The organism is Actinoplanes sp. NPDC049681 (assembly GCF_044465265.1).
Taxonomy (GTDB): domain Bacteria; phylum Actinomycetota; class Actinomycetes; order Mycobacteriales; family Micromonosporaceae; genus Actinoplanes.
This window is the reverse complement of sequence record NZ_JBITLP010000001.1, coordinates 377834-434378: the sequence shown is the minus strand read 5'-3', so window position 1 is coordinate 434378 and position 56545 is coordinate 377834. Positions and strand designations below refer to the sequence as shown.

General features: G+C 70.3%; 56 protein-coding genes (2 of these 56 cut by a window edge). 32 read left to right on the top strand and 24 right to left on the bottom strand.

Annotation, left to right across the window (positions count from 1 at the left end):
* A protein-coding gene (locus ACIBO8_RS02040; RefSeq protein WP_396113224.1) for a hypothetical protein crosses the window boundary here: on the bottom strand, nucleotides 1-114 show its 5' end (the start). It extends 462 nt beyond the left edge of the window; the window shows 114 of its 576 coding nt (coding positions 1-114); the start codon lies at nucleotides 112-114; its stop codon lies off the left edge, out of view.
* 136 nt (nucleotides 115-250) lie between these two features.
* Entirely contained in the window at nucleotides 251-502 is a 252-nt protein-coding gene (locus tag ACIBO8_RS02035; RefSeq protein ID WP_396113223.1) for a hypothetical protein, read from the bottom strand.
* A 324-nt stretch (nucleotides 503-826) separates the two neighbouring features.
* Between ACIBO8_RS02035 and ACIBO8_RS02030 the strand changes: the two genes are divergently transcribed.
* From ACIBO8_RS02030 to ACIBO8_RS02010, 5 genes are all read left to right on the top strand, one after another.
* A complete protein-coding gene (locus ACIBO8_RS02030; protein WP_396113222.1) occupies nucleotides 827-2179 on the top strand; it encodes a glycosyltransferase in 1353 nt (450 codons plus the stop codon).
* Nucleotides 2180-2211: 32 nt separating this feature from the next.
* Nucleotides 2212-3405, top strand: a complete 1194-nt coding sequence (gene wecB, locus ACIBO8_RS02025; protein WP_396113221.1) for a non-hydrolyzing UDP-N-acetylglucosamine 2-epimerase — start codon at nucleotides 2212-2214, stop codon at nucleotides 3403-3405.
* Complete coding sequence (locus ACIBO8_RS02020; protein WP_396113220.1) at nucleotides 3405-5048, top strand: DUF2334 domain-containing protein; 1644 nt, start codon at nucleotides 3405-3407, stop codon at nucleotides 5046-5048. The genes wecB and ACIBO8_RS02020 overlap by 1 nt, the downstream gene beginning before the upstream one ends.
* A 65-nt stretch (nucleotides 5049-5113) precedes the next feature.
* Complete coding sequence (locus ACIBO8_RS02015) at nucleotides 5114-5473, top strand: nuclear transport factor 2 family protein (RefSeq protein ID WP_396113219.1); 360 nt, start codon at nucleotides 5114-5116, stop codon at nucleotides 5471-5473.
* Nucleotides 5474-5508: 35 nt separating this feature from the next.
* Entirely contained in the window at nucleotides 5509-5946 is a 438-nt protein-coding gene (locus ACIBO8_RS02010; RefSeq protein ID WP_396113218.1) for a VOC family protein, read from the top strand.
* Here ACIBO8_RS02010 and ACIBO8_RS02005 read toward each other — a convergent pair.
* Entirely contained in the window at nucleotides 5939-6697 is a 759-nt protein-coding gene (locus ACIBO8_RS02005) for a dienelactone hydrolase family protein (protein WP_396113217.1), read from the bottom strand. The two genes, ACIBO8_RS02010 and ACIBO8_RS02005, sit on opposite strands and share 8 nt — an antisense overlap.
* 145 nt (nucleotides 6698-6842) lie before the next feature.
* On the opposite strand from ACIBO8_RS02005, the gene ACIBO8_RS02000 reads away from it, so the two are divergent.
* Nucleotides 6843-8291, top strand: a complete 1449-nt coding sequence (locus ACIBO8_RS02000) for a cellulose binding domain-containing protein (protein WP_396113216.1) — start codon at nucleotides 6843-6845, stop codon at nucleotides 8289-8291.
* A gap of 228 nt (nucleotides 8292-8519) precedes the next feature.
* The gene (locus ACIBO8_RS01995; RefSeq protein WP_396113215.1) at nucleotides 8520-9074 is read left to right on the top strand and encodes a class I SAM-dependent methyltransferase family protein; all 555 of its coding nucleotides are present in this window, start codon (nucleotides 8520-8522) and stop codon (nucleotides 9072-9074) included.
* A 33-nt stretch (nucleotides 9075-9107) separates the two neighbouring features.
* Here ACIBO8_RS01995 and ACIBO8_RS01990 read toward each other — a convergent pair whose 3' ends face one another.
* A complete protein-coding gene (locus ACIBO8_RS01990; protein WP_396113214.1) occupies nucleotides 9108-9719 on the bottom strand; it encodes a TetR/AcrR family transcriptional regulator in 612 nt (203 codons plus the stop codon).
* Nucleotides 9720-9826: 107 nt separating this feature from the next.
* Between ACIBO8_RS01990 and ACIBO8_RS01985 the strand changes: the two genes are divergently transcribed.
* Together ACIBO8_RS01985 and ACIBO8_RS01980 are read left to right on the top strand one after the other, a co-directional pair.
* Nucleotides 9827-10315, top strand: a complete 489-nt coding sequence (locus ACIBO8_RS01985) for a MarR family winged helix-turn-helix transcriptional regulator (protein WP_396113213.1) — start codon at nucleotides 9827-9829, stop codon at nucleotides 10313-10315.
* On the top strand, nucleotides 10312-11901 hold the full coding sequence (locus tag ACIBO8_RS01980; RefSeq protein WP_396113212.1) for an MDR family MFS transporter: 1590 nt from the start codon (nucleotides 10312-10314) through the stop codon (nucleotides 11899-11901). Before ACIBO8_RS01985 ends, ACIBO8_RS01980 begins: the two co-directional genes overlap by 4 nt.
* Nucleotides 11902-11953: 52 nt before the next feature.
* Here the strand turns inward: ACIBO8_RS01980 and ACIBO8_RS01975 are convergent, their stop codons facing one another.
* Both ACIBO8_RS01975 and ACIBO8_RS01970 read right to left on the bottom strand, forming a co-directional pair.
* Nucleotides 11954-13381 carry an MFS transporter gene (locus ACIBO8_RS01975; protein WP_396113211.1) on the bottom strand — a complete coding sequence of 476 codons (1428 nt, stop codon included), beginning with the start codon at nucleotides 13379-13381 and terminating at the stop codon, nucleotides 11954-11956.
* Nucleotides 13382-13473: 92 nt separating this feature from the next.
* Nucleotides 13474-14133 carry a TetR/AcrR family transcriptional regulator gene (locus tag ACIBO8_RS01970; RefSeq protein ID WP_396113210.1) on the bottom strand — a complete coding sequence of 220 codons (660 nt, stop codon included), beginning with the start codon at nucleotides 14131-14133 and terminating at the stop codon, nucleotides 13474-13476.
* Between the two features lie 177 nt (nucleotides 14134-14310).
* Here ACIBO8_RS01970 and ACIBO8_RS01965 point away from each other — a divergent pair, with 177 nt between their 5' ends.
* The gene (locus tag ACIBO8_RS01965) at nucleotides 14311-15915 is read left to right on the top strand and encodes a diguanylate cyclase (protein ID WP_396113209.1); all 1605 of its coding nucleotides are present in this window, start codon (nucleotides 14311-14313) and stop codon (nucleotides 15913-15915) included.
* A 168-nt stretch (nucleotides 15916-16083) separates the two neighbouring features.
* Nucleotides 16084-16911: an SAM-dependent methyltransferase gene (locus ACIBO8_RS01960; RefSeq protein ID WP_396113208.1), complete on the top strand. Its 828-nt coding sequence runs from the start codon at nucleotides 16084-16086 to the stop codon at nucleotides 16909-16911.
* Nucleotides 16912-17078: 167 nt separating this feature from the next.
* Here ACIBO8_RS01960 and ACIBO8_RS01955 read toward each other — a convergent pair whose 3' ends face one another.
* Nucleotides 17079-17453: a hypothetical protein gene (locus tag ACIBO8_RS01955; RefSeq protein WP_396113207.1), complete on the bottom strand. Its 375-nt coding sequence runs from the start codon at nucleotides 17451-17453 to the stop codon at nucleotides 17079-17081.
* Nucleotides 17454-17935: 482 nt separating this feature from the next.
* Here ACIBO8_RS01955 and ACIBO8_RS01950 point away from each other — a divergent pair, with 482 nt between their 5' ends.
* The gene (locus ACIBO8_RS01950) at nucleotides 17936-18172 is read left to right on the top strand and encodes a DUF397 domain-containing protein (protein WP_396113206.1); all 237 of its coding nucleotides are present in this window, start codon (nucleotides 17936-17938) and stop codon (nucleotides 18170-18172) included.
* A gap of 68 nt (nucleotides 18173-18240) precedes the next feature.
* Here ACIBO8_RS01950 and ACIBO8_RS01945 read toward each other — a convergent pair whose 3' ends face one another.
* Entirely contained in the window at nucleotides 18241-19131 is an 891-nt protein-coding gene (locus ACIBO8_RS01945) for a helix-turn-helix domain-containing protein (RefSeq protein ID WP_396113205.1), read from the bottom strand.
* A 285-nt stretch (nucleotides 19132-19416) separates the two neighbouring features.
* Here ACIBO8_RS01945 and ACIBO8_RS01940 point away from each other — a divergent pair, with 285 nt between their 5' ends.
* From ACIBO8_RS01940 to ACIBO8_RS01920, 5 genes are all read left to right on the top strand, one after another.
* Complete coding sequence (locus ACIBO8_RS01940; protein WP_396113204.1) at nucleotides 19417-19743, top strand: hypothetical protein; 327 nt, start codon at nucleotides 19417-19419, stop codon at nucleotides 19741-19743.
* Nucleotides 19740-19934, top strand: coding sequence for a hypothetical protein (locus tag ACIBO8_RS01935; protein WP_396113203.1), 195 nt, complete (start codon nucleotides 19740-19742; stop codon nucleotides 19932-19934). The genes ACIBO8_RS01940 and ACIBO8_RS01935 overlap by 4 nt, the downstream gene beginning before the upstream one ends.
* A gap of 15 nt (nucleotides 19935-19949) precedes the next feature.
* Entirely contained in the window at nucleotides 19950-20402 is a 453-nt protein-coding gene (locus ACIBO8_RS01930) for a hypothetical protein (RefSeq protein WP_396113202.1), read from the top strand.
* Between the two features lie 17 nt (nucleotides 20403-20419).
* A complete protein-coding gene (locus ACIBO8_RS01925; protein WP_396113201.1) occupies nucleotides 20420-21010 on the top strand; it encodes a DUF6518 family protein in 591 nt (196 codons plus the stop codon).
* An 88-nt stretch (nucleotides 21011-21098) separates the two neighbouring features.
* Entirely contained in the window at nucleotides 21099-21509 is a 411-nt protein-coding gene (locus ACIBO8_RS01920; protein ID WP_396113200.1) for a DUF3040 domain-containing protein, read from the top strand.
* Between the two features lie 3 nt (nucleotides 21510-21512).
* Here ACIBO8_RS01920 and ACIBO8_RS01915 read toward each other — a convergent pair whose 3' ends face one another.
* Nucleotides 21513-22346 carry a phosphoribosylaminoimidazolesuccinocarboxamide synthase gene (locus ACIBO8_RS01915; protein WP_396113199.1) on the bottom strand — a complete coding sequence of 278 codons (834 nt, stop codon included), beginning with the start codon at nucleotides 22344-22346 and terminating at the stop codon, nucleotides 21513-21515.
* Between the two features lie 227 nt (nucleotides 22347-22573).
* Here ACIBO8_RS01915 and ACIBO8_RS01910 point away from each other — a divergent pair, with 227 nt between their 5' ends.
* From ACIBO8_RS01910 to ACIBO8_RS01885, 6 genes are all read left to right on the top strand, one after another.
* The gene (locus tag ACIBO8_RS01910) at nucleotides 22574-25165 is read left to right on the top strand and encodes a Z1 domain-containing protein (RefSeq protein ID WP_396113198.1); all 2592 of its coding nucleotides are present in this window, start codon (nucleotides 22574-22576) and stop codon (nucleotides 25163-25165) included.
* The gene (locus ACIBO8_RS01905; protein ID WP_396113197.1) at nucleotides 25162-26151 is read left to right on the top strand and encodes a PD-(D/E)XK motif protein; all 990 of its coding nucleotides are present in this window, start codon (nucleotides 25162-25164) and stop codon (nucleotides 26149-26151) included. Before ACIBO8_RS01910 ends, ACIBO8_RS01905 begins: the two co-directional genes overlap by 4 nt.
* On the top strand, nucleotides 26148-28067 hold the full coding sequence (locus tag ACIBO8_RS01900; RefSeq protein ID WP_396113196.1) for a hypothetical protein: 1920 nt from the start codon (nucleotides 26148-26150) through the stop codon (nucleotides 28065-28067). Before ACIBO8_RS01905 ends, ACIBO8_RS01900 begins: the two co-directional genes overlap by 4 nt.
* 61 nt (nucleotides 28068-28128) lie before the next feature.
* The gene (locus ACIBO8_RS01895; protein WP_396113195.1) at nucleotides 28129-28983 is read left to right on the top strand and encodes a hypothetical protein; all 855 of its coding nucleotides are present in this window, start codon (nucleotides 28129-28131) and stop codon (nucleotides 28981-28983) included.
* Nucleotides 28980-29738 carry a DUF6339 family protein gene (locus ACIBO8_RS01890; protein WP_396113194.1) on the top strand — a complete coding sequence of 253 codons (759 nt, stop codon included), beginning with the start codon at nucleotides 28980-28982 and terminating at the stop codon, nucleotides 29736-29738. Before ACIBO8_RS01895 ends, ACIBO8_RS01890 begins: the two co-directional genes overlap by 4 nt.
* Nucleotides 29739-29762: 24 nt before the next feature.
* Nucleotides 29763-30200, top strand: coding sequence for a very short patch repair endonuclease (locus tag ACIBO8_RS01885; protein WP_396113193.1), 438 nt, complete (start codon nucleotides 29763-29765; stop codon nucleotides 30198-30200).
* Nucleotide 30201: 1 nt separating this feature from the next.
* Here ACIBO8_RS01885 and ACIBO8_RS01880 read toward each other — a convergent pair whose 3' ends face one another.
* The 7 genes from ACIBO8_RS01880 to ACIBO8_RS01850 form a co-directional block, all read right to left on the bottom strand.
* Nucleotides 30202-31281: a DNA cytosine methyltransferase gene (locus ACIBO8_RS01880; protein WP_396113192.1), complete on the bottom strand. Its 1080-nt coding sequence runs from the start codon at nucleotides 31279-31281 to the stop codon at nucleotides 30202-30204.
* A gap of 75 nt (nucleotides 31282-31356) precedes the next feature.
* Nucleotides 31357-32604, bottom strand: coding sequence for an MFS transporter (locus ACIBO8_RS01875; protein ID WP_396113191.1), 1248 nt, complete (start codon nucleotides 32602-32604; stop codon nucleotides 31357-31359).
* 196 nt (nucleotides 32605-32800) lie between these two features.
* Entirely contained in the window at nucleotides 32801-33796 is a 996-nt protein-coding gene (locus ACIBO8_RS01870; RefSeq protein WP_396113190.1) for a methyl-accepting chemotaxis protein, read from the bottom strand.
* Nucleotides 33797-34002: 206 nt separating this feature from the next.
* Entirely contained in the window at nucleotides 34003-34545 is a 543-nt protein-coding gene (locus ACIBO8_RS01865; protein WP_396113862.1) for a DUF305 domain-containing protein, read from the bottom strand.
* A 35-nt stretch (nucleotides 34546-34580) separates the two neighbouring features.
* On the bottom strand, nucleotides 34581-35387 hold the full coding sequence (locus tag ACIBO8_RS01860; protein WP_396113189.1) for a lytic polysaccharide monooxygenase: 807 nt from the start codon (nucleotides 35385-35387) through the stop codon (nucleotides 34581-34583).
* Nucleotides 35388-35472: 85 nt separating this feature from the next.
* Nucleotides 35473-36780 carry a HAMP domain-containing protein gene (locus ACIBO8_RS01855; protein WP_396113187.1) on the bottom strand — a complete coding sequence of 436 codons (1308 nt, stop codon included), beginning with the start codon at nucleotides 36778-36780 and terminating at the stop codon, nucleotides 35473-35475.
* Nucleotides 36777-37463 (bottom strand): response regulator transcription factor, encoded by a 687-nt coding sequence (locus tag ACIBO8_RS01850; RefSeq protein ID WP_396113186.1) that lies wholly within the window; start codon nucleotides 37461-37463, stop codon nucleotides 36777-36779. The genes ACIBO8_RS01855 and ACIBO8_RS01850 overlap by 4 nt, the downstream gene beginning before the upstream one ends.
* Before the next feature lie 36 nt (nucleotides 37464-37499).
* Here ACIBO8_RS01850 and ACIBO8_RS01845 point away from each other — a divergent pair, with 36 nt between their 5' ends.
* Together ACIBO8_RS01845 and ACIBO8_RS01840 are read left to right on the top strand one after the other, a co-directional pair.
* A complete protein-coding gene (locus ACIBO8_RS01845) occupies nucleotides 37500-38117 on the top strand; it encodes a DNA mismatch repair protein MutL (protein WP_396113185.1) in 618 nt (205 codons plus the stop codon).
* 2 nt (nucleotides 38118-38119) lie between these two features.
* A complete protein-coding gene (locus tag ACIBO8_RS01840) occupies nucleotides 38120-38893 on the top strand; it encodes a CPBP family intramembrane glutamic endopeptidase (RefSeq protein WP_396113861.1) in 774 nt (257 codons plus the stop codon).
* On the opposite strand, the gene ACIBO8_RS01835 is transcribed toward ACIBO8_RS01840, so the two are convergent.
* From ACIBO8_RS01835 to ACIBO8_RS01815, 5 genes are all read right to left on the bottom strand, one after another.
* Entirely contained in the window at nucleotides 38890-39465 is a 576-nt protein-coding gene (locus tag ACIBO8_RS01835; protein ID WP_396113184.1) for a suppressor of fused domain protein, read from the bottom strand. The two genes, ACIBO8_RS01840 and ACIBO8_RS01835, sit on opposite strands and share 4 nt — an antisense overlap.
* A 75-nt stretch (nucleotides 39466-39540) precedes the next feature.
* Nucleotides 39541-39891 (bottom strand): VOC family protein, encoded by a 351-nt coding sequence (locus ACIBO8_RS01830; protein ID WP_396113183.1) that lies wholly within the window; start codon nucleotides 39889-39891, stop codon nucleotides 39541-39543.
* The gene (locus ACIBO8_RS01825) at nucleotides 39888-40919 is read right to left on the bottom strand and encodes an alpha/beta hydrolase (protein WP_396113182.1); all 1032 of its coding nucleotides are present in this window, start codon (nucleotides 40917-40919) and stop codon (nucleotides 39888-39890) included. The genes ACIBO8_RS01830 and ACIBO8_RS01825 overlap by 4 nt, the downstream gene beginning before the upstream one ends.
* Nucleotides 40916-41575, bottom strand: a complete 660-nt coding sequence (locus ACIBO8_RS01820; protein ID WP_396113181.1) for a hypothetical protein — start codon at nucleotides 41573-41575, stop codon at nucleotides 40916-40918. Before ACIBO8_RS01820 ends, ACIBO8_RS01825 begins: the two co-directional genes overlap by 4 nt.
* Entirely contained in the window at nucleotides 41572-43320 is a 1749-nt protein-coding gene (locus ACIBO8_RS01815; RefSeq protein ID WP_396113180.1) for a phosphatidylglycerol lysyltransferase domain-containing protein, read from the bottom strand. The genes ACIBO8_RS01820 and ACIBO8_RS01815 overlap by 4 nt, the downstream gene beginning before the upstream one ends.
* Before the next feature lie 314 nt (nucleotides 43321-43634).
* Between ACIBO8_RS01815 and ACIBO8_RS01810 the strand changes: the two genes are divergently transcribed.
* Entirely contained in the window at nucleotides 43635-45884 is a 2250-nt protein-coding gene (locus tag ACIBO8_RS01810; RefSeq protein WP_396113179.1) for an MMPL family transporter, read from the top strand.
* A 29-nt stretch (nucleotides 45885-45913) separates the two neighbouring features.
* Here the strand turns inward: ACIBO8_RS01810 and ACIBO8_RS01805 are convergent, their stop codons facing one another.
* On the bottom strand, nucleotides 45914-46636 hold the full coding sequence (locus ACIBO8_RS01805) for a spermidine synthase (RefSeq protein WP_396113178.1): 723 nt from the start codon (nucleotides 46634-46636) through the stop codon (nucleotides 45914-45916).
* Between the two features lie 264 nt (nucleotides 46637-46900).
* On the opposite strand from ACIBO8_RS01805, the gene ACIBO8_RS01800 reads away from it, so the two are divergent.
* Genes ACIBO8_RS01800 through ACIBO8_RS01775 form a run of 6 tightly spaced genes read left to right on the top strand, consistent with a single transcriptional unit; the run spans nucleotide 46901 to nucleotide 54062 of the window.
* The gene (locus ACIBO8_RS01800) at nucleotides 46901-47503 is read left to right on the top strand and encodes a TIR domain-containing protein (RefSeq protein ID WP_396113177.1); all 603 of its coding nucleotides are present in this window, start codon (nucleotides 46901-46903) and stop codon (nucleotides 47501-47503) included.
* Nucleotides 47500-49659, top strand: coding sequence for a hypothetical protein (locus tag ACIBO8_RS01795; RefSeq protein WP_396113176.1), 2160 nt, complete (start codon nucleotides 47500-47502; stop codon nucleotides 49657-49659). Before ACIBO8_RS01800 ends, ACIBO8_RS01795 begins: the two co-directional genes overlap by 4 nt.
* A 16-nt stretch (nucleotides 49660-49675) precedes the next feature.
* A complete protein-coding gene (locus ACIBO8_RS01790; RefSeq protein WP_396113175.1) occupies nucleotides 49676-50863 on the top strand; it encodes a hypothetical protein in 1188 nt (395 codons plus the stop codon).
* A gap of 1 nt (nucleotide 50864) precedes the next feature.
* Nucleotides 50865-52142: a protein phosphatase 2C domain-containing protein gene (locus ACIBO8_RS01785; RefSeq protein WP_396113174.1), complete on the top strand. Its 1278-nt coding sequence runs from the start codon at nucleotides 50865-50867 to the stop codon at nucleotides 52140-52142.
* Nucleotides 52139-53374 carry a hypothetical protein gene (locus ACIBO8_RS01780; protein ID WP_396113173.1) on the top strand — a complete coding sequence of 412 codons (1236 nt, stop codon included), beginning with the start codon at nucleotides 52139-52141 and terminating at the stop codon, nucleotides 53372-53374. Before ACIBO8_RS01785 ends, ACIBO8_RS01780 begins: the two co-directional genes overlap by 4 nt.
* A 22-nt stretch (nucleotides 53375-53396) precedes the next feature.
* Nucleotides 53397-54062: a VWA domain-containing protein gene (locus ACIBO8_RS01775; RefSeq protein ID WP_396113172.1), complete on the top strand. Its 666-nt coding sequence runs from the start codon at nucleotides 53397-53399 to the stop codon at nucleotides 54060-54062.
* Nucleotides 54063-54066: 4 nt separating this feature from the next.
* Here ACIBO8_RS01775 and ACIBO8_RS01770 read toward each other — a convergent pair whose 3' ends face one another.
* The gene (locus ACIBO8_RS01770; RefSeq protein ID WP_396113171.1) at nucleotides 54067-55449 is read right to left on the bottom strand and encodes a YdiU family protein; all 1383 of its coding nucleotides are present in this window, start codon (nucleotides 55447-55449) and stop codon (nucleotides 54067-54069) included.
* A 21-nt stretch (nucleotides 55450-55470) separates the two neighbouring features.
* On the bottom strand, nucleotides 55471-56545 hold the 3' end of the coding sequence (locus ACIBO8_RS01765; protein WP_396113860.1) for an IPT/TIG domain-containing protein. The gene runs 1280 nt beyond the window's last position; the window shows 1075 of its 2355 coding nt (coding positions 1281-2355); its start codon lies beyond the right edge, outside the window; the stop codon is at nucleotides 55471-55473.

Sequence of the window (56545 nt, the reverse complement as noted above, 5' to 3'; positions counted from 1 at the left end):
CTCGGGATCGGCCCCGCCCACGACGACGACCAGCCAGTAGCCGATGACGACGATCAGCAACGGGGTGAGTACGACGGTGGGGAAGCTGAGCACAGCCTCGAAGAACCCACCCATGGATCAGCCCCGCCCCCGTTGACGCGCCCGCAGGCGTCCTCCGCCCCCTGTGGCGGATCGATCCCTGCGGTGACGTCGATGATGGCAGGCCCGATCAACCGCGGCACTCGGCCGTCAGGACAGGATGTGGATCACCTCAGTCATCGGTGAGCGCGAGGGTGTCCGGCAGGTCGAGCAGGACGTCGCGGCGGTCCGGGTCGCGCGTCTTCTCCGCCAGATCCTCGATGTAGTCGACGATCTCGTCGCGCTCGGCGTCCGAGAGGTCGTCGAGGTTGGCAGCCAGGTCGTCGAGGAGGGTCGTCGCCGTACGGGGATCGATCTCGTCGTCGCTCGACAGCTCGATCGACACCGCCAGGTCGACGAGCGCTCGCACCAGGATCCGGTTCACGCAGGCAGCATAGACCTCACGCAGAGTCACGTGGAGTTACGGCCGTGCCACGATCTGCACCAGCCGACGACTATCACCCACTGTAGTGGCGCCCTTGCGAGCCGGAACGACATCACTGGCGCCGGACCCCTCCGCTCTCGTTGTTATATCGCCCGTTTTGCGCTGCCTGAGATGTCTGACATGGGCCGATCGGGCACACCGGCCCGCCGCTCTGGCGATCGCCCTTGTTTCACGCTGCGTAGCGCCCTAATGTCCTAATACGTCCAGGGACGCGGCAAGCGTTACCCGGTCGACATGACAGACAGCGACGAAGGGAGCGCAGCCGTGACGGCATCCGACAGCTGGATCCTCGTGGTCGTCGGCTACGCGATCCTGCTCGCCTGGCCGGTCTCCACGCTGGGCCTGGTCAGCTTCGCCGTCCGGTACATGGCGTCCCACCGCCAGGCCGTCGTCACCCGGTCGCTGGAGCGCGGCGACGGCACCCCCGAGCACTTCTGGATCATCGTCCCGGCCCTCAACGAGGAGGTCGTGGTCGCCAACACCGTCAACGCCGCCCTCTCCCTCGGCGGCCACGGCGGCACGCTCGCCCGGGTCCTCGTCGTGGACGACGGATCCGACGACCGCACCCCCGAGGTGCTCGCCGCGATCGACCACCCGCGGCTCACCGTCATGCGGCGCGAGCTGCCGGAGGCGCGCAAGGGCAAGGGCGAGGCGCTCAACGCCGCGTACCGCTACATCGCGCAGCGCACCGCGGAGGACGGCGTCAACCCGGACCGGGTGGTCATCGGCATCATCGACGGCGACGGCCAGGGCAGCCCCAACATCCTGCTCGAGGTCTCCCGGATGATGCGCGACCCGCGGATCGGCGCCGTGCAGGTCCAGGTCCGGATCCGCAACCGCCACAAGCTCCTCGGCGCGGTGCAGGACCTGGAGTTCGGCGCGATCGTCAACGCCTGCCAGAGCCTGCGCGACACCATCGACACCGTCGGCCTCGGCGGCAACGGCCAGTTCACCCGACTCTCCGCGTTGCTGGCTCTCGGCGACGCGCCCTGGTCGGCATGCCTGGTCGAGGACCTCGAGCTGGGCCTGCGCATGCACCTCGACGGCGTCGGTATCCGCTACACCTCGCGGGCGTCGGTCACCCAGCAGGCCGTGGTCGACCTGCGCCGGCTCACCCGGCAGCGCACCCGCTGGGCGCAGGGCAACCTGCAGTGCGCCCGGTACCTGCGCCGGCTGGCCCGCTCGGAGCGGATCGGGATCACCGCCCTGCTCGAGATGTTCCACTACCTGGTCTCGCCGTGGCTGAACGCCCTGGTCACCGTCGGCCTGGTCGGCGGGGTCTCGGTCGCCGTGGTCGGCCTGGTGACCGGGCACCCGGTGCCCTACCTGCGGTCCTGGACGGACCTGGCGACCACCGGCGAGGTGTGGTTCGCGGTCACCTTCTTCCCCGGCTTCATCTGGGCGCTGGTGCACCGCTACCGGCTCCGCGACGAGGAGCTGACCCGGCTGCTCACCGCCGCGGCCGCGTACCCGATCTTCCTGCTCCTCGGACTGGTCGCGACCTACCGCGCCATCGTCCGCCAGGCCCGCGGCCAGCAGTCCTGGGCCAAGACCGAACGGCTCGCCGAAGAGCCGATCGCCGCACCGCTGCACCTCCCCGTCCCCGTCCCCGCCTGAGGCTCCCCCTCCTCGAAGTAAGGGCTCCCCCCATGTCACTGCCCGAAGTGCACCTGATCGGCGGCACCCGCCCCGAGGCCGTCAAGCTCGCCCCGGTCGTCCTCGCCATGCGCGACGCCGGACTGCTCGCCCCGGTCCTCGTCGCCAGCGGCCAGCACCCGACCATGGTCGGCCAGGCCCTCGCCGCCTTCGACCTCACGCCGGACGTCACGCTGCAGGTCGAGCGCGGCACCGGCAGCCAGGCCGAGCTGCTCACCGAGATGATCCGGCAGCTCGACCGGCTGTGGGCCGACCGCACCCCGGCCGCCGTGATCGTGCAGGGCGACACCACCACCAGCCTCGCCGGGGCGCTGGCCGCCTTCTGGCGCCGCATCCCGGTGGTGCACCTCGAGGCCGGCCTGCGCTCGGGCGACCTCGACTCGCCCTTCCCCGAGGAGGCCAACCGCCGCCTGGTCGCCCAGGTCGCCGCGCTGCACCTGGCCCCGACCCCGCTCGCCGCGATGAACCTGCTCGACGAGAACATCTCCACCGGCGACGTGCTCATCGCCGGCAACACCGTCGTGGACGCCACCCTCGCCGTCGCCGGCCGCCGGCTGCCGTGGGAGAACCCGCAGGTCGCCGCCGCCCGCGCCGCCGCCGGGGACCGCCGGCTCGTGGTCGTCACCGCCCACCGGCGCGAGTCCTGGGGCGAGCCGCTCGACCGCATCCTGGCCGCCGTCCGCGAGCTGGTCAGCCGGTACGCCGACATCGACGTGATCCTGCCCAGCCACCCCAACCCGGCGGTCCGCGCCCAGGTGGAGGCGGGGCTCGCCGGCCTCGAGCGGGTCACCGTCACCGACCCGCTGCCGTACCCGGACCTGTCGCGCCTGCTGTCCGAGGCGTACCTGGTGCTCACCGACTCGGGCGGCATCCAGGAGGAGGCGCCGTCGTTCGGCGTACCGGCCCTGGTGCTGCGCGACGTGACCGAGCGCGTCGAGTCGCTGCACGCCGGCTGCGCCAAGCTCGTCGGCTCCGACACCGACCTGATCGTCAAGGAGGCGGCCGAGCTGCTCGACAGCCGGGTCCGCCGCGACGCGATGACCGCCGGCGGCAATCCGTACGGCGACGGTCTCGCGGCCGCCCGCACCGCCCAGGCCACCGCGGCCCTGCTCGGCCTCGCCGAGGCGCCCGAAGCCATGCCTGCCCTCGCGTCCACCGCCACTGTCACGTACGGAGCGTCCTTCTGATGCGTATCTTCAAGATCAGCCGTCGCGCTCTGGCCGCTGTCGGTGCCGCTTTCACCGCCACCGCCGTCCTCGGGGTCGGTGTCGTGAACGCTTACGCCGCCGAGCGCACCCCCGCGGCTTACACGACGACGATCGCCGCGAAGTCCGGCAAGGCCGCCCCCGGCGGCGGTACGGCCAAGACGCTCGTCCTCTACGACACCACCGGCGCGTACGGCTGGATGGGCGAGGTCTACGCGACCCAGACCGCGAACCTCACCTCGCACTTCGGCTCCTGGACCGCCGCCCCGGTGGCGGACTACAAGGCCAAGGACCTGGACGCGTACACCGCGGTGGTCTACCTGGGCTCGACCTACGACGAGCCGCTGCCGGCCGCGTTCCTGGACGACGTCGCCGCCACGAAGAAGCCGGTCACCTGGGTCTTCGACAACATCTGGCAGCTCACCTCGCGGGACGCGTCCTTCGCGGCGAACCACGGTTTCACCAGCGGCCTGTTCGACGACGCGGCGGTCGCCGAGGTGACCTACAAGGGCAGCTCGCTCACCCGCGACACGGCGGACAAGTCCGGGATCATGAACCTGTCGATCAGCGACGCGTCGAAGGTCAAGACCCTGGCTTCCGCGGTACGCCCGGACGGCTCGTCGTTCCCGTGGGCGGTGCAGTCGGGCAACTTCACGTACGTGGGTGAGATGCCCTTCGCGTACGTGACCCACGACGACCGCTACCTGGCCTTCGCCGACATGCTCTTCGACTCGCTGGGCGACACCGGCGTCTCCCGCGAGCGGCACCGCGCCCTGGCCCGCATCGAGGACGTGGGCCCCGACGCCGACCCGGCCGAGCTGCGCGCGATCGCCGACTACCTCTACGCCGAGAAGGTTCCGTTCAGCGTGGCCGTCTACCCGCGCTTCCGCGACCCGAAGGGCGTGGGGAACAACGGCAAGGCCGAGGACTACACGCTGGTGCAGCGGCCGAAGGTGGTCGCGGCGCTCCGGTACATGCAGCAGCGCGGCGGCACCCTCCTCATGCACGGCTACACCCACCAGTTCGGCAGCGTCGCCAACCCGTACGACGGCATGAGCGCCAACGACTTCGAGTTCTACGCCGCGCACGTGGACGCGAACGACAGCGTGATCTACGACGGGCCGGTCCCCGGTGACTCGGCCGCGTGGGCCGCCAGCCGGATCGCCGCCTCGGGCCTGACCTTCGCCCTCGCCGGCCTGGGCGTGCCGAGCACCTTCGAGTTCCCCCACTACGCCGGCAGCGCCGTCGACTACCAGACGGTGAACGCCATCGTGGGCAAGCGCTACGACCGTGGCCTGTACTTCCCCGGCGTCCTCACCGGCGGCAAGCTCGACTACAGCCGGCAGTTCGGTCAGTTCTTCCCGTACACCGTCCGCGACGTCTACGGCTCGGTGGTCATCCCGGAGAACATCGGCAACGTCGAGCCCGAGCCGTTCAACAACCACCCGGCCCGGCTCCCTGCGGACCTGCTCGCCTCGGCGAAGCGCAACCTCGTCGTCCGTGACGGCGTGGCGAGCTTCTTCTACCACCCGTACCTGGGCACCGACTACCTCAAGCAGCTCGTCCCGGGCATCAAGGCGCAGGGCTACACCTTCGTGGCCGGCGACTCGATGCTCGCCAACTGATCGCATCTGATCGCGGCCGCCGCCCTCACCGGGGCGGCGGTCGTGTTCTCTGCCGAGGAGCCGCCATGGGAACCGCCGACCTGGTCACGTTCTACGCCTACTCCTGGATGACCCGGGACCGCACGGCCGTCCGCCGCCTCATCGCCCCGGACGCGGAGATCGAGTGGAACCTCGGCATCCCGGTCGACGATGAGGAGCTGGTGCAGACGCTGCACCGCATCGCCGCCTTCGCCGACTCGATCACCATCAAGTCGACCGCGTGCAACGGGGATCGGGCGTCGCTGGTCTACGACTGCACGGCCCCGTTCGGCACCGTCCGCATCGCGGAGTTCCTGGAGGTCGCGGACGGCCGCGTCGCCGACATCCGCCAGGTGTACGACGTGGTCGCCCTGCGCCGGTTCTTCCCCGGCCTGCTCGACGACTGACGTTTTTTGTCGGAGGTGCCGCCTACCCTGCGGGGATGGCATACGACTTCCAGGTGACCGTCGACTGCGCCGATCCGCACCCCCTGGCCGCATGGTGGGCCGAGACGCTGGGGTGGCAGGTCGAACCGGTCGATGAGGCCTTCGTCAAAGACCTGATCGCCAAGGGGTACGCGTCGGAGGACCAGACCGTGGTCTACGAGGGGCGCCTGGTGTGGCGGGTCGGCGCCGCCATCCGCCACGCGGAGGCGCTGCCGAGCGGCAAGCCACGCCGGATGCTCTTCAACCTCGTGCCCGAGCCCAAGACGGTCAAGAACCGTCTGCACATCGACATCTGGGTCGGGACCGACCACCGTGAGCAGGTGCGCGACGAGCTGGTGGCGCGCGGCGCGAAGTTCCTCCACGCGGGGCAGCAGGGCCCGCATGCCTGGTTCACGATGGCCGACCCGGAGGGCAACGAGTTCTGTATCAGCTAGCGGTGCCGTGGACGCGGTCGAGGAGGTCGAAGAGCTTCACCCAGTGGCGCTGCTCGCCGGCCTCCTGGTAGGCGGCCGTGTCCGTCATCGTGAAGCCGTGCGGCGCGCCCTCGTAGACCTCGGAGGTGTAGGTGACGCCGGCCGCGTCGAGGGCCGCCTCCAGCGTGCAAATCTGCTCGGGGGTCATCGAGCGGTCGTGATCGGCGTGGCCGAAGTACAGCTCGCCGGTCACGGCGCCGACGCGCAGGTGCGGGCTGTCCGGCTCCTCGGTGACGAATCCGCCGCCGTGGAAGCTGGCCGCCGCCTTGATCCGGTCCGGGTAGGCCTCGATCGCCCGGACCGCGTTCCGGCCGCCCATGCAATAGCCGGTGATGACCACCGGCCCCGCCGCGACCCGGTCCTGAGCGGCGAAGAAGTCGAGGTAGGCCGCCGTGTCCCGGGTGATCATGTCCGGGCTCAGCGCCTTCACGAGCGGCATGACCCGGCCGAAGATCGCGTCGCGATTCTCCGGCACGGCGAGCTCGGCGGGATCCACCAGCGGCGAGCGGCCGCCGCGGTAGAGCAGGTTCGGTGCCAGCACTGCGTATCCCCGCTCGGCTATCCGGTCGGCCATCTCGTAGATGCGCGGGCGCAGGCCGAAGGCGTCGATGAAGAACAGCACGCCGGGGAACGGTCCGTCGCCGTCGGGTCGCACGAGGTAGGCGTCGGCCACGCCGTCCCCGGTCGTGATGTCCACCGTGGTCTTGTCCATGGCCGAACCGTATCTCCGATCACCCGCTGTGATCACCCGACCCGCGTCGGCGACTTCAGGCACTCTTAAGGAAATTGGCAGAACGCTTTAAGCCCTCGCGTTCCACGATCGACGCCGTTCGTACCCCCCGCGATCGGAGTCAGCAATGGCACGCAACCGGCTACGCCTGTCCATCTATGTGGGAGCGGCGCTGCTCGCCGTGGGCGGAGGCGCGGTCGCCGCGATGGCGGCCACGGCCCCGACCACCACGGCCGGCGGCCTCACCGCCAGTTTCACCAAGAACTCCGACTGGGGTACGGGCTACCAGGGCACCTACGTCATCAAGAACACCGGCGGCACCGCGGTCACGGGCTGGCAGCTCGCGTTCGGCCTGCCGTCGAGCGCGAAGCTCGGCAGCTTCTGGGAGGCCTCGGTCACCAGCTCGGGCGGTGTGAACACGGCGAAGGACAAGGGCTACAACGCCACCATCCCGGCCGGCGGCACCACCGAGTTCGGTTTCATCGTGGCGGGCAAGGGCGACCCGACCAGCTGCACCATCAACGGCGCGTCCTGCGGCGGCGGATCGGTGCCCACGGCGCCCGCCACCAAGCCGGCCACCACCGCCCCGACCACCCAGCCGACCAAGCCCCCGGCGACGACCGCACCGGCCACCAAGCCGCCGACCAGCGCGCCGGCGACCACCACTGCGCCCCCGCCGTCGAACGGGGGTGGCGGGAACGTGCTGGTGGCCCCGTACGTGGACATGGGCCTGCTCTCCAACGGCAGCACGACCCTCGCGCAGCTCGCCTCCAGCGGCAACGTGAAGTCGTTCTCGCTGGCGTTCGTCACCGGTGCCGGCTGCAAGGCCAGCTGGTTCGGCGCGTTCGACCCGCGTACCAAGCAGTTCGGCGACCAGATCAAGGAACTACGGGCCGCCGGCGGTGACGTCAAGGTCTCGTTCGGCGGTGCGACCGGCGTCGAGCTCGCCCAGGCGTGCACCGACGTGAAGGCGCTGCAGGCCGAGTACCAGGCCGTGGTGTCGGCGTACGACCTCAAGTACATCGACCTGGACATCGAGGGTGCGGCCTCCGCCGACGGCGCCTCGATCGCCCGCCGCTCGACCGCGCTCGCCGCGCTGCAGAAGGCCAACCCCGGCCTGAAGATCTCGCTCACCCTGCCGGTGCTGCCCGAGGGCCTCACCAACGACGGCCTGAACGTCGTGAAGTCGGCCAAGGACGCCGGCGTCGACGTCGACCTGGTCAACATCATGGCGATGGACTACGGCCGCTCCGCGCAGGACTACGGCGACCTGGCCATCCAGGCCGTGAAGTCGACCAAGGACCAGATCAAGTCGATCTACGGCAACAGCGACGCGGCCGCGTTCAAGATGGTCGGCGTGACCCCGATGCTGGGCAAGAACGACGACCAGGGCACCTTCAACCAGAGCGACGCCCGGGACCTGGTGACCTTCGCCAACAGCAACCACGTCGGCTTCGCGTCCTTCTGGGAGGTCAACCGCGACAAGAACGCGTGCAACGGCGCGCTGTTCCAGTGCACCAACGTGCCGCAGTCGGCCTTCGAATTCAGCAAGATCTTCGCCGGCTTCCGCGGCTGAGGTCGCACTACCCCATCCCCACCAGCGCGGCGCCGGGAAGCACCCCTCCCGGCGCCGCGCGCCTGTGCGCTGTCCCTGCGTGACCGGGACCCGCGACCCAAGCGGGCCTCATGTTGACCATGACCGCTGCATCGACGATGGTGAAGCGTGAGCGCCGGCACGGATTGGTATGAATGGCACCGCCCATACGAGGACGCGGCATCGCCGTTGTCTCGGCGGTTACGGCTGGTGCAGCACCACATCAACAGATGGCTGGACGAGCGGCCCGAGCCGTCGCTGACCGTGGTCAGCGCCTGCGCCGGCCAGGGCCACGACATCCTCGAGGTTCTGGCGTCCCGCACCGACGGTGGCCGGGTCCGGGCACTGCTGATCGAGTACGACGTCCGCAACGTGATCGAGGCCCGCGCCCGAGCCGCGGCGGCGGGCCTGACCGGCGTCACCGTCTGTTGCGCCGACGCCGGGGACCTTTCCTCCTACCGCGGGGCGGTGCCCGCCGATCTCGTCCTCCTGACGGGCGTCCTGGGCAACATCAGCGACGATGACGTGCGGGCCACCATCGCTGCGCTGCCACAGCTGTGCGCCCCCGCAGCCACCGTCATCTGGACCCGCACCCGACGTCGACCGGACCTGACTTCGACGATCCGCCGCTGGTTCGCCCGGACCGGCTTCACCGAAGAAGCCTTCGACGCACCGGACGACGTGCTGTTCTCCGTCGGCGTGCACCGCTTCACCGCCCGCCCGCGACCTCTGGGCGACGGAAACATCTTCCGGTTTCTGCGATAGCGCATCGTCGCCGACAAGGTCGAAGGACAGGCACTATCCCTCGAAGCCGCGCCCGGTCTCGGCGAGGGAGCGCTGCACCAGCTCACTCAGCGAGGTCTCGTCCGGGGCCTCGAGCCAGACGTGCAGCGAGACCCGCATGGCCGTCATGAACGCGCCCGCCATCAGCCGGGCCCGCAACTCCAGCGGGTCCGGCTTCGTGCTGCGCTCGGCGACGGCGGCGGCCAGCTCCCGTTCCAGCACCGCGTATGTGCTCACCTGTTGCGCGGCGAGCGCCGGCTGGGTCCGCATCAGCCGGGACTGGGCGACCCACTGCGGGTCGAGCTCGCCCAGCTGCTCGTAGAACTCCCGTGCCGCCCCGGTCAACGCGGCCCACGGCCCCTCGGCCTCCGGCCGCGCCCGCACGATCTCGATCAGCGCGCCGATCCGTTGCCGGTCGCCGTAGAGCACCGCCTCTTCCTTGTTGGCGAAGTAGTTGGAGAACGTCCGCCGGGAGACGCCGGCCTCGTCCGCCACCGCCTCCACCGTGATCTTGTCCGCGCCGTGGGCCATCGCCAGGCGGACGGCAGCCTCGTGCAGCGCCTGGCGGGTGGCGGCCTTCTTGCGCTCCCGCAGCCCGGGCTCGGGTACGCGGACCTCGGTGGTCATGGCGTCGAGGGTACCGAGGATGTGACTCAGTTCCCACTGGGAAATCTTGCGCACTGGGCAACTTAGGTCGATAGTTGTATGCGGCAACCATTCCGAGGAGGTGGCTCATGGACGACGACGCCGGCAGCGCGGCGCGCCGGGAGCTGCTCGCCCACCTGCGCGAGACGCTCAAAGCCGTACGCCTGCTGAAGCACGACATGTCGACGCAGCACCCCGATGTCCCCGCCGGGACCCTCAGCGTGCTGGCACTGATCGACGCCATGGGCGCCGGACCCGCCCCGGGATGTCACGTCAAGGACCTGGCCACGCGCTCCTCCCTGGACCCCTCGACGGTCAGTCGCGCCGTCGCCTCCGTCGTCCGGGCGGGCCTGGTCGAGCGGACAGCGGACCCGTACGACGGCCGGGCCAGCGTGCTCGGTCTCACCGCCGCCGGCCGCCGCGCCCACGGCGACGCCCTGGCCTGGAGCGACGCGCGCCTCGCCGACGCCCTCAAGGAATGGAGCCCCGAGGACATCACCGTCTTCACCGCGCTGCTGCAGCGCTTCTCCTCAGACCTCATGTCCCGTCACCACCAACCGCTGGAGGCCGCGCGATGAGCGCACCGACCACCACGCGCGCCGGACACGACGCGATGAGCCACCGCGAGATCCTGGAGGCCCTCAGCGGCCTGCTGCTCGTGCTGTTCGTCGCGATGTCCAGCGCCACCATCGTCTCCACCGCGCTCCCGAAGATCATCGGAGCGCTGAACGGCAGCCAGACCCAGTACACGTGGGTCGTGACGGCGACCCTGCTGACCGCCACCGCCACCACCCCGATCTGGGGCAAGCTGTCCGACCTGTACAGCAAGAAGGTGCTGGTCCAGGCCGCGATCATCGTGTTCGTCCTGGGCTCGATCGTGGCCGGCTTCTCGCAGACGGCCGGGCAGCTCATCGCCGCCCGCGCGTTCCAGGGCATCGGCATGGGCGGCGTCCAGGCGCTCGTCCAGGTGGCGATCGCCGCGATGATCCCGCCGCGCGAGCGCGGCCGCTACAACGGCTACCTCGGCGGCGTGCTGGGCCTCGCCACGGTCGGCGGCCCGCTGCTCGGCGGCGTCATCGTCGACACGTCATGGCTCGGCTGGCGCTGGTGCTTCTTCATCGGCGCCCCGGTGGCCGTCGTCGCCCTGATCGTCCTGCAGCGCACGCTGCACCTGCCGGTCGTCCGCCGGGAGAACGTGAAGATCGACTATGCCGGTGCCACGCTGATCGCCATCGGTGTCAGCATCCTGCTGGTCTGGGTGTCGTTCGTGGACAGCTCGTTCGCCTGGGTCTCGTGGCAGACCTTCGCGATGGTCGGCGCGGGCCTTGCCGTGCTCGCCGCCGCCGTGGCCGTCGAGGCCCGCGCCGCGGAGCCGGTCGTCCCGCTGCAGATCGTCAAGCAGCGCACGACGGCCCTCGCGATCCTGGCCAGCCTCGCGGTCGGCATGGCCATGTACGGCGGCTCCGTCTTCCTCGGCCAGTACTACCAGATCGGCCGCGGCTACAGCCCGACCGAGGCCGGCCTGCTCACCATCCCGCTGATGGCCGGCATGCTGGTCTCCTCGACGATCTCCGGGCGGCTGATCACCAAGTCCGGCCGGATCAAGCCGTACATCGTCGCGGGCACCATCGTGCTCGTCGCCGGCTTCGCCGCGCTGTCGGTCATGGACCACGAGACGCCGCTCTGGTACATCGGCGTAGGCATGGCCCTGGTCGGCATCGGCGTGGGCATGTCGATGCAGAACCTGGTGCTGGCCGTGCAGAACACCGTCGCCCTGCGCGACATCGGCGCCGCCAGCTCCACCGTCGCGTTCTTCCGCTCGCTCGGCGGCACGATCGGCGTCTCCGTCCTCGGCGCGGTGCTGGCCCACCGCGTCACCGACTCGATCACCAAGCAGCTCGCCGCGGCGGGCGTACCGGCCGGCGGGGGCGGCGGCAAGGCCAGGAGCCTCAACCTCGCCGAGCTGCCGCCCGCGGTCGAGCACATCGTCCGGGCCGCGTACGGCGACGCCACCGGGCACATCTTCCTGATCTCGGCGGCCATCGCGGTGGTGGGTGTCATCGCGTCGTTGCTGTTCAAGCAGATCACCCTGCGGTCGACGATCGACCTGGCCAAGTCTGCGCCGGCCGCCGAGAAGACACCCGCCGAGGCCGTCAGCAAGTAAGCCGGCACGACAGCGGCGCCCGGGCGAAACCCCCGGGCGCCGCTTCGCCGTGTCAGGCGGCGACGGCCGCCTCGGCCATCTGCTCGGTCGTCGGCCGGAGGCGGGGCGCGCCGATCGCGGTGAGCAGGTTGACCGCCGCGAACACGGCCGCGAAGACCAGCCCCCGCTCGAAGCCGCCCACCAGCGCCGCCTGCGGCTGCGCCCCACTGGTCAGCAGGCTCTCCACGTGCGAGGTGGCAAGCGTGGTGATCACCGCGAGACCCAGCGCGCCGCCCACCTGATAGCCGGCGTTCACCACGCCGGACGCCGCTCCTGCCTGGTCGTGCCGCACGTCGGCCACCGCGGCGATCGAGGCCGGCGTGCCGACCGCGATGATGCCGATGCCGAAGAGCACGATGCCGGGCAGGATCGTGAGGGCGTACGAGCCGGTCGCGTCGGCCCGCGAGAGCAGCAGCAGGCCGACGATGCTGAGCGCGGCGCCGCCGAACTGCACAGGCTTGGTGCCGAACCGGGTCACCAGCTGCGAGGCGACGATCGCGCTGGCGATCGCGGCGATGCCCATCGGCAGGAACTGCAGGCCTGTCTCCAGCGCGGTCAGGCCACGGACCTGCTGCAGGAAGATCGCGGTCAGGAAGAACATCCCGAGGAACGCCGCGCCGTTGAGCGCCAGCGCGAGGATCGAGGTGCTCAGGCCGCGGGACCGGAAGAGCCCCAGGGGTACGAGCGGAGCGGCGGAACGGGCCTCCACGCGTACGAAAGCGGCCAGCAGAGCGAGACCACCGACGAGCAGCGCGACGACCTCGAAGGACGACCACCCCTTCGGTTCGGCGCGGATGACGCCCAGCACGATGGCCAGCAGGCCGGCGGTGCTCAGCAGGGCACCCGCGACGTCGAACGTGCGGCGGCCGGTGGTCGTCACCCGGCTCTCGGCGACGAACATCGGCACCAGCAGGGCCAGCACCACGGCGATCGGCACGTTGACCAGGAACACCCAGCGCCAGGTCAGCGAGTCGACGAGCAGGCCGCCGGCGATCACCCCGAGCGTGCCGCCCAGCCCGGCGAGGCCACCCCAGACGCCCATCGCGATGTTGCGCCGCCGTCCGTGCGCGAAGGTGACGGTCAGGATCGCGAAGGCCGCGGGTGACATCAGGGCGCCCCCGAGCCCCTGCACGGCCCGCATGACCACGAGCTGCTCCGGGTTCTGCGCGAGCCCCGCCACCAGCGACGTCACGCCGAACAGCACCAGGCCCGCCACGAACATCCGGCGGCGGCCGAGCAGGTCGGCCACCCGCCCGCCGAGAAGCAGGAAACCCCCGAAGAGCAGGGTGTACGCGCTGACGACCCACTGCAGACCGGAGGCGGTGAACCCCAGGTCCTGCTGTATGTCGGGCAGCGCCACGTTCACGATCGTCACGTCGAGCACGACCATGAACTGGGCGACCGCCAGCACGGCCAGGGTCGACCAAGGATTGCGTTGCACCGGTCCCACCTCCACGCGAGTGCCGCCCTGTGCGGCGTACATGTACACCGTATATGTACGCCGTAGAGGAGCGTCAAGGGATGTGACCGAGATCAGTTGCGGCGAAGCCCCCGGACACCCGCGATCAGCAGGTCCAGATTCAGGGCGAAGTAGTCGTCCTCGTCCCGGCAGACGGCCAGGTACGGCGCGGCGGCGATGACGTTCGGATAGCGCTCCGGGGACAACGCACCCAGCATCGCCTTCTTGTGCCGGAGCATCTCCTCACGCTCCTCGCCGGCCTGCGGCACCCCGGGGGAGGGATCCGCCGCGACGAGCGTGATCACCGAGCACATCAGGAAGGTGCCCACCTCGGCGGCCCGCGGCGGCTCGAACTCCGCCTCCCGCAGCAGCTCCAGCACCCGCTCGGCGAGCCGCAGACCGGGCTCCGCCACCAGGATGCGGCGCAGGGCGAGCACCGCCGTCGCCGGGTGCGCCCGGATGGCGTCCAGGAAGGCCTGGAGGATCTCCCGCAGCTGCGCGTCCCAGGGAGCCTCGCGCGCCTCGGGCAGCTTGACCGAGGCGAGCAGGTGCTCGGACAGGCCGTCGAGCAGGCTGTCCTTGTCGTTGAAGTGCCAGTACATGGCCATCGGCGTGACGCCGTTCTCCTGCGCCAGGCGCCGGATCGTCACCGCGTCCAGTCCCTCCGCGTCGGCGAGGGTCATCGCGCAGTCGACGATGACGTCCCGGCTGAGACGTACGCTCCGCTTGGCCATCCCCCAACTGTACGACGTACATGGTGTGCGACTTCGACAAGCGGCGACGTGGATCACGGGTGCGACGCTGGGATCAGAAGTTCACTCAGGGCTAACCTTCGGAACACGTACCGCATTTGTTCTACAGCGGGGGCGGAGGGTGTCGATCAATCCCGGTGAGCGGAAGGGGTGGGCCGGATGGATGGGCGCGTGCACGACGCCGAGCAGCTGTCGGCTGCCCTGACCGAGCTCGAGGACCAGTACTCCTGGGACGCCGACGCCACCTATGAAGCCGCGATCGCCTACGAGGACACGGCGTGCCGGCTCGGCGACGAACGGCTGATCACCCGCGCCCGGCTCGTCCAGGCCAACATGCTCATGCGCAAGGGCGAGGTCGCCGCGGCCGCCCAGCGCATCTGGAAGATCCACCACTGGGCCACCGACCACGGCGACACCCTGATCCAGGCGCGTACGCACCTGGTCTGGGCGTATATCCATCGCCACCTCGGCGACGCCGCCCAATCCCTCGAACACTCGGTGCTCGCCGTCGAGCTGCTCGACGACACCGCCACCGACCACATGCAGGTGTGGCATCGCGCGAAGCTGGCCGACGCCCTCGGGGCGGCCGGTTCCATGGACGCCGCCCGGCAGCGCTATGCCCAGGCCGAGGAGCTCGCGGTCCGGCTCGACCTGCCGCGGCTGCTCATGGGCATGCTCAACAACTACGCCTACACCGAGTACGCCGCCGGCGAGAACGCCCGCGCCGAGGCGGTGGCCCGCCGGCTGCAGGAGGTCGCCGAGCGGCACGGCTTCACACTGGACCCCGCGGTGCTCGACACGATCGGCGCCATCGAGATCGAGAACGGCAACTACCGCCAGGCCGAGCAGACGCTGACCGAGGCCGTCCGCCGCCACCACCAGGGCGGGTACGAGGACGCCGACGCGCTCGCCGAATTCATGCTCACCCTCGCGCGTGCCCAGCGATTCCTGCAGGCCACGGACCGGGCGCAGCTGTCCCTGGACGTCTCACGCGAGCTCTGCGTCGAGCGCGGGCTCGGCGACGTGCTCGTCCGGGTCCACCAGGAGCAGGCCGAGCTGCACGCCGCGCGTGGTGAGTTCGCGGAAGCCTTCGCCGTACACAAGATCTTCTTCTCCGCCCACAATGCGCTGCACTCGTCGCAGCGGGAGGCGCAGGCCCGCACCCGGCAGGCGATGTTCGAGACCACCGAGGCGCGGCAGGAGGCCGAGCGGTTCCGCGAGCAGGCCCGCCGCGACGCGCTGACCGGCCTGCACAACCGCCGCTACCTCGACGAGGAGTTGCCGCGGCTGGTCCGCTCGAGCGCCGGGCTGACGGTGGCGATCGTCGACCTCGACCACTTCAAGCGGGTCAACGATCAGCTGTCGCACGACGTGGGCGACCAGGTGCTGATGCTCGTGGCCAAACTGCTGGAGACCGAGCTGGCCGCGGTCGCGCCGGACGGTTTCGTGGCCCGGATGGGCGGCGAGGAATTCCTCATCGCCATGCCCGGCACCACCGCCTCCGCAGCGGCCGCTCAGCTCGACGGCATTCGCCGGGCGATCGGGTCGTACGACTGGACCTCCCTCACACACGGCCTGCCGATCACCGTCAGCATCGGGGTGGCGGATCTCTGTGACTCGCCGGCCGCGTCCCAATCGGCCCTTCTGTCCACAGCAGACCGGAATCTGTACGTCGCCAAGCACGCCGGACGCGATCGGGTCGTATCGGGCAAGCCTTGCGACGTCCGGGCGAGGTCCTACCGGGACGGTGCGACCGCCGCCTGACGGGCACTGCGCTGCGTGACAATTCCTTGGAGCGACAGGGCTGAATTTGATCATTTTCTGGCGCTAGGCTGGCCGGTACGGATCTCGCCGTGCCGCGGCCGGGATCCGGGTCCGGCCTGGACGGCCGGGAGTCTCGGCCAGGGGTGGCCTGATCAGGAGGCGGTCGACGTGACGCAGGGCAGCACGGATGCGACACCGGACGAGACGGCACCGCCGGGGGTCAATCCCAACGTGCCGCACTCCGCCCGGATCTACGACTACTGGCTGGGCGGCAAAGACAACTTCGCGGTCGACCGGGCGGTCGGCGAGGCCATGATGAAGGCCATCCCGGGCATGCGCTACATGGCCGGCGAGAACCGCAAGTTCGTCCACCGCGCGGCCCGCGACCTGGTCGCCAAGGAAGGCATTCGGCAGTTCCTGGACATCGGTACGGGCATCCCGACGCGGCCGAACCTGCACGAGATCGCCCAGCAGATCGCCCCGGAAACCCGGGTGGTCTACGTGGACAACGATCCGATCGTGCTGGTGCACGCCCGGGCCCTCATGGTCAGCAGCGAGGAGGGGCGCTCCGAGTACATCGAGGCGGACATCCGCCGGCCGGAGGCAATCTTCGACAATCCCGTCCTCCAGGAGACCCTCGACCTCACCAAGCCGGTCGGGCTGACGCTGATCGCCATCCTCATGCTGTTGGCGGACGAGGACGACCCGTGGGACATGGTGGCCCGCTACCGCGACGCCATGCCGTCGGGCAGCATCATGGCGATCACTCACCCCACCGCGGACTTCAACCCGGCCGAGGTGAACCAGGCGGTCGCCGCGGCGCGCGGGGCGGGCATGACCTTCCAGGACCGGGGCAGGGACGAGGTCGCCCGCTTCTTCGGCGACTGGGAGCTGCTCGAACCGGGGCTCGTGCCGGTCTCCGCCTGGCGGCCCGACAGCCCGGTCGACGACCCCGAGGCGGCGTACTACTGGGCCGGAGTCGCTCGCAAGCCCTGATCTCCGCCTGGCCTTCCTCATCGGGCAGACATGGGCGGAGAGCCCGGCCGGCCGAGCGATCCAGCACGGGGGAACCGGACCGCCCGGCCGGGGTCCGGGCGACGCGCTCGCTCGCCGAGCGCGTCATTTGCGACGCCTCCGCAGCGCCGCTCACCTATGAAGACGTTTCAGAACCGCAGACGGGGGCGTCCCCGCGTCGGCAATTTCGGGAGCAGGCTGGCGCGCACCAGCACCTGGCGGTTGCGCCCCTGCTCACCGGTCCGCCGGTCGATCACCGTGCCCTCCACCTCGAACCAGACATCGCCCTCGTACGGGATCGGCTTCGCCCACTCCACGCGGTGCAGGCGGAGCGCCAGCGGGCCGCGGCCGTAGCAGTAGTCGCGTTCCTCGAAGACGTGGACCGGCCAGCGGGCGATGCTCAGCTGCAGCCGCCCGCGGCGGATCACCGGCGCCGCGAGGGACCAGGCCCGCCGGCCGGCCGCCACCTGCGGCCGGCGCCGGCGGGCGCAATGGACGTGCTCAGTGACTCGCGTGTGGATCACCGCCATCGTCCATGGCGGGGCCCGGAGGGTGACCTCCATCGTTCCGGGTCAATGCATAGCGAACTCCACCGAACCGGTGGGACACTGTCGTGGCTCGGGTCGTGGCAGCTTCCATCCCGTCGGGAAGCCGCTCGTCGCGATAGACGAGGGCCGGGTTGCCACGCCTCGGCGTGTCCGTGCCGTCCGGCTCGGTGAGGTCGAACGGTTCAGGGCCGATGTTCGGTACCGACATGAGCATCTCCTCCCGCTCGGGCGCTCCCGCCAGAGAGCCCCGCGTCGAGGGCCGCAGCGGCCGTTCCGCGACTGACCCGTCACTCAAAGATGTCACCCTCCGTGACCCACCTTGTGTGGGGTACGTGCGTTATCATGCTCACAATCATGTGAGAACGCAAGGCCAAATGCACGTGCATCTGCACAGCAGGTAGCCGGCGTGACACGCATCGCCGGTCCCCGGACCGGTCTCACCGTTAGGGAGCCTAGGAATGACGCACATTTTCAACGGCATGCCCGCTGGGCAGCTGCAGGGTGTGACCTGGCGAAAGAGCGGCCGGAGCAACCCCAGCGGCAACTGCGTCGAGTGCGCCGCGCTGCCGGACGGGAGCGTGGCGATGCGGAACTCTCGCGACCCGCACGGCCCGGCGCTCATCTACACGCCGGCCGAGATCGAGGCCTTCCTCGGCGGGGTTCGCGACGGAGACTTCGACCACCTGCTCGGGTGAATCGATTCCGCAGTCCAGGTGAAGGTCTGGAGAACTAACTACATAGCGTTATCGGACCGCGACCGGGCTCAGCCGAGCCGGCCGACCTCGTGCAGCAGCTTGCCGAGGATCTCCTGGGTGTGGTTCGGCGGCTCGGCGTCGATGCACACGCGCTCCATGGCGATCGCGTAGTGGTCGACGTCGTCCCGCTTGTCCAGGTAGATGGCGCTGGTGAGCTGCTCGACGTAGACCACGTCGGGCAGCTCGGGCTCCGGGAAGCGCAGGATCGCGAAGGGACCGCCCGCCGCGGCGTGACCGCCGGCGTGGAACGGGATGATCTGCAGGCGAACGTTGGGGCGCTTCGACGCCTCGATGAGCGCCTCGATCTGACCGCGCATGACGTCCGCGCCGCCGATCGGCCGCCGCAGCACCGCCTCGTCGATGACCGCCCACAGCTGCGGCGCGTCCGGCCGGTCCAGCAGCTGCTGACGCTGCCGGCGCAACTCGACGCGGCGGTCGATCTCGTCCGCGGTGGCGCCGGCGTGACCCAGCATGATCACCGCACGGGCGTACTCGGGCGTCTGCAGCAGGCCGGGCACGAACTGGATCTCGTAAGTGCGGATCAGCGAAGCGGCCGCCTCGAGGCCCAGGTACGACTGGAACCACGACGGCATGATGTCGCCGAAGTGGTGCCACCAGCCGGGGTTGTTCGCCTGCCGCGCCAGGCCCAGCAGCGCCTCGCGCTCGGCGGCGTCCTCGACGCCGTACATGCTCAGCAGGTCGGCGACGTCGCGCTCCTTGAAGCTGACCCGGCCCAGCTCCATGCGGCTGATCTTGGAACCGGAGGCGCGGATCTCGTAGCCGGCGTCCTCACGGGTGATGCCCCGGCCCTCGCGGAGCCGGCGCAGCTGCGCCCCGAGCAGGATGCGCAGCACGGTAGGGCCGCTGTTCGGCGCCTCCTCCTGCGTACCGGTGCTCACCTGGCTCCTTGTCCGAATCGTCCCCCGGAACTGCAAGTTGCAGTTCGGTCGCCCAATGCATCCTAAGGGTGAGATCGCCCGGCGGAAAACCGAACGTTCGGCCACCGCGGACCGGGACGCACGTTGCGGATGCACGTGCATCCGGCCTTGCGGACGCACTTGATCCCGAGCATGATATCTGACAGGCGGTTGTTTGGCTGCTGACGGAACGTATTTGGAGCCGCGGGTATGTGGCTCTCCGCGCCCGACCACTGAGTTCATCCCCGGGATCGGAGGAAACTCTCGATGTCGACCCCTACCATCGCCCCACCGCAGCGCGACCCCGCAGAGGTCGCGCCGGCGGACAGCTACCACAAGGCGGACCCGGTCTGGGTGTACCGCGACGGGTGGCGCGCGGGCGTGATCGAGGCCGCATCACCGCGCGCCGTGACCGTCACGTACCGCCCGGGATCGCACCTCGGCACCGGCGTCGACACCTTCACCGCCTCCTACGTGACCTCCCGCGCCGACGAGGACCCGGCACTGGACCGTCGCGAGGAGAACGCGCTGGCGCACCGTCGTCCCCGCAGCGGTGGCGACGGCGCGTCGGTGCTCGACGGACCGCAGCGATGACCGGCGCCGTGGCGCTGGCCGCCCTGATCGGCCTCGCCAGCCTGCTCGCGGGCGTGGCACTGGGCTGGTATCTGCGACGCACCAACGACTGGTGCCCGCACTGCGGTGAACAGCTCAGCTGCGACACCTGCGGCAGCAAGGCCGCGTGGCCCCGGCACCGCGAACCGGAGCTGAGCCTCGACCAGCGCTGAGGCACCATCACCGACGTGACCACCTTCATCCTGACCTGGGACGGCAGCGACACCGGCTACTTCCGCACCAACTACCGCCACGACATCCGGGCCACCGCCGCCGGCGACACCGTGCGGGGCCGGTGGAGCTTCGGATCCCGCCGATCCGGCGCGACGGCCGGCGACCAGGTGTTCCTCCTGCGCCAGAAGACCGAGCGGGGCATCGTCGCGAGCGGCCGCCTCGCCGACGGCGTCATCTTCCCCGCCCCGCACTGGGCCGGCGACCCCGGCAAGGTGACGTACTACGCCGAGATCCTGTGGAGCCGGGTCGTGCCGGTCGCCGACCGCCTGCCCTTCCCGGACCTCCTGCACGGCGTGCCCGGGCACAACTGGAACCACATCTTCGCCTCCGGCCAACGCGTACGCCCCCCGTCCGACGCCGAGCTGGCCGATCTCTGGGCCGCGCACCTCAAGGACCTGGACGGCTGACCGTACCCTCGGCTCCCGTGAACCAAGATCGAGTTCTCGCCGGAGTGGCGGTACTGGGCGGCGTGGCGCTCGGAGCGGCCGACTTCGCCCTGCAGAAGCTGCTGCCCTATCCGTGGGCAAACCTCGCCAACTCGGCCGCCGTCTGGGCGGTCGCGGCCTTCGCGCTGGGTTACCGGGTACGGGGAAGCGCGGCGCGAGCAGCCGTCGCGGCGACCGTCCTCCTCGTGATCGCCGTACCGAGCTACTACCTGACCGCCGTCCTCGTGCAGCACGACGACCTCGCCAGCGTCTGGGGGCCCGCCTCGCTGCTGTGGATGTTCTTCGGGGTCCTAGCCGGCATCCTCTTCGGCATCGCCGGGCGGTGGACCCGACTGCCGAACTGGCGCGGGTACGTCGGTATCGGCCTGCCGGGTGCCGTGCTGTTCGCCGAGGCGGCCCGGCTCCTGCGCCGCGATCTGGCGGCCACCGCGGCGATCGAGGCGGCGCTCGGCGTACTGGTGATCGCTGCGGCCGGGCGGACCTGGCGGCAGCGGGCGGTGGGCCTGGCGGTGGCCGTACCGTTGGCCCTGCTGGGTTATCTGGGTTATCAGACCGGCGGCATGGCGTGAACTGGTTTGGAGCGCGCCGAGCAGGGGTAGACCCGGGCCGCCGGGCCAGGGTGAACCCGTCGGCACACCGCTCGTGGAGGTGGTCACGATGCCCGACCCCGCTTTCGACGCCATCGTCGCGGGCCTCCGCGCCGACGACCCGGCCTTCGCCGACCGGCTCGACAAACTCGGCGAACCCCGCCCCCCATGGCGGCCGGCCCTCGCGGTCCTGCTGTGGACCATCGCTCCCATGTGCATCGTCCTCGGCGGCTGGACCGGCGGGATGATCGCGGTGATTGCGGGCGCCTACGGCACCCACCTCATGCGGACCCCCTCCTGGAGGCACACCATGACCGATCCCGACCCCCGGCCGGCCACCATCGAGGAGGCCGCGGAGATCATCCGCAACGACGAGACCCTGCAGGTAGCCACCGACACCGTGGCCGACGACGACACCGCCACCGACGACGACGCCCGCACCGCGGACTCCGCCCCGACGGGCGAGACGAGGGAAAGCTAGCCGTCAGCGCCAGCGGTCGCCGGTGAGGCGCTCGTAGACCTCGACGTACCGGTTCCGCGTCGCCTCGACGACCTCGTCCGGGATCTCCGGCCCCGGAGCCGTCCGGTCCCAGTCGGAATTCGCCGACCAGTCCCGCAGGAACTGCTTGTCGAGGTATCGCTGCGTCCCGCCCGGCTGCCACTCGTCGGCCGCCCAGAACCGCGACGAATCCGGCGTGAGCAGCTCGTCCCCCAGCTTCAGCACGCCGCCCGAGAACCCCAGCTCGATCTTGGTGTCGGCGATGAGAATCCCCTTCCGGGCCGCGATCTCCGACCCCCGCCGATACACCTCCAGCGTGATCCGCCGCAGCTCCGCCGCGACGTCGGCGCCGACTTCACGCTCCACATCCCCGTAGGTGATGAACTCGTCGTGCCCCTCGCCGGGCGCCACCTTGGTCGTCGGGGTGAACACGGGCTCGGGCAGCTTGGAGCCCTCGATGAGGCCCGGCGGCAGCGAGACGCCGGAGACCGCCCCGTCCTTCTCGTACTCCTTGAGCCCCGACCCGGCCAGATAACCGCGAGCAATGCACTCGACCATGACCATCTCGAGCCTCTCGCACCGAACGGCCCGGCCGGCCCACTCGGCGGGCACATCGGTCGCCGAGATGATGTGGTTCGGCACGACGTCGGCGAGCTGGTCGAACCACCACAACGACAGCTGTGTGAGGATCTTGCCCTTGTCCGGGATGGCGGTGGGCAGCACGACGTCATAGATGGAGACACGATCCGAGGCCACCAGCAGGATGTCGTCGCCGTCGGCGTAGACGTCCCTGACCTTGCCCGAGTGCAACAGCTCCACGTGTTCCCCTAGCGTCGAGTCCGCCGAACGGGCCCACGCTATATGACCGCGGTGCGCGTCGGGGTGGCCGGTCCGCCGTGCTAAGCCCTGAACAGATCGGCTTCCTCCGATCGACCCACTGTGGCTGCACAGATGGAAATGCCGACCGGTCCTGTCGCCGGCCACACAGAGCCGAAAATCTGGCGTCCGTGCGTCTTCCATCACGGTGTGGCTGAAATCATGGCCCTATGAGTGCCGAGGATCTGGACGATCAGTACGAGGCGTTCCAGTCGATCGCCGACCGCGCAACCCCGGACAAGGCCGTTCAACAGCTACGCCTCCTCCGCGTGCCCGAGGACATCATCAAGAAGATCCGGGAACGGCACGAGGCCGAAGTCATCAAGATCCGGGAGATGCGCGAACCGAACGTCGTCTACTCGTCCGGACGCCTCACGTGGTACACCGGCCCGCGTGAAGGCGACCGGTTCTGGCCTTCCCTGGAACGGACGTTGCGCAGCGGGCCGAGGCCTTGGAGCGACCAAGCGATCGGGGCGCTGGACGACTCCTCCACGAAGGTGGTCGGACTGCTCGACCATCCCGAGCGGGAGACGTTCAGAAGCATAGGCCTCGTGCTCGGGTACGTGCAGTCCGGTAAGACGGCGAATTTCACGGCGGTCATGGCGAAGGCGGCAGACCGCGGATATCGACTCTTCATCGTGCTGTCCGGCATTCACAACGGCCTGCGTCGTCAGACCCAGGCCCGGCTGGCGCGTGAGTTGGTGCAGGCGAACCCCGCCCGCTGGCACGAGGTCACGACCGTCGACGAGGACTTTCACCCGAAAGGAAACGCCGCCGCGTACTTCACCGCCCAGAACCAACATTCCCTGCTGGTCGTCAAGAAGAACGCCAAAGTCCTCCAAAAACTGAACCGTTGGCTGGCCTCCGCGAAGGACTACCTACGCGACTGCCCGACGCTGGTCATCGACGACGAGGCCGATCAGGCCACCGTCGGCGGAAAGGTGATCAATCCCCTGCTGGCCGATCTCCTGAAGGTGTTCACGAAAGTAGGTTACGTCGGTTATACGGCGACCCCCTTCGCCAACCTTCTCATCGACCCTGCGACAGAGGACGACTTCTACCCACGCGACTTCGTCGTGAGTCTTCCCGCGCCGAAGGGCTACCAGGGTCCCGAGGTGTTGTTCGGACGCGATCCCCTCGACGGTGAGGACCCGGGCGACGTCCCCGGGGGCGAGGACATGATCCGTGAGATCCCGGACGACGACATCGAGAAGGTGCGACCGATCAATAAGGCCGCGGCCGCTGACTTCGTGCCGGAGATGGCGGGATCCCTCCGGAGCGCGGTCCTGTATTTCTGGCTAGCCACCGCCGCTCGCAGGGAGCGGGGCACCGGCATCCCGCATTCGACGATGCTCATCCATACGACCTTGCAAACCGGCATTCACGAGGACTTCCGCGTGCCGCTGGACGATCTGCGACGCGAGGCGATCCACGCACTGCAGAACGACAACCACGACTTCTACACGGAACTCGAGGAACAATGGGTCGACGAGACGGCTCGCGTGGCGGCCGCGGACTTCGGCGAGACACCGGTGCCCTTCGAGGCCGTACTCCGACACCTTCCGATCGTCATCGACGAGAGCCGGGTCGTCGTCGACAACTACCGCAGTCAGGACCGACTGGACTACGAGTCGGGCCCCGTGGTGGCCATCGCGGTCGGTGGCAACACGCTTAGCCGTGGACTCACCTTGGAAGGCTTGGTCACCAGCTACTTCGTCAGAGCTTCCTCGGCCTACGACACGCTGTTGCAGATGGGAAGGTGGTTCGGGCACCGGGCGGGGTACGCCGACCTGCCGCGGATCTGGATGACCGCCGAGCTGGCCGGATGGTTCCGTCACCTCGCGGTGGTCGAGGCCGAGATCCGTAAGGACATCGATCGGTACCTCACCGAGGACAAGAATCCGTTGACATTCGCCGTCCGCATTCGCACGCACCCCAAGATGCTCGTCACCGCCCCCGCCCGGATGAAGGCCGCGGTGACGGCACACGCGGCGTACGGCGGTGATCTGGTGGAGAGTCGCTACTTCCCGACTGACCCTGACGCTGTCGACTGGCTCGCCCGCAATGAGGAGGCGGCCGTCGGCCTTATCACCGCGGCGAAGCAGCACGGACGCGCTCAAGAGGTTCGGACGGCGGAACGGCAGCTGTGGCGCGACGTGTCGTACCGGGACGTGCTCCGCTTCATCGATTCCTACCAATTCCACGAGCGCTCGGAGGAGGCACGCCCGGACCTCCTCAAGTGCTACATCGAGAAGCGGGTTCAGAACGGCGCTCTGAGGACGTGGGACGTGGCGGTCATCGGCAACTCGAACGCCGACGCAAACAAGTGGAAGTTGCCGGACGGCACCCAATTCGGCATGAACGGCCGCAGCCGCATCAACAAGGTGGAGGATCCGATAGCGGATATCAAGACTCTGTCGGCTCCCCGCGATACGGCGATCAATCTTCAGGTTCCCCATGACGTCGACGTCACAAGGCGATCCGCGGTGGACGACCTGCGCAAGAAGCAGCGGCCGGACGTCGGGCTCTTGCTGATTTATCCGATCGATCCCGAGTCGGCAAGCAAGAGGAACAACCGTCGCTCGCCCCTGCACGCGCCGTTCGACGTGGTCGTCGGGGCCGCGTTCGTCTTCCCCACGCCTCCTTCCGCGGACGACAGCAGAGTGGAACACAAGTACGTCAGCGCAGATCTTTCCGGGGTGTACTGGGAAGAAGAGGACCCGGAGATCCTGCAGCTGGACGACGAGGATGAAGTCGCGTGACCGACCTGCGATCCGTCGTTCAGGACCATTGGTCAGCGCTGGACGCCGAACCTCGGCGGACCACGTGGCTCACGTCGGAGTTACCGGTGCGAGTGGCCGGCCGCTCCTTGCGCTGCGCGATCGGCCCCGACAGGCACCGCCACCTGCTCGTGCCCCTTCCACCAAGCGTCGAACCGGTACGAGCCGACACGCGCTCCGCAGCCGTACACCTGATGCCGCTGACGTTGGAGGACGACGGCCCCACCCGGTACGCCGACCTGATGCTACTGCGCACCGACCTTGCAGAGGTCTTCACCGGGCTTTGCGCGGACCTGCTGGCCGCAATGGCTGCCGAGCCGTCGGATCCGCTGCCCGTGATCTCGGAGGTTCTGAACGGATGGCGGGAGTTGTTCCGTAGCGGCATCCGCCTGGGCACCGAGCAACTTGCCGGATTGTTCGGTGAGCTCACCGTTCTCAACGCTCTGTTGGACCTCGGCGCCGACCTACTGACCGGTTGGACCGGTCCCTTCCGGTCACCTCAGGATTTCCGCCTCCGGGACCGGGCGATCGAGGTAAAAGCCACAGCGGCCCGGGAGGGGAGAAGGGTGGGCATCCACGGTATCGACCAGCTTGTGATACCGCCCGGCGGCCTGATCCTCTGGTGGATGCGATTCGACACCTCCGATGCAGGCGGCACGTCGGTCCCGGAGCTCGTCGAGTCAACCGTGCGACGCCTTTCGAGGCCGAGAGAGTTGTGGCAGCTCCTGGCCAGATCCGGTTATCACGCAGCCGACGCGGACCAGTACGGCCAAGTTCGCTTCAGCCTCGCCGAAGAGGCGGGATATCGCATTACCGAAGAATTCCCTCGGATCATTCCGGAATCTCTGGTCGGTGGCCTGCCGAGCGGCGTGAGCGACGTACGCTACTCCATCGACCTGGAGGTCTGCCCTGCGCCGATGCAGAAGCACGAGCTGATCGAATTCCTGCGAACGATGGCGGCCGGATGACGAAACCTCGCTGGTACTCCCAACCCTTCCCGCCCGCCGGCTCCATCAGCGCCGAGGGAATCAAGCGAACCCTCGGCAAGCCGCCTCTACCTTGGCCGGCGATCCTGGTGCGGGAGTCCGCCCAGAACAGCTGGGACGCGCGCCTCGGAGACCGGCCTGTGGAGTTCACTCTGGACCTGGGCATCGTCTCGCCGCAGCACGCGAGCTCCTGGACGGAGCTGCTGTCGGAGGGCGCACCGCACAGCGACAAATTTCCTCTGCGAAGAACATTGCGAGGGCGCGAGGGTCATTCACCCCTCATTCGAACGTTAACGATCAGCGATCGAGGAACGAAAGGGCTCGGTGGTCCGACAAGAGCGGACACGGCACGCGGCGACGAGCCACGCGACTGGGTGTCGTTCGTGCTCAACGTCGGCGATCCACCGGACACCAAGAACGGCGGTGGCACGTACGGGTACGGCAAAGGCATCCTTTATCAGATGTCCCGGGCAGGAACGATCATCGTGCAGACCAGGACCCGCACCTCCGAAGGGTTCCGGAACCGCTTGATCGGCATTTGCCTGGGCGAGTCCGTCGAACTGCCATTCACTGACGGTTGCATGAGGCCGCACACCGGCCGCCACTGGTGGGGTTCCGTCGAATCGAGCCATGTGGAGCCACTGACCGGGCAGGACGCCGTGAGCGTAGCCTCCGCGCTGGGGTTGCGATCCTTCGGCGACGACGAGACGGGGACGGACGTCGTCGTCGTCGATCCTGAGTTCGGCCAATACAGCGACGAGCAGACAGCGGAGTACCTCGCCGACTCCACGGCCTGGAACCTGTGGCCGATCATGCTGCAGGACCGAGGCGACGAACGGCTGGTCGCAGAAGTACGTCTGCGGGGAGTGGACGTGCCGGTGCCCGTCCCCGAGAAGAGCCGCGGACTCAAGACGTTCGTCGCAGCTTATCGACGTTTAAATGCGGGGACCGACGTTCGGACATTGGCATGCGGGAATCCGAAGAAGAATCTGGGCCAGCTTGCACTCGAACGGCAGCTTATCCCGACGTTCGAGCCCCCGGCCGCGGCCCAGGACCTGGGCATCACGAGCGCTCCGCATCACGTATGCCTGTTGCGCTCCCCGGAACTCGTCGTCAGCTACCACGCCGGACCTGAACCGATCAGCACGAATCTCGCATACGCCGGTGTCTTTCGAGCCTTCGACGACATGGACCGCGTCTACGCGGCCGCGGAACCGCCGACCCACGATGCCTGGGTGTTCGCCCAGCTGGACGGCCATGAGCGTACGTTCGTCAGAACAACTTTCGTACGGCTCAAGGAGCGACTGGCAGAATTCGCCAGACCGGCGGAGATCCGGACCGAAAACCTCCGAGCTCCCCTCGGGGCGGCCAGCAATTTCCTTGGTTCTCTGGTGGCTGCGGCGGGCGGCACCGGTGCGGCGCCGGCACTGCTGCCTGCGCAGGCTCCGGGCGGGGAACCGACTGACGAACCGATCATCGGCTCGAGGGGCGCGGCCAGCGAAGCCGGGGAGCCCACTTCCAGCGCACCGGCCGGAGTCCGGACTCGTGGACGAGCTGCGCTCCGGCTGGAGGGTGAGCCCTACTTCGACGACGTCGACTCGGAGCTCCTGCTGCTACAAGGGTTTTCTGTGATCGGTACCGGACCCCTCTCAGCGCGTGGTACGGCCGACATCGTCATGGCCGACGGCACCCGCGAGCAGGAGCCGCCGGAGAGCGCCGAACGTCCCCGCGTCGTCGGGTGGCGGAACGGCGGGGCTACCACGGACGGGGACCTCCTGACCTTGGCCGATGCTACGCCCGGGACCAGGGTGACGCTCATGATCCGCGCGGTGGTCGACACCGTCACTCAGGTCGGTGTGGTGGTCCTGGGCGGTGAGGGAGGGTCCGATGGCAAATAGGGGCGCCCTGGCATGGCCGTACAGAAGGGTCGGTACAGAGGCAGTCAAGGTATCGGATTGGTTGATCGACCCTGACACGGACCGTGAGCGGGTCGCGCCGACAGCTCTTCCCGACTGGGACTATCAAACCGACGTCCGGCTCAGACGCCGAATCGCCGTCGACAGCGGCGATGCGCGTATGTCCGCGGGGCTCCCGCAGGAAGCCCGCTTGGCCGTAAGCGTTCGCTGGGATGCCGCGCCGTCGCTGATACGCGGCTCTGCGGCGTGGATCCCGTTGGAGGACGATCAGCACGAGTACACCGTGCAGATCACGCTGCCGGGTGCGCGAATCGGCGGGATGGTGCAGGTCGAGACCATGCTCGTGCTGGCCAGCGAGATCCCGCATCGACCTGCGACGGCTCATCTTCCGGGCAGCTTGCTGTGGAACGACTCCATCGAGATCCGCCTGCAGGGTGACGCACCGCTCTTCCCCATCGCGCTGGTGCCGTTCTCCGGATCGAGTCTCCCCGACAGAGCGGCATGGTTCCTGGAGTTGGGATCCGACCTCGAGGCCAGCGCGCTCGGAGCTGTACAACTTCTGGTCAACCAGGAGCATCCCCCGGTGGTCGCCGCGTTGACGCATGCAGCGGCGCCCGATGCCGTCGAGCGAACCGTTCTGTCCGCGCTCCGATCGGACGTCGTCCGCAGCATGCTGGAGCGGGCGATCACGGATGAAGAATTCGAGATGGTGTACGACTACGGGAAGCAAACGCTGGGTTCCGTACTGCAGGGACTTATACGCACGTGCCTGTCCAACTACGTGCAGGAGGACATGGCCGAGATCCGCCGCCTGCATGCCAACGACCCGCCGACGTTCGCCGCGGTCGTGCAGGCCGCCACCGCACTGTTCCAGCCGGACGGGACGGCGAACGGATGAGCATTCTCTATCCTCGTCTGCCGGACAAGGCGGCGAGGGAACGCTACCGAGCGGTGCACGGTCTGGCACCGGCGCAGTTGTCGACGATGTGCGACACGTCGCACATCGCTCAGTACTTCTCGCCGACAGGGGGAACGCGAGCGACGCCGGAAGGACTTGCCCGGCTCCAGAGCAGCATCCGTTCCATAGCCGCGGACTACGGCTACCCCGACGAGACGGTCGGTCGACGACTCAACCGCTTCGACATCGCCGTCGCCGAGACGCTGCATACCGGCATGGGCCTCGTGCCGGCAGAAGCAGCGATACGACCCGTGTGGGCCTTCCTCGCGATGGTCGTCCTTCCGGATGTAGCGGTATGGCGATTCCCCGATCCGCCCGTCGACAGAGTCCTCGCCACTGACATCACCCGACACGTCTTCGGCCGCCTCTGGTGGCGAGCAGAGCTCCTGCGCGACGACTCCCGACCGGAGGAGCCCTACCGCCTGCTCGACGTCTTCTCCGAGCGGAACTTCGACCAGATCCTCGCGCGGCGCCGATCCATCGGCGGGTCCCCCGAGCTGGTTCGTGCCCTGGCCCAGGAGTGGCCGCGCATTTGGATAGGGCCGAACGAGACCGAGGTTCTCAGGGACACTCTCAAACATCTGATGCGGCGAGGAGCGTTCCAGGATCTGTTCGGTCTTCCCGAGTCTCTTCTGCGCCCGGAAGTGGCACGGGCGATCGCAACCGCACGGGCAGGGCGGTCGGAGTCGCCCTGACTCCGGCGATGTACGTTGACCCGCATGGCGGCACAGATCCCGACACCGAGCTCCGCCGGCGTGTCAGATCGAATGAGCCGGCAGCGTCGCCGCGACACCACACCTGAGGTCGCCATCCGTAAGCTGCTGCATGCACGGGGTTTTCGCTTCCGGGTGACCATGCCCGTACCCGGAATGCCGCGGCGCAGCATCGATATCGCTTTTACCCGGGCTCGAGTGGCGGTCTTCGTGGACGGGTGCTTCTGGCACGTCTGTCCCGTCCATCGGACGAGCCCGGCCGCCAATTCGGATTGGTGGTCGAAGAAGCTGGCGACCAACCAGGAGCGCGACGTCGCCACGAACGAACACCTGCGGGACTTGGGATGGCGCGTCGTGAGGATCTGGGAGCACGAGGACCCGAACGAGGCGGCCGACCGCATCGCGGCCACCGTCCGTGGTGAAGCGCTGCCGGACGAGATCTGATCTAGAGACGTTCGTCCAGGCTATCCGCGACATGTTTGCCGATGGCGTGAGCGAGTTCCACCGGAACCGCGTTTCCGATCTGACGAGCGATCTGCACCTTGGATCCGCACCAGCTAAAGCTGTCCGGGAATCCCTGCAGGCGAGCGGCTTCGAGGTGGGTGATGGCTCGGTGCTCGCTGGGGTGGAGGTACCGGCCCTTCTCGGGCTTGAAGAACTCCGTCCGGATCGTCACCGAGGGACGGTCCCACCGCAGTCGACCCATCACGTCGCCGGATCCCGAGGTGTGTTTCAACCAGCATGGACTCTTGAGGTCGTCGGGAAGGTCGAATCTGTTGCCACCCGGCGGGATACGACGGAACCGCTTCTGTGAGATCGTCTCGTACTTGCGGGTCACATGCAGCGTCATGCCCCGGAAAGCTCCGGGCACGGGGACGCCGTGGTGATTGACCGTCGTCCTGGGCAACAGCTGGAGATCAGCGGGCACATGGGGATTGAGCCCGGCAAGAGTTTCGGCGACAGTCTTCCAGTGCTCCCGAGGGACGTCGCCGAGCGGCACATCGATCGGCTTGAGATCGCGATGTGTGCCGATGACTATGGCTCGCCGCCGGACCTGGGCCGCTCCGAAGTCGGCAGCGTTGACGAGCTCTTCCCGAAGGTTGTAGTCCTGGAGCAGACCACCGTCGACCTCGCCCTTGAGGGTCCGGAACTCCTCGCTCTTGAGGAAGCGGTCGACGTTCTCGATCACGAAGGCCTTAGGCTTGACCTCGGTGAGCACCCGGACGTACTCCCGCCACAGCTGATTACGGGGATCGTCGAGCTTCTTGGCACCGAGATTCGAGAAGCCCTGGCACGGGGGTCCACCCACCACGACGTCCGCTGTGGCACTCACCTCCGTGACCGCCCAATCGGAGATGCTTCCGGCGTGGACGATGCCCTTACCGAAGTTCTCGGTGTAGGTGGTCGCAGCGGCCACGTCGATCTCGACGGCGCCGACGGTCCGATAGCGGCCCGTTCCGTGAAGCCCGACGGTGATCCCTCCGCACCCGGCGAAGAGGTCGAGGACCCGGAACGTCTGTGCCATGGGCTGTACATTAGCCGGCCCGCCGGCATACAGCCACGACCATGGTGCAGTGTCAGCCACCTGGGCCGACCTGTTTCAGGCCAGCTGGTCGGCCGTACGGCGCCCGAGGACCGGAAGCACCGCGGTCAGCGTACGCAGCGAGAGCGACCGTCCCTTGAACCGGGCCAGCAGGTATCCCCCGCCGATCGCCGCCGCCGAGGTCACGACGCCGGCCAGCACCAGTGCCCCGCGGGAGCCCAGCGCGTCGCACAGCCACCCGATCAGCGGCGCTCCCACGATGCCGGACAGGGACGACACCACGCCGAGCGTGGCGAGCACCCGGCCGCGCATGTCCTCGCGGGTGTCGAGCTGGATGCGGGTCGAGATCACCGTGTCGAAGATGACCGCTCCGGCCGCGATCGGCAGGATCAGGGCCGCGAAGCCGAGGACGTTCGGCGCCAGGCCCGCGCAGAGCTGGAGCAGGCTGATCGTGAGGCCCGAGGCCAGCAGGACCCGCAGCGTCGAGCGGCCGCTTCCGGCCAGCAGCAGGCCGCCGGTCACCGCGCCCACCGCGAAGACGGTCGAGAGGATCCCGTACGACGCCGAGCCGCCGTGCAGCGGGCCGGCGACCATCGCGGCCATGGTCACCTGGTAGTTGCGGCCGAGGGAGCCGAGGACGAAGGAGAGGGCGAGGATCACCAGGACGATCGGCTGGCCGGCCAGGTAGCGCAGGCCCGCGCGGACGCCGCCCTCGCCCGGGGCGGCCGTCGCCAGGGTGCGGATCGATCCGGTACGCATGATCGCCAGCGCGACGATCACCACGACGTAGGTGGCCGCGTTGATGGCGAAGAGGGAGGCGGCGCCGGTGATGCCGACCAGGACGCCGCCCAGCGACATGCCGACGATGCGGCCGGCGGAGCTGAGCACCGAGCCCAGCGCGAGCGCCGAGCCCAGCGCTGAGGAGGGGACCAGGGCCGAGCCGAAGCGGCCCAGGCAGGGACCCTCGACGGAGCTGATCACGCCGGAGGCCAGGGCCACCGCGTAGACGGGCCACAGGTGGCCGGTGTCGATGACCAGGGCGAGGGCCAGCAGGGCCCGTACGGCCTGGAAGATGATCAGGGCCGGCCGGGCCGGGAGGCGGTCGGCGAGGGCGCCGCCCCAGCTGCCCAGCAGCAGGACCGGCAGCGCCTGGAGCATCACGACGATGCCCATGGTGGCGGCGGAGCCGGTCGCCGAGAGGACCACCCAGTTGAGCCCCAGCACCTGCATCCACGTGCCGGCCGTCGAGACGACGTCGGCGGCGGCCCAGAGGCGGTAGTTGCGCTCCCGGAGCGGTGCGAACATCGGAGCCACGGTGGCGGCACCTCCACAAGAAAAGTGGCGCCGTATCTCGGCGCCACCCGCCCTATCGGAAAGCGCTTCTGGGGTCCTTCGGGGGTTCGGACCGGAACACCGCAACCGCAACCGCAACGGTTGCGGCGCCCGGCCCCGGCAGGAGAGCCGGGCCCGGGCGCCGCGTGACGAAGGGGTGGAGCGGGGGTCAGACGCGGAGGGTCCGCAGGGTGCTCGCCAGCTCCTGGCCGGCCTCGCGGAGCTCGCGGGTGACCTCGTCGGCCTGCTCGACGGTGACCTTGGCCTCGGCACGGACCTCGGCGACCCGGGACATGGCCTCGGCGATCTGCGCCGCGCGGGAGCCCGCCGCCGCGATGCTGTGGGTCATCTGCTCCGCGGTCGCGTGCTGCTCCTCGACCGCCGAGGCGATCGTCGTCTGGTAGCCGTTGACCTTGCCGATGACCTCGCCGATCTGGGTGATCGAGTCGACGACGCCGGTGGTGTCGGCCTGGATGGTGCCGACCTGGGTGGTGATCGAGTCGGTGGCCTTGGCGGTCTCCTGGGCGAGGTCCTTGACCTCGCTGGCGACCACCGCGAAGCCCTTGCCCATCTCGCCGGCGCGGGCCGCCTCGATGGTGGCGTTCAGGGCGAGCAGGTTGGTCTGCTCCGCGATCGCCGTGATCACACGGACCACGTCGCCGATCTGGGCCGACGAGTCGCCGAGCTTGGTCATGGTGCGGCTGGCGTCGGAGGACACCTCCATCGCGTCGTTGGCGACCGTGACCGCCTCGGAGGCGCTGCGGGAGATCTCCTGGATGCTGGCGCCCATTTGCTCGGCGCCGGCGGCCAGGGTGGCGATGTTCTCCGAGACCTCCTGCGAGGCGCGGAGGATCTCGCCCGCCGCCTGCACCGAGCCCTGGGCACCGGTGGCCATCTCGGCGACCAGCGCGGTGAGGCGCTCCGTGGCGCCGTTCAGCTTGGCGTTCGTCGTCTCCGACAGGCGCACGACCTCGGTGAAGCGGTCGAGGAGGCGGTTCAGGTTCTCGCCGGCGGGGGTCAGGTCCTGCTCGTCCACGCGTACGGTGAGATCACCCGCCGCCGCCTTCTCGAGCACCTCGACGGTGGGGTCCTGACGCCGCATGCTGCGAGCGACCACGAACCCGATGACCAGTCCAACGATTGCGGCGACGACGCCAATGACCATGACCACTCCCCCGGAGTTTCCGACTGGCCCCTTTCATCGGCATCCGTGCACCACAGTTAAAGCCGCACCCATAAAGCAACAGACTCCGGCCGGCCCGAATGCACGGGCCGGCCGGAGGTGCCGGGTGCGCCGGTCATGAAGGGGGAGACCGAGGCGCCCGTCTGGCGACCGGCGGCTGGCGGGGAAATCCAGCCGGGGGATGCCGGTCAGGTGTTCAGCAGCGTCAGCATCTGCTTGATCTGGTCGGTGCGGCTCTCGCGTACCCGATCGGCGAAGGCCTTGGTCTCGGCGTTGGCGCCGTCGGTCTTCTCGAGCTGGGCCATCTCCACCGCGTTGTGCTGGTGGGCGACGAAGAGGTTGAGGAACGCGGTCTCGAACGCCGTGCCCTTGGCCTTCTTCAACGCCGCGATCTCCTCCTTGCCCGTGGCCGGAAGCCCCCCGTGGTCGGCGTGCGCGCTGGGCGCGTGGTCGACCGTGACCGGCTTCTTCCACCCGGTGAGCCAGGACTTCATCAGCTCGACCTCGTCCGACTGGGTGGCGTCGACGGCGTGGGCGAGGTTCTTGATCTCCTCGCGCTGCGCCGACTTCTCGGCGAGGCGGACCATCTCCAGGCCCTGTTCGTGGTGCGCCACCATCATCTGCAGGTACATCACGTCGGTGTCGTTGAACTTGCCGTCCGCCTGAACCACGGCCTTGGCGTTCGTCGTCACCTGCGCCGGGGTGTCCGGGGCGGTGCCGCACCCGCCCAGCAGCAGGGCCGCCGAGAGGACGACGACGAGGCGCTTCACAGCGGCAGCCAGAGGGCGAGGGTGAAGATCGAGGGCTCCCAGCTGCGGATCGAGGAGTGCGCCTGCCGGCACTTGTACTTCTTGCCCTCGAACGTCACCTCGTCGCCCGCCTTGTACGCGACGCCCGGCGCCCACTCGCCACCCCCGGCGGCCGGCGCGTCGGTGACCGGCGCGGACGTCGTCGGCGCCGTGGTCGGAGCCGTCGTAGGTGCGGTCGTCGGGGCCGTCGTCGGGGCCGTCGTCGGGGCCTGGGTGGTCGGCGCGGTGGTCGGCGTACCGCCGGTGTCGGAGCCGCCGCCCACGTTGAGGTCGATGCAGCTGTAGAAGGCGTTGGGGGTGTCGCCGATGTTCCAGACGGCGAGGACCGTCTGCCTGCCCGGGAAGGCGCTGAGGTCGACGTTGTGGGTCTCCACCGCGTTCGGCTGCTGGTTGCCCCCGTCAACGGTGGCGATCTTCTTGCCGCCGATGAAGTACTCCCAGTTGCTGGTGCGGTGGCGGGCCGTCATCACCCACGTGAACGTGACCTTGGTGCCGACCGCCTTCGCCGGCCAGTTGCGGCTCTCGTCGGCGAGGACCGACCACTGCGCCACTCCGCCGTTGCAGGAGCGCTGACCCTTGGGTGCCTCCACGCTCTGCGGCTCGAACTGGATGGGGCCGCAGTCCTTCACCGCGCCCGACGCGCAGAGGGCCTGGCGGCTCGGCGGCGCGGACACGTACCCGTGCGCGAGGGCCGGTGACGTGACCGCCAACGTCGACCCCGCCGCTCCCAGTGCCACCAGCGGGTACGCGATCGACCTGCGCATCTTCGTCTCCTCACGTCGTTGGTTGTTGACGCCGAGGAAACTAATGACGCATTCCATAACGGAGCCTTAAAGGCTCCGGAAAGACTCATGAAGCCGCATGCCGCCGCCGGGCCGGGGGAGATTTCTCCGGTACGGGGAGCAGAAGTCCGATTCGCGCCCCGCCCAGCGGCCCCCGGGAGATCTCCAGCCGGCCCCCCGCGGCCTCGGCGACGCGACGCACGATGTCGAGTCCCAGCCCGGTGGAACCGGCGCCGCTGACGCCGCGCCGCACCGCGGCCTCCGGATCGGCGACCCCCGGCCCGGCATCGTCGACGAGCAGCCCCGCGGACGACACCGTGACGCGGAACGCGACGCCCTCGGGCGTGTGGGCGAAGACGTTGCCGAGCAGCGAGTCCACGGCCAGGATGACTTCGCTGCGGGGCAACGGCACCAGCACGGGCACCTCACCGCCGACGACCTCCCAGGGCCGAAACTGATCCTCGGCGAGCGCCGACCAGAAGGCGAGCCGGTCCGCCAGCACCTCGACGAGGTCGGCCTGCTCGTTGTTGCGTGCCTCGACGCCGAGCCGCGCGCCCGCGATGATCGCCTCGAGCTCCTCGTCGAGCATGTCGCAGGCCTGCCGCATCCGTTCCGCGATCGGCCCGGGCGGCATGGTCTCGGCGTCCAGCCGCAGCGCCGTCAACGGCGTCCGCAGCCGGTGCGACAGGTCCGCGGCCAGCTCCCGTTCGGCGTCGAGCAGGCGGCGGAGGTCGGCGGCCATCACGTTGAAGGCGGTGGCGGCGTCGCGGAGCTCGGGCGGCCCGGACGGCTCGACCCGCGCCGCGAGGTCACCGGCGCCGAGGCGGCGGCTGGACCGGGCCAGGTTCGCGGTGGCGCGCACCAGGCGGCTGCCGAGCCGGTCGGCGAAGAGCACCGACCCGGCGACCAGCACCAGCGCCAGCGCGCCGAGGGCCAGCCAGGCCGGCCACACCCCCTCGCGCATGTCGGCGTCGGGCACGTACACCTCGATGACCACGGACCGGCCGTCGCTCAGCACGCTGGGCTGCAGGTACGCGATCCCGCCGGCCGTCTCCGCGGTCACCGGCCGCCGGTACAGGTTGGCCTGTTCGACCTCGGCGCCGGTCACGTGCGTCGTACCGACCGGGGCGATGCCGGGCAGGTGCACCGCGAGGCGTCCCGCGCTGCCGGCCACCGTGCTGGCCACCGCGCTCGTGAGCAGCTGCGGGTCGGAGTTGACAGCCAGCGCGGCCACCATCGCCGCCGCCTGCTGCCGGGCGTCGCCGATGGCCCGGTCGTGGGCGATCTTCCCGGTGGCGTAGATCAGCGGCACCAGGAACGCCAGCGCCACCATCGCGGTGATGGCGAGCGCGAGCCGGTTCAGCTCCCACCTCACTGCGGATCGACCATCATCACGCCGACCCCGCGTACGGTATGCAGGAAGCGCGGCGCCGCCGCCGTCTCCCCGAGCTTGCGCCGCAGCCAGGAGATGTGCACGTCGATGGTCTGCTCCTCGCCGATCCGCGACTGGTTCCAGACCTCGGTCAGCAGCTCCCGCCGGCTGACCACCTGCCCGACCCGTTCGGCCAGGTAGGTGAGCACGTCGAACTCGCGGCGGGTGAGCTGCAGCGGCTCACCCCGCAGGGCGGCCCGCCGCTGCCGCGGATTGATCTCCAGCTCGCCGACGGTGATCACGCTGGGTGCGGTGTCGACTGCGACCCGGGTACGGCGGAGCACCGCGGCGATGCGCGCCAGGATGTGCCCGCTGGAGAACGGCTTCGTCACGTAGTCGTCGGCACCGGCGCTCAGCAGGCTGATGATGTCGGCCTCGGAGCGCCGGGCGGTGGCGACGATGACGGGCACCTCGGACACCTGCCGCATCATCCGCAGCGCGTCGGTGCCGTCGATGTCGGGCAGCCCGAGATCGAGGATCACCAGCTCGGGCCGCTCCTCGGTGAGGATCTTGAGAGCCTCGGTGGCCTGCCCGACCGGACGGACGACGTGCCCGGCATCCGTCAGCGCCCGGGTGAGCGCCGCGGTGATGTTGCGGTCGTCCTCGACCAGCAGGATCAACGCCATGGGCACCACCCTAGGCATAGGTGAGACGATGGCAATGTGCGATCTCCGCGAAGCTGGTTCCCGCTGCTGGGCTGGTGCGCGGCCACGCTGACCAGCGTGGCGCTGGCATCGGTCGCGATGCTGCCCGTGCTGCGCACCGCGACGGCGGACGAGAGTGCCCTGGTCTCGGTCGATCAACTGCGTGACTCGGAGCAGGCCGGTCCGACCACCCAGCCCGTCGTTCCCCCGCTGTCACCGCCGACGACCGATCCGGCGTCTCCCGCGGCCAGCAAGTCCCCAGACCCGGCTCACCCCCCGTCGCACAGCAAGACCACCGCGCCGCCGCGGACGCCGGCCACCCCGCCGCCGCCCACCCAGACCGCAACGACGACCACGACGACCGAGGACGGGTGGACCGTCAGCACGGACGCCGCCGGCAACCGCAGCTACGTCCGGTCGTTCCGGGTCGAGGGCGGCCAGACCGTGATCCGGGCCGCGGACGGCGTGATCAAGCTGGTGACGGCCACGCCGAGCGACGGCTTCTCGGTGGCGACGGTGCAGAACTCGCCGGACAACCTCGCGGTCTACTTCAACGAGGTCAACCACAGCTTCATCGTTCACGTGGTGTGGCAGGCCGGCAAACCGTTCTCCCAGATCGACGAGATCGGCAAGTGAGCGTGACCGTTTCCGTCGAGCGGCCCCCGGCGACGCGCCGTGAACTGGGCCTCGAGGTCGTCGTCGTGCTCCTGCTGTCCCTCGGGCAGTCCGCTGTCTACGCCGTCGTGTCGCTCGTCGCGAAGCTGACGGCCGGCAAGCCCCTGTCCCAGCAGACCGCCACGTTGAACCCGTCGCAGTCACCGCGGCCGTACCTGGACCTCACGTACCAGCTGCTCGGGATCTTCTTCGCGCTCGTACCCGTGCTGCTGGCCCTGTATCTGCTCCACCGCGACCGGCTCTCGCCGGTCCGCACGCTGGGTCTGGATCTGCGACGACCGGGCCCGGACCTCGGCTGGGGTACGGCGCTCGCCGCGTGCATCGGCATCCCGGGCCTGCTGCTGGTCTTCGTGGCGGCCCAGCTCGGCCTCAACGCGCGGATCATCCCGGCGGCCCTGCAGCAGGTCTGGTGGGCGGTGCCGGTGCTGATCATGGCGGCCGTGCAGAACGCCGTTCTCGAAGAGGTCATCGTGGTGGGCTACCTGGTGACCCGGCTGCGCGCCTTCGGGTGGCGGCTGGGCTGGGTCGTCGCCACGAGCGCCGTCCTGCGCGGCTCGTACCACCTCTACCAGGGCTTCGGCGCCTTCGTCGGCAACGCGGTGATGGGCGTGGTCTTCGCCCTGTTCTTCCTGCGCAAGGGCCGGGTCATGCCGCTCGTCGTGGCGCACAGCCTCCTCGACATCGCCGCGTTCGTGGGCTACACGATTCTGCCGAAGGACTGGCTGAATTGGCTCTAAGTAACGTCTCGTAACTGCACGCTTGTGCGGCCGAGGTCGGTCAGGTCGGGGTCCTGATCGACGAAGATGGTCTCCAGGGCGCGCCAGCCATGCTCGATGGCGAACCAGGCCTCTGGGGCCGTGAGGGGAATCAGCCAGGTCAGTACGACCCGCGCAGCGGGCGTATCGCAGACCGCGAAGGAGTCGGGGAGGTACACCGGAGCGGACGCCACCAACGCGGCCAGCTCCGTCCCTGCGAACAGTCGTCCACGGGGACCGATCACCTCGCCGTGCGCCAGACCCTGACCACGCTGGACCAGCCCGCCGGCCATCTGGAACAACACCCCTGCGGTATTTGCCGGCTGCCGGGCGTTGGGCAAGTGCATCACCAGCTCCTGGTGCAGGCCACGTCCACTCGACTGCGCCAGGTGGTGGTGGGACAGGCCCAGGGTGGCCCAGGTCGTGACCCCGGTGAACGGTTGGTCCGCGCCGAATCGGATCACCTGCACACCGGCAGGAACCGAGTCGTCGCCACGGGTACCGCCCTCAATGGGGCCGAGAAAGCGTTCCAGATGTTCGACGAGGTCCGCCATGGCCTCGATCATCGCGGACGGGGCCTCGGCGTGGTGACCCGACCGCGTGATCTCCGCAACGCAGCGAGACGTCGCTCAGACAGCCTGAAGAAACTCGAGCCGGTTGCCGTGACAATCCCTGCTGTAGAAGCGCCGCATGCCGGGGAAGTCATCGTCGAAGGCGACGGGATATCCGGCCGTGCGCAGCCGAGCGGCCCACGTGTCGAGGTCGTCGACCAGCAGGCCGGGATGCGCCTTGCCGGCCGGCCGGAAGTCCTCTTCGACGCCGAGGTGCAGTTCGATGCCGTGGCCACGGAACCAGCATCCGCCGCGGGTGGCCAGGGCCGGCGGTTTGGGGATCTCCTCGAACCCCAGCACGCCGCCGTAGAACGAGCGGAGGGCGTCCTCGCTGCCCGGTGGGCACGCGAGCTGCACATGGTGGATCACGACGGGAAGGGTACGCCGCGGGCGAGGTGCCCGGACAGCCAGTCGAACGCCGGGGGCGACATCCGCCGCCAGAGCGCATGGCTGTGCCCGCCGCGCGGCAGCTCCACCGGGTTCACGCTGAGCGGTCGCCGGGCCAGGCGTACGACGTCACGGGATCCGTCGCGTGACTCGACGTCGTCGGCGGCCCAGGACACGTACAGGGCCACGCGTGGCTGGGGCAGGTGCCGGAGCCGCCAGGCGACGTTGTTGGTGGTGTGCTCGCTGCCGTCGCCGATCCTGATCGCCGGGCCGCTGTCGCCGGACAGGGACGCCGCGGCCGTATAGCGCTCCGGGTGCCGCAACGCGAGGTTCATGGCGCAGAAGCCGCCGGCCGAATAGCCGATCAGGCCCCAGGCGGCGCGGTCCGTGCGGACCCTGAGGTGGGCGGCGGCGTACGCGGCGACGTCCTGGGTCAGGAACGTCTCGGTGCGGGGCCCGCCGACGATGTCGGTGCACTCGGTGTCCAGCAGCCGCCGCGGCGTCTGGTACGGGAACAGCACCACCGTCGGTGCCATCCGGCCCTCGGCCATCTCCCGGTCCAGGTGGCGCAGGACGTCGAGGCGGCGGATCCAGGTGCTGGGCGAACCCGGATACCCGTGGAACGCCTCGATGACGGGGAACCGCAGGCTCGCACCCGCGGCGGTGTCGTACGCGGCGGGCAGGTAGACGCCCATCGTGAGGTTCAAGCCGCTCGCCCGCCCGGGAACGGTGACGGTCAGGAACCGCCCGCCGCCGGGACGCCGAGGGGTCCCTGCGGAGAGCGACGCGCCGCGCGCCGGCTCGTGGACCAGCGCGGACCACGACGGGTACGCCACGGTGAGCCGGTTCAACTGCACGGCACAGGTGGCGGTCAGCAGCACCACGACCAGCGCGGCGAGCAGCATGCGGCCCAGCAGCCGGCGCTTGTCCCAGAAGTACGCCAGCGCGAACGTGGCGAGCAGAACGCCCGCGATTCCCGCCGCCACCGTGCCGGGGGCGTCGATACTCATGGCCGCAGCGGCGCCGCCAGGGGCGCCGGAAGCCGGTCGGCGGCCTTGGCCAGGGCGGCATCCCAGCCGCCGGCGGCCGTGACGACGGCGGCGAATCCGGGATCGGCGCCCTGCAGCCGCCGGGCGAGGGCCCGGTGCGGCCGGTCCGCGACGAGCGCCCGGCCCTGGCCGGTCACGCGGGCCAGGTGCGGCAGCCGGTCGATCATCCGGGTGACGTCGGCGGCGGTCCGCGGTACGAGCGCGACCGTGATCACGTCCGGGATGGTTCGCGCCGCCGCCCGGGCAGCGTCCACATCGGCACGACCGCACAGGACGACGATGACCGGGTAGGCGGTGCCGGGGCGGTCGGCGTACCCGGCCGGCACGATGATCCCGTCGCCGGGTGGGCGGGTGTCCAAGGGCGGCGGCGCGGAAGGCGCGGCGGCGACTGTCTCGGTCTCCGTTCCGCCGCCGACCAGGTCGTGCCAGGTGGGATAGAACGTCTGGTCACGGTTCTCGATCAGGCCGGCCGTGGCGACGACGAGGAGTTCGGCACAGATCAGCACGAGCGTACGGGTGAGCACCCGCCCGCGGGACCACGTGCGTACCGTGACGGCCAGGGCGGCCACCGCCAGGCCGCCGGTCAGCACGATCAGCGGGATGCCGGTCAGGCTCACGGGGCCGGCTCCGCGAGCCGGCGCCGGCGCGACGGCAGGAAGGCCTCGGCGCTGAGCGCGGCGACGGCGATCCGCGGCAGGTCCCGGCCCGAGGGGAAGCACAGGAACCGGGGCTGCCAGCTCGGCTGGTACTTGGCGTTGGCCCGGTACAGCGAGTCGATCTGCCACAGTCCGGACATGGCCCGCAGCAGCCGGGCCCAGACCCGGACGACCGGCCCGGCGCCGAGCTGCTCGGCGCGGGCCAGCACGGAACGCAGCACCGCGAAGTTCAGCGAGATGCGGGTGACGCCCAGGCCGGCCGCCGCCTCCACGGCACTGACGATCATGAGCTCGGTGAGACCGTTGTCGGCGCTGCGGTCGCCCCGCATGAGGTCGAGCGACAGACCGGTGTCGCCCCACGGAACGAATTGCAGCAGCCCGCGCATCCGGCCCTCGCCGTCGCGGCACAGGACCAGCACACAGTCGCCGTCGGCGGAGCCACCGAAGCGCGACAACGCCATGGAGAAGCCGCGTTCCACGGCGTCCTGCCGGAACGCCACGGCGCAGTGGCGGGCCTCGGCGAGCGCGGCGTCGTCGAGGTCGCGGCGCCGTACGACCTCGCACGTGTAGCCCGCACGGCGCACGCGAGCCACGGCCTGGCGAACCGTACGCATGCTCCGGCCCTGCAGTGTGAACCCCGGGACGTCGAGGATCGCCTCGTCGCCGAGTTCGATCGCGTCGAGGCCGAAGCGCTGGTACGCCGTGCCGCCGGCCGTACCGCAGGCGAGGACGGCCGGTGTCCAGCCGTGCGCGTCGCAGTCGGCCAGCCACGCCGAGATGGCCTCGGGCCATGCCGAGGGGATGCCGATCGGATCGCCGGAGGCGAGGCTGACCCCGTTGACCACCCGGTACGCCACCGCCGCGCGGCGCGACGGCGCCCAGATGAACGACTTGTCCGGCCGCAGCGCGAAGTACCCGAGGGAGTCGCCGTCGCCGTGGCGGGTGAGCAGCGTACGCATCTGCTGCTCGTCGTCCGGCTCCCACGAGGGCCGCCGGGTCCCCGGGCGCAGCAGCACCACGGCACCGGCGGCGAGACCCAGAAGCCCGAAGGCGCCCGTGGTCAGGTCCACGGTGGTCGCGGTGACCGCATGCGCGAAATGCACCGGGCCGCTGACCCCGACCATGCCGAGGGCGACGTGCTGCGCCCACCGTGCCGGACCGGCGCCACCGGTCACCTCGGTCGCCCGTACGGCGATCTCGGCGAAACCGAGCACGAACCCGGCGCCGAGGAAGCCGGCGCACACCCCGAGGGCCCGCCACCGGTTCCGCAGGTCGCCGCGGGCGTAGAAGCGGTCCCGCTCGACCACGAGGACGACCAGCAGCACGGCTGCGATCAGGGCGGACGCCGGAGTCGCCTTCGCCAGGTGCAGGACCACGCTGAACCCGCACAGCACAGTGGTCAGTTGCCAGGCCCGCCGCTTGCCGCGCCGCAGCCCGGCGCCCAGGTACACCAGGAGCAGACCCACGACGGTGGTCGCGGCCCGGGCGGTCACCATGCCCGCGGTGGGCATGAGGTGGGCCAGCGCCGCCATCCGCACGTGCCAGGAGGGCAGGATGGCGGTCAGCGCGTCGAACAGGCCGACGACCTGGACGCACCGTGCCACCACGGCCCGTGACGGCGGCGGCCGCCACCGGACCGGACCGGCGGCACCCCGCGGCGCACCACGCTCCGCTGTCACCGCGGCACCGCGCGCATTCTCCGGCATGTGGACAACCTCCCCGTCTTCGCAGCGAACCCATAGTGGCTGTATCGCCGCGTCCTGACGTCGGCCGACGGTATGGACCTCGCGCAAGGCCCCTACAACTTTCGACCGATGCCGGGAGAAACCCTGAGGCCGCTCAGGGTCGCTGCGCGCCGAGATGCCCGATAGCGCCGTTTCGTCGCTTCCGGAGGCGGGTGGGTGTCCCCGGGCGTACCGCGGGGGAGATCCGGGGCGAGCGCGGGTCGGACCCGGATGTTCCCAGCTCCCGCCCTGCCTAGGTTCAGGTTCGACACAGACATCGAGCAGGGGGACCAACGATGCAGAGGCGACCGGTCACGGTACGGGTAGCGCGGTGGAGCGCCGAACACCCATGGCGCGCGGTGGCGCTGTGGGTGGTGTTCGTCGCGCTGTGCTTCGTCGGCGGCAATGCCGCCGGGCTCAAGGAGGCCACGGCGAAGGACATGTCGGTGGGCGAGTCCGGCCGCGCCGGCGTCATGATCGAGGAGGGCAGGTTCGCCGACGAGCCGGCCGTCGAGAACGTGCTGATCACCGCCCGGTCCGGCGCGCTGGACAAGCGCGCCGCCGGCGACGCGGCCAAGGCGGCGGCGACCCGGCTGCGGACCGCGCCGGGGGTGGCGAAGGTCGGCGACGCGATCCCGGCCACGGACGGCTCGGCCCTGCTGGTGCCGATCACGATGAGCGGAGACCCGGAGACCGCATCCGATCGGGTGGAGCCGTTGCGTACGGCCACCGCCGAGGTGCAGCAGCGGTATCCGGGCCTGCGGGTCGAGGAGGTGGGCGGCCCGTCCATCAACAAGGCGCTGGACGACACCCTCGGCAAGGACTTCAAGCGCGCCGAGTGGCTGAGCCTGCCGGTGACCCTGGCGATCCTGATCATCGCGTTCGGCGCGCTGATCGCCGCCGGCATCCCGGTGCTGCTCGCCCTGTCGTCGGTGGCGGCCGCGATCGGCCTCTCCACGCTGGCGTCGCACCTCATCCCGGCCAACGACTCGACCTCGAGCGTCATCCTGCTGATCGGCATGGCGGTGGGCGTCGACTACTCCCTCTTCTACGTCCGCCGCGAGCGTGAGGAACGCGCCAAGGGGCGCGGTCACGTCGACGCGGTGGAGATCGCCGCGGAGACCTCCGGGCACGCAGTGGTGGTTTCGGGTACGGCCGTCGTCATCGCCATGGCCGGCCTGTTCCTCGCCAACGACGCGATCTTCTCCTCGCTGGCCGTCGGCTCGATCCTCGTCGTCGCCGTCGCGGTGATCGGCTCCCTGACCGTGCTGCCCGCCCTGCTGGCCAAGCTGGGCCGCTGGGTCGACCGGCCGCGCGTGCCGCTGCTGTGGCGCCTCGCCGCCCGCCGTACGACCCCCGACGGTCAGGTGCAGCCCAGCCGCTTCTGGTCGGCCGTGCTCCGGCCCGCGCTGCGCCGCCCGCTGCCGACCCTGCTGGTCAGCGTCGGACTCCTGCTCGCCCTGGCGGCGCCCGCGCTGGGCATGCAGCTCAAGTTCCCCGGCACCGAGGACCTGCCGCGCACCACGCCGGCCATGCAGGCGTACGACCGGCTCACGGCGGCGTACCCGAGCAACGGCACCCAGCACATCGTGGCCGTACAGGCCCCGGCGGACCAGGCGGCGGCCGTGCGGGCGGCGCTGACCCGGCTGGCCGCGAGCACCCAGGGCGACCGGTTGTTCGCCGCCCAGGAGCAGACCGGCCCGGACATCGACGTGTCGCCGGACAAGCGGGTGACGGTGCTGTCGATCGCCACCCCGTTCGCCTCCCGAAGCGACGAGGCGGTGCAGTCCCTGCACCGGCTGCGCGAGGATCTCGTCCCGGCAGCGCTGGGCGGTCTGAGCGGCGCCACGTATGCGGTCGGCGGCGGTGTCGCGGAGAGCGAGGACTACGCCACCCACGTGTGGCACAAGCTGCCCATCGTCGTCGGATTCGTGCTGCTGCTGACGTTCCTGGTGATGGCGTGGACGTTCCGGTCGGTGGTGGTCGCCCTGACGTCGATCCTGCTGAACCTGCTGTCGGCCGCGGCCGCGTACGGCCTGCTGGTCGTGGTTTTCCAGAACACCTGGGCCGAGGGCCCGCTGGGCTTCACCTCGATGGGAGCGATCGTCACCTGGCTGCCGCTGTTCCTGTTCGTGGTGCTGTTCGGCCTCTCGATGGACTACCACGTCTTCGTGGTGAGCCGGATCCGTGAGGCCGTCCTGCGCGGCGTGCCCAACCGCGAGGCCGTCGCCGAGGGCATCACCGGCTCGGCGGGCGTGGTGACCAGCGCCGCGATCGTGATGGTGGCCGTCTTCTCGATCTTCGCGACGCTGTCCACCATCGACATGAAGCAGCTCGGCGTGGGCCTCGCGGCGGCTATCCTGCTCGACGCGACCCTCATCCGGGCGGTGGTCCTGCCCGCGCTGATGACGCTGCTCGGCCCGGCGAACTGGTGGGCACCGCGGCTGCTGCGGGGTCGCGGCAAGCACTCCACCGGCGGCCGGGCCCCGGCTTCGCCGGCCGCGGCCGAGGACGAGCCGACCGGCGAGCTGGTGGGCGCCAACTGATCGACATCGGTACGCGAACCGGCCGGGAGTCAGCTGCTCCCGGCCGGTTCCGTGGGCGTCCGGGCGAGGTAGACCGTGTTCGTCGAGAGCCGCCCCTGCAGGGGGTTGTCGAAGGCGACGACCTCGGCGCGCGCGGTCGCGAAGACCTCGCGCAGCAGGGCGGTGAACGACTCGTCGGGCGGATCGTTGGACCACAGGCCGAACACCCCGCCCGGATGCAGCCGGCCGGACAGCCGGCGCAAACCGTCGGGCGTGTAGAAGTCCGCGTGCCCGGGGTGCAGCAGATGGCGGGGGCTGTGGTCGATATCGGCCAGCACCGCGTGCACCGGCCCGTACCCCTCGGGGTCCGCGCTGAGGGCGAAGAAGTCGGCGTGCAGCAGCCGGCACCGGGGATCGGTGACCAGCGCCTCGGCGAACGGGAGCAGCCGCTGCCGGTGCCAGGAGATGACCTCCTCCAGCGCGTCCACCACCAGCAGGGACCGTACTCGTGGGTCGGCCAGCACGGCATCCGCGGTGTAGCCGAGCCCGAGCCCGCCGACGACCACGTCGAGATCGCCGTCGGCGTCCAGCTCGGCGAGGCCCAGCCGGGCGAGGGCGATCTCGGCGACGGTGAACAGGCTCGACATGAGGAACTCGTCGCCGAGCTTCACCTCGTACACGTCGATCTTGAGCATCGGATCCCGGCGGCGGCGCAGGCTGAGGTCGCCCATGGGGGTCTGCCGGAAGGCGAGTTCGGCGAATCGCATGCTCATCCCGCCCATGCTGCCAGGTCAGGACGGCGACGATCCCGATAGCGGTCGGCGGAGCGGTCGAGCCGTGTTGCCCGTCCGGGCCGCCGGGGGCGCCGATCAACCGAGAACCACGACCTCGCGACCGCCGCGCCGGGGCTGTGTCCTGTTGCCAGCGCAAATGGCACCGGGCAACGGATTGTTCACCCCCGGTACGGGTGGAACCGTTGCGCGAGTCGCCATGTGCCTGCTTTCCCGCAGGTCAGGGGGGAATGGAGGCAGCCACCCTTGTCCGGAATCTTCGTGAACTACCGGTCCGACGACGACGACTTCGCCGCGGCGCTCGTGGACGATCATCTGCGTGCCGTCTTCGGGGACCGCAACGTCTTCAAGGACACCCGATCGCTGGAGGCGGGCACCGACTTCCCGCCGGAGCTGTGGCGCCGGCTGCTGTCCAGCCGGGTACTGCTGGTCCTCATCGGACGGCGCTGGCTGACCCCGGACGCGGGCGGGTTGCGGCGCATCGACCGGGCCGACGACTACGTGCGGCAGGAGATCGAGGCCGCCCTCCAGGCCGGCCTACGCATCATCCCGGTGCTGCTCAACAACGCGCCGCTTCCGGCGGCGGACGAGCTGCCCGCCTCGCTGCGCGGACTGGTCACCCGGCAGTTCGTACGGCTGCGGCAACGCCACTCCGGTATGGACCTGTCCCACCTGGTCGAGGCGCTGTCCTCGAGCGTGCCGCCGCTGCGGGCACCGGCGACCGGCGGCGTGCCCCCGCAGGTGCCCGGCCACGTGGAGTTCCACGAGGGCGGAGTCTGGGCCCAGGGCGCGACGATCAACGGTGATGTCGTGTCGCGCGACAAGTACGTGCAGGGCGGCACGTCGTGAGTCCCGACCCCGGGGCCGGCGCGACGACGCCGGCTCAGGCCGCGACCCCGGCGGCCGGCGTACCCCAGCAGCCCTCGGCTCCGGCCGACGGCCCGCGCCGGATCAGGGAGGCCGGCACCGAGGTCGCCGCCAACGCCGCACAGCCGCGCAAGGCCGCCGAGGTCAACAATCTCCGGCGCGAGGCCGACGTCGTGTTCGCCTCGGGCGGCGCGTACTTCGGCAGCGCCACGATGGCCGACAGCGTGGCCCGCGACAAGATCGTGTACAACTTCGCCGGTCCGGGCGCGCGTACCACGGTGGTCTACCGCCTCGACGCAAACCACGTACGCATGGTGCAGGAGACGTTCGTGGCCGACGCCGCGTACGCCGGACTGCTCGGCCGCTGCCGCGGGCGGAACGTGATCATCCTGCAGGCGGCCCGGGGTTCCGGCCGCGGTGCGACCGCGCTGCGCCTGCTGCTCGACCACCACCAGAGCGAGATCTTCGGGTTCACCCCCGACGTGTCACCGGACGAGATCGGCAAGGCGATCGGCGGCAGTGGCGGCTACCTGATCGAGGACATGGACGACCGGCGGATCCGGGAACTGACCGCCCTCACCCTGCACGACCTCGACGCGCGTCTCGGGTCGCTCGGCGCCAAGCTGGTCGTCACGATGTCGGCCGGGGTGACGCTGGCCGACTCGGGTGTCCGGCGGTTCGTGGTGCAGCTCGAGCGGCCGGCGGCGCACCGGGCCATCCTGGAGAGTCACCTGCGGTACCGGCTCGGCCCGGCCGGCGCCGACGACGTGCTGCGGCGTCCGGGGCTCATCGCGGTCTTCGACGAGGTCGTTACGTCGGACTCCGCCCGGGAACGCGCCGCCGAGTTCGCCATCCGCGTCGAGGACCTGCTGAGCCGTGGCCGGCTGGACGTGGACCTGCTGCGGGCGCGGATGAGGACGTCCGTCACCGCCGAGGTGGAGACGTGGTTCAGCGGGCTCGCCACGCCGTCGCTGAAGTACCTGGCGATCGCGGCGGCGCTGCTGGACGGGCTGCCGTACCAGACGGTGGTGGAACCGGCCGAGTCGCTGCAGCGCCGGCTGGAGTCCACGCCGAGCACGCCCGCGCCCACGACGGCCGCCGATCCGTTCGCGACCGGGCGTACCCATCGCGTCCGCGAGATCCGGGCGCAGATCGTGCAGACCGAGGTCATGACCCGGCTGGGCAAGGTGCCGGCCGAGGTCATCCGCTACCGGGACCCGGCGTACCCGCGGGCGGTGCTCGAGCTCGTCTGGCGCGAGTACGACGAGCTCCGCGGCGCACTCCTGGGCTGGCTCAGCGACCTGGCGAACCACCCGGTCGACGCGGTACGGGTACGCGCCGCCGCGGCCGTCGGACTGATCTCCACCACCGCGTTCGACCACATCAGCAAGTCGGTGCTGCGCCCCTGGGCCGCCGACCACAAGGAGAACAAGCGCGAGATGGCGGCGTACGCCCTGCAGGCGGCCGGCCGGTCCACCCGGCTCCGTCAACAGGCGCTGGCCCTGGTGGACGAGTGGATCGCCGGACAGTCCTGGCAGCTGCACGCCACCGCCGCCCGGGTCTACGGCTCCGCCCTCGGCACGACGCTGCCCGAGCGGGCCTTCGACGAGCTCGACCGGCTCTCCGAGAACGACGACGCGGACGTCGCGTTCGCCATCGGCTACAGCCTCGCCGAGCTCATCGACGCCGACCACGCCCACGCCCTGCCGGCCACCGACATGACGGTGCGCTGGATGCGCAGCCGCCATCAGGGCCGCAGCGCGACGGGCGAGATCGCGTTCCTGACCCTGGCGGCCGACCTCGTCGCCGTCCCCGAGTCGGGACAGGGCGGCTGGCCGCTGCTGCTGCAGCTCGCCACGGCCGACCGCGCGCTGCACCACAGCGTGGCTTCGGCCTGGGACATCACCCTCAACGGCGCCATGTTCCACGAGATCGCCCAGGACATCGCGGGTGCCTGGGCGGAGCTCACCGAGCCCGACCCGCGGGCGCGCCAAGCGCTGGCCCTGATGCTCGCGGCCGCCGCCGTGGGCAACGAACGCACCGAGAAGATCGTCCGGTGGATGGCCCGCGGCTGGATGACCGGCCCGGGCGCCGTCCGGGCGCCCCGCACCGCGCAGGCCGTCCTGGCCGCCTTCTGAACCGGGAGCCGTACCGATGTATCCGCATGCGGGCCACCACCCGCCCTCGTCCCTGATCGTCAACGAACAGCCGGTGAACCGGATGAAGTTCACCGGGCCGGTCCTGCGGGCCGGGGTCGCGGCCGTGTACTCGCGGGCCGACGGCACCGTGGTCGACCTGGGCCGCCGCCTCTCGTTCGGGGAGGCGCTCAGCGGCACCTACCGCACGATGTACGAGGTCGACATGTCCCGCCACGAGACGCACATGTCCAGCGGCGGCGGCGACCTCCCGACCCGCGACGACCGGTTCTCGTTCGTGGCGACCGTGACCGTCGGATGGCAGGTCAGCGCCCCCGACGTCGTCGTACGCGAGGGAGTGCGCGACGGCGGCGCGGTCGTCTCGCGACGGGTCCTGGGCCTGATGCGCGGTGTCAGCCGCCGGTACGAGATCACCGACTGTGAGAAGGTCGAGCAGGAGATCAACGACCTGCACCGCTCGGGCCCGATCGCGATCCGCGAGTTCGGGCTCACGATCGATCACATCTCGGCGTTCGTGACGCTCGACGACGGCGCCCGCACCTATCTGCAGCAGCAGGTGGTCATCGAGCGCGAGCGGGACCTGGGCCGGCGCAGCCACAACCTGAACGTCGAGGCGCTGAACAACGAGCACGACCTGGAACGCCGGCGCATGGACGCGGTCCTCAACGGCGTGCAGGGCGAGCTCGGGCTGATCGCGCTGCACCTGCGCCACCATCCCGACGAGGGCCTCCAGGTGCTCCAGCTGATGCACGCCCGGCAGCAGGAGCTCGAGCAGCACCAGCAGGCCCGGTTCGCCAGCTCCGACGAGCTCTTCACCAAGATGCTGGATGCGGGGCTGGTGCAGGCGGCCGACGTGGAGGAGATCCGGCGGCAGGTGCTCCAGAACACCCTCAGCATGGTCGGCGGCACGGCGGTTCCCGTACAGGCAACTCCCGCGCAGCTACCCGCGGCGCCGCCATCGGCGTCTCCGCCGGCGCCGGTCCCTGCGTCCTCACCGGTTCCGGCCACCCGGCCCGCGCCGCCGGTGCGGGGGCGCGGCGGGAACACGGCAGCCCAGCCCGCCGCCCAGCCGACAGCCCAGCCCGCAGCCCAGCCCGCCGGTCCGCCCGCTCCCGCGCCCGATCCCAACGGCGTCGGTGGCTGGCGGCCGCGGAAGGGCTCGCAGCCCGGAACAGGCGCCGGCTGACGTGCGCTCCCTGTATCTGCTGGTCGTGATCGTCGTCATGGGGAGCCTGCTGGCCGGCTCGATCATCGCCATGGTGCTGACCGAGCGCCGGTCCGCCCGCCCCCGCAGGCCACGCACCCGCCACCGGCTTCGGCTCCACCGCACGGCCACCGTCGCGAGCGGTGTGCACCCCGTACCCGCCCCGCACCAACGGCAGGAGCCGCCCGTGCACGCTCCTCATCAGAGTGCCCGACCCGCCGGCTCGGAGGGCGGCCGCCTGCTCGGCCCGCCCCCGCCCGGCCCCGACGGCCCGCCGCCGGCCGCACCCACGCCTACGCCTACGCCCGCGCACACTGCCACCGCACCTCCACCTCCTGCGCCGCGCCCGGCGGTGAGCACGGTGGAGAAGGCGCTCGTGCCCGAGCAGGCGGTGGCGCCGCGGTTCGTACCCGGGTCGCGAGCCTCGCAGATGCCCTGGCTGCTCCCCATGGAGAGCGCGTCGCCGCCCGGCGTCGCCGCCGATCAGGCGCGCCTGCGCAACCTCGAGGTACGGGCGGCGTCGGTGATCGGCGCGGGTCACCGGTGCGAGGAGCCGGTCAAGCCCAGGCAGGACGCGTACCGGGTGGCACGCGACCGCAGCGGCCGGTATCTCGTCGTCGCCGTGGCCGACGGCATGTCTGACAGCGCCCGCTCCGAACTCGGCGCCTCGGTGGCGGTCGCGACCGCCGTGGCCCTGGTACGCCGGCACCTCGACGGCGGCAAGGAAGTGAGCAAGCTGGCCGCCAAGGAGCTCTTCGGCGAGGTGTCGGACGCGCTGGTGCAGGCGGCACGGGACCGGCGCCTGGACCCCGCCGACGTACGGACCACGCTGGCCGTCGCGGTGCTGCCCGCGTACCAGGCTCCGGGGGAGTCGGCGACGGGATGGGTCGGCCAGATCGCCGACACCCACCTGTGGCGGCTCGACGACGACGGCTGGCAGTGCCTCACCGGTGGCGCCAAGGATACGTACGACGGCAGCGTGCTCGACGCCTTCCTCCCCCATCGCCCCGAGTCGGCCCGCGGAGCCGTCTTCGACTTCGCGGGCGACGACACGGTCGCCGTCCTGTCCGACGGGGTGGCCGACGCGTTCGCCGAGGTGAGCGGGGCGCGCGACTGGTTCGCCGAACGCTGGCGCCGGCCGCCGCCGCTGGCGTCGTTCATGCTCGACGTCGACTTCGAGGCGAAGGGCCTCCAGGACGACCGGACCGCCGTGGTGGTGTGGGCGGGACAACCGGCGACGGGCGGAGCCGCGCGGCGATGAACCCCCGGACCATTCCCGCCGTCCTGGACCTGAGCCGGCTCGGCCCGCTGCCGTCCACACCGGACTTCGACAAGGCGGGCGAGAGCGACGGCATCTGGCGGGTGCCGGCCTGGCCGGGCCACCTCTTCAAACGGCTGAACGCCGAGGCGGCCCGCAAGCTCGACATCACCATGCTGGACCGGCTCGTGGCGCAGCCGCAGATGCTGACCGACCCGGGCGACCGCCGGCTCATCGACGAGGCCACCTCCTGGCCGGCGAGCCGGATCGTGGACCGCGGCGCCACGATCGGCGTCCTGACCCCGGAGGCGCCGGCCGCCTTCTCGGTCAGCTGGCTGGCCAAGGCCCGTACCAACCCCAACCGGTACGGCCCCATCCCGGTCGACTACCTGGCCAAGCCGAACGCGTGGCTGGCCGAGCGCGGCATACCGCAGCAGTCGGCGGCGGACCGCGCGGCCACGTGCCTGAGCCTGGCCCGGGTGGCCTGCCTGTTCGAGCGGTGCGGCATCGTGTACGCGGACTGGTCCTACGCGAACGCCTTCTGGCACCCCACCCAGCACATCGTCTACGTCTTCGACCTCGACGGCTGCTCGTACGGCAGCCGCCCGCATGTCTTCACGCCCGAGTTCGAGGACCCGCTGACACCGGACAGGAGCCCGGTCGACACGTACACCGACCGGTACCGCGTGGCGCTGCTCGTCGGCCGGATGCTCACCGGGAAGCGCCGCAAGGACGAGGTCTACGCGGCCCTCGGATTCATGTCCGGTGCCGTGCCGCAGACGTTGCTGCGCATGCTCGACGCGGGGGTGCGTACCGACCGGCCGAGCATCGCCGACCTGACCCGCAGCTTCGGCCAGGCGGTGCCCACGGCCCGGCCCGCCGACGCGAGCGGCGTTGTCACCTGGCGGCCGCGCCAGAACCACAACGTGACCCGGACGCCCAACCCGGCACCCGGTTCAGCGGCGCCCACCTGGCGGCCGCGCCAGAACTACAGGCCACGAACTCCTACCCCGGCACCCCGGCCGGCCCCGGCTCCGGCACGGGCGCAGGTGCCCGTCAGCCGGCCGGTCCGGCCCGCACCGCCGAGGCCTTCGCCGCCCGTACCGCCGTCGCCGCCTCCGGCGGTCACCCGCCCGACCCAGCCCGCCCCCTCGGGCGGCGGGGCCGCCGGCCCGGTGCTCGCCGTGCTGGTCCTCATCGTCCTCGTCGTGCTCTGCGCCGTCGCCATCTTCTGACCGTCCCGAAAGGACCCCGGCCGTGATCGACCCCGTCGTCAAGTCGAAGTGCCTGCCCGCCTACGTCGTCATCGACACCTCGAGCTCCATGAAGCCGCAGGAGCAGCTGCTGAACGAAACCGTGGACCACGTCTTCGACGTGCTGGGCAACAGCCCCCGGGTGTCGGAGTTCGCCCACATCTCGATCATCACGTTCAACACCGACGCCCACGTGGTGCTCGAGATGGCCGACATCGACCAGGTCGCCAACCTGCCCATGATCACCTGCGACGGCACCACCAACTACGGCCGGATGTTCCAGCTGGTCAAGCAGCGCATCGACACCGACGTGACCGCTCTGCACGCCAGTGGACGGGCCGTCCTGCGCCCGGCGGTCTTCATCCTCACCGACGGCGCACCCATGGACAAGAACTGGGCCGCCGACTTCGCCGCACTGACGGACAAGACCTTCCGCCGGCGGCCGCACATCATCTCGTACGGGTTCGGCACGGCGAACCCGGCGGTGCTCGGCAAGATCGCCACCAAGGCGGCCTTCATCGCCACGGACGTCGACAACGAGAAGGAGGCGATCGTCAGCATGCTGACCAGCCTGCTGAACACGCTGGTCACCTCGGCGAGCGCCCAGGAGTTCCGCATCCCGGAGCAGGCGGACGGCTACGAGCGCGTACCGATCGAGTTCGTCGACTGAACCCTCAGGTCCCGCAGAACGTCCGGTAGACACCGAAGTCCTGCGGCGCGGGAGCCGCGTAGCGTTCGAGGCCGGGGCGCTCCTCGAAGGGGGCGCTCACCGCCTGCACCAGCCGGTCCAGCGGTGCCAGATCGCCGTCGGTCGCGGCCGCGAGCGCCTCCTCGACCAGATGGTTGCGCGGAATGTAGACCGGATTCACCCGGTCCATCGCCGCGGTGTCCGGCCCCAGCGCCCGCCACCGCGGCAGCCAGTCGTCGAAGTCGGCGCCGAGCTCCCCGTGCCCGGAAAGGGCCCGGAAGAACGAGGTGTAGTCGACACCGCCCTTGTGCAGCAGGGTGAGCAGCTCCTCCACCAGCGCGCGGTCGACGTCACCCGAAAGCCCCAGCTTCTCCCACATGCCGGCCGACGAGAGCTCGTTGTACCGGGTGCGGAACAACCCCAGCGTCGCCACCGCCGCGTCCTGATCGTCGTCCAGCAGCGGCAGCAGCGCCTCGGCGAGCCGCGCCAGGTTCCACTCCGCGACCAGCGGCTGGTTCCCGTACGCATAACGCCCGCCCTGGTCGATGGAGCTGTAGACCGTGGCCGGATCGAAGGCGTCCATGAAGGCGCAGGGCCCGTAGTCGATGGTCTCGCCCGAGATCGTCATGTTGTCGGTGTTCATGACCCCGTGCACGAACCCGGCGAGCATCCACCGCGAGACGAGCGCGGCCTGAGCGGTCACGACGGCCTCGAAGAGCGCCAGGTACGGCCGCTCGGCCCCGGCCGCGTCCGGGTGGTGCCGGCTGATCGCGTGGTCGGCGAGGCGCCGCAGCAGGTCGTGATCGCCGGTGGCCCGTGCGTACTGGAAGCTGCCGACCCGCAGGTGACTGGCGGCGACGCGGGCAAGCACTGCCCCGGGCAGCGGCGACTCCCGGTACACCGTCCGGCCGGTCGCCACCACCGCGAGGGATCTGGTCGTGGGGATGCCGAGGGCGTGCATGGCGCGGCTGACGACGTACTCCCGAAGCATCGGGCCGACCGCGGCCAGCCCGTCACCCCCGCGCGCGAAGGGTGTGCGCCCCGAGCCCTTCAGGTGCAGGTCCCGCAGCCGGCCGCCGCGGTCGGTGAGCTCACCCAGCAGCAGCGCACGGCCGTCCCCGAGCCGCGGAACGAAGTGACCGAACTGGTGCCCGGCATAGGCCTGCGCGACCGGGGTGGCCTCCTCCGGAAGCGCGGTGCCCAGGAGAAAGCCGACACCTTCGGGAGTACGCAGCCACGCGGGGTCGAGCCCCAGGTCGGCGGCGAGCGACTCGTCCAGCACCAGCAGCCGCGGCTCGGGAGCGTCCTCTGCCTGCCACCGGACGGCCATCTCGGGAAGTTCACGGGCGAAGCGGTTACCGATCGTCACCCATCGAGCGTACGTGCGCGTTCACCGCTTCCTGCCCCCCTTGCTGACCGGAGGCGCGACAACCCGCACAGCGGCGGCCCGAGCGCTCGCGGAACCCAGGCTGAACGTGTACGCCGACGAGTCACCCGTCCCGTCCTCGTCCACCACCAGCGTGCCGTTCCTCCGTACGCTCAAATGCCAGTCCACCGGCGCGTCACAGGCGTTGTAGACCTTGACCCAGACGGAGTAGGAACCACCCGGGGCCGCACCGGTCGGCCAGTACACGTTCTCGACGGCGTTGTCGTCGTCCTCGATGCCGTTGCAGGCGGCGTTCGCATCATGATCGAGCCGTCCCCCGCTCTCCGACGTGGCATGGCCGTAGTAGATCTCCTCACCCGACGGATCGAGCACGTGCAGATCGAGGTCCGCGGCACCGGACCAGCGCAGCGTGGCCTGGATGTCACCTCCGCCGAGCGACGGACCCGGCCGCACCATGATCCGGATCGTCGTGGTCGTCACCCGCCCGGACGCGTCCTTGAAGTCGACGATCACCGGAAAGTCGCCGACCGGGCCCTGCGGAACACCGGAGACGGCGCCGTCCGCGGCCAGCGCCAGCCCTGCGGGCAACCCGAAACGAACCACGGACCAGGTACCGGGCCGGCCGTCCGCCGTACCGAGCGTGGCGGCGTAGGGCACCCCGACGGAGGCGTCGGGCAGCCGCGCTGAGGTGATCTCAGGCTCACCGGACGGCGCGGGCGGCTCCGAGATCACGCACTCCCGCGGACGGAAGAGGGTGAGCTTCACCGCGAACGCATCGGCCTCCCACCGCTTCACCAGGGCGTCGAGGAACACACCGACCGTCAGCTTGAGAAAGACCTCGCCCTCCACGCAGACGTTAGGAGCGGTGACGGCCCGGAGGGCCGCCGAGACACCGAGCAACACCTTGCCCTGCAGGCCGGCCCGATCCAGCAGCCCGAACTGCACGGAGACACCACCGGTGACCTCGGCCTCGAAGCTGAGCTCCCCGCCCTGCTTCGAGTCGACGCTCCGCGCGGTCCGGCTGTACGTCGGCTTCGATCCCAGCACAGCGTTCACCGCGAACGTGGTCCGTGTGCGA

What these genes read in the sequence shown, in the direction of transcription:
- wecB (WP_396113221.1), top strand. Translation starts at nt 2,212, where the DNA reads ATGTCACTGCCCGAAGTGCACCTGATCGGCGGCACCCGCCCCGAGGCC.
- ACIBO8_RS02020 (WP_396113220.1), top strand. Translation starts at nt 3,405, where the DNA reads ATGCGTATCTTCAAGATCAGCCGTCGCGCTCTGGCCGCTGTCGGTGCC.
- ACIBO8_RS02015 (WP_396113219.1), top strand. Translation starts at nt 5,114, where the DNA reads ATGGGAACCGCCGACCTGGTCACGTTCTACGCCTACTCCTGGATGACC.
- ACIBO8_RS02010 (WP_396113218.1), top strand. Translation starts at nt 5,509, where the DNA reads ATGGCATACGACTTCCAGGTGACCGTCGACTGCGCCGATCCGCACCCC.
- ACIBO8_RS02005 (WP_396113217.1), bottom strand. Translation starts at nt 6,697, where the DNA reads ATGGACAAGACCACGGTGGACATCACGACCGGGGACGGCGTGGCCGAC.
- ACIBO8_RS02000 (WP_396113216.1), top strand. Translation starts at nt 6,843, where the DNA reads ATGGCACGCAACCGGCTACGCCTGTCCATCTATGTGGGAGCGGCGCTG.
- ACIBO8_RS01990 (WP_396113214.1), bottom strand. Translation starts at nt 9,719, where the DNA reads ATGACCACCGAGGTCCGCGTACCCGAGCCCGGGCTGCGGGAGCGCAAG.
- ACIBO8_RS01985 (WP_396113213.1), top strand. Translation starts at nt 9,827, where the DNA reads ATGGACGACGACGCCGGCAGCGCGGCGCGCCGGGAGCTGCTCGCCCAC.
- ACIBO8_RS01980 (WP_396113212.1), top strand. Translation starts at nt 10,312, where the DNA reads ATGAGCGCACCGACCACCACGCGCGCCGGACACGACGCGATGAGCCAC.
- ACIBO8_RS01970 (WP_396113210.1), bottom strand. Translation starts at nt 14,133, where the DNA reads ATGGCCAAGCGGAGCGTACGTCTCAGCCGGGACGTCATCGTCGACTGC.
- ACIBO8_RS01965 (WP_396113209.1), top strand. Translation starts at nt 14,311, where the DNA reads ATGGATGGGCGCGTGCACGACGCCGAGCAGCTGTCGGCTGCCCTGACC.
- ACIBO8_RS01950 (WP_396113206.1), top strand. Translation starts at nt 17,936, where the DNA reads ATGACGCACATTTTCAACGGCATGCCCGCTGGGCAGCTGCAGGGTGTG.
- ACIBO8_RS01940 (WP_396113204.1), top strand. Translation starts at nt 19,417, where the DNA reads ATGTCGACCCCTACCATCGCCCCACCGCAGCGCGACCCCGCAGAGGTC.
- ACIBO8_RS01935 (WP_396113203.1), top strand. Translation starts at nt 19,740, where the DNA reads ATGACCGGCGCCGTGGCGCTGGCCGCCCTGATCGGCCTCGCCAGCCTG.
- ACIBO8_RS01920 (WP_396113200.1), top strand. Translation starts at nt 21,099, where the DNA reads ATGCCCGACCCCGCTTTCGACGCCATCGTCGCGGGCCTCCGCGCCGAC.
- ACIBO8_RS01910 (WP_396113198.1), top strand. Translation starts at nt 22,574, where the DNA reads ATGAGTGCCGAGGATCTGGACGATCAGTACGAGGCGTTCCAGTCGATC.
- ACIBO8_RS01900 (WP_396113196.1), top strand. Translation starts at nt 26,148, where the DNA reads ATGACGAAACCTCGCTGGTACTCCCAACCCTTCCCGCCCGCCGGCTCC.
- ACIBO8_RS01890 (WP_396113194.1), top strand. Translation starts at nt 28,980, where the DNA reads ATGAGCATTCTCTATCCTCGTCTGCCGGACAAGGCGGCGAGGGAACGC.
- ACIBO8_RS01885 (WP_396113193.1), top strand. Translation starts at nt 29,763, where the DNA reads ATGGCGGCACAGATCCCGACACCGAGCTCCGCCGGCGTGTCAGATCGA.
- ACIBO8_RS01880 (WP_396113192.1), bottom strand. Translation starts at nt 31,281, where the DNA reads ATGGCACAGACGTTCCGGGTCCTCGACCTCTTCGCCGGGTGCGGAGGG.
- ACIBO8_RS01875 (WP_396113191.1), bottom strand. Translation starts at nt 32,604, where the DNA reads ATGTTCGCACCGCTCCGGGAGCGCAACTACCGCCTCTGGGCCGCCGCC.
- ACIBO8_RS01870 (WP_396113190.1), bottom strand. Translation starts at nt 33,796, where the DNA reads ATGGTCATTGGCGTCGTCGCCGCAATCGTTGGACTGGTCATCGGGTTC.
- ACIBO8_RS01860 (WP_396113189.1), bottom strand. Translation starts at nt 35,387, where the DNA reads ATGCGCAGGTCGATCGCGTACCCGCTGGTGGCACTGGGAGCGGCGGGG.
- ACIBO8_RS01850 (WP_396113186.1), bottom strand. Translation starts at nt 37,463, where the DNA reads ATGGCGTTGATCCTGCTGGTCGAGGACGACCGCAACATCACCGCGGCG.
- ACIBO8_RS01835 (WP_396113184.1), bottom strand. Translation starts at nt 39,465, where the DNA reads ATGGCGGACCTCGTCGAACATCTGGAACGCTTTCTCGGCCCCATTGAG.
- ACIBO8_RS01825 (WP_396113182.1), bottom strand. Translation starts at nt 40,919, where the DNA reads ATGAGTATCGACGCCCCCGGCACGGTGGCGGCGGGAATCGCGGGCGTT.
- ACIBO8_RS01815 (WP_396113180.1), bottom strand. Translation starts at nt 43,320, where the DNA reads ATGCCGGAGAATGCGCGCGGTGCCGCGGTGACAGCGGAGCGTGGTGCG.
- ACIBO8_RS01810 (WP_396113179.1), top strand. Translation starts at nt 43,635, where the DNA reads ATGCAGAGGCGACCGGTCACGGTACGGGTAGCGCGGTGGAGCGCCGAA.
- ACIBO8_RS01805 (WP_396113178.1), bottom strand. Translation starts at nt 46,636, where the DNA reads ATGAGCATGCGATTCGCCGAACTCGCCTTCCGGCAGACCCCCATGGGC.
- ACIBO8_RS01790 (WP_396113175.1), top strand. Translation starts at nt 49,676, where the DNA reads ATGTATCCGCATGCGGGCCACCACCCGCCCTCGTCCCTGATCGTCAAC.
- ACIBO8_RS01780 (WP_396113173.1), top strand. Translation starts at nt 52,139, where the DNA reads ATGAACCCCCGGACCATTCCCGCCGTCCTGGACCTGAGCCGGCTCGGC.